Source organism: Streptomyces sp. NPDC036813 (assembly GCF_055609245.1).
Genome location: NZ_JBVJPV010000024.1, coordinates 57,672 through 100,298, shown reverse-complemented (window position 1 = coordinate 100,298; position 42,627 = coordinate 57,672). Strand labels below are relative to the sequence as shown.

36 protein-coding genes, 1 tRNA gene and 6 pseudogenes (1 of these 43 cut by a window edge) are annotated in these 42,627 nt (G+C 69.9%); 12 read left to right on the top strand and 31 right to left on the bottom strand.

Annotated features, from left to right (window positions below):
- Positions 1-677 precede the first annotated feature (677 nt).
- Positions 678-1,379 (top strand): class I SAM-dependent methyltransferase, encoded by a 702-nt coding sequence (locus ACZ67Q_RS36070; protein WP_471190804.1) that lies wholly within the window; start codon positions 678-680, stop codon positions 1,377-1,379.
- A 211-nt stretch (positions 1,380-1,590) separates the two neighbouring features.
- Positions 1,591-1,863 (top strand): hypothetical protein, encoded by a 273-nt coding sequence (locus ACZ67Q_RS36065; protein ID WP_471190803.1) that lies wholly within the window; start codon positions 1,591-1,593, stop codon positions 1,861-1,863.
- Between the two features lie 162 nt (positions 1,864-2,025).
- Here ACZ67Q_RS36065 and ACZ67Q_RS36060 read toward each other — a convergent pair whose 3' ends face one another.
- From ACZ67Q_RS36060 to ACZ67Q_RS36020, 9 genes and pseudogenes are all read right to left on the bottom strand, one after another.
- Positions 2,026-2,850 carry a DUF1684 domain-containing protein gene (locus tag ACZ67Q_RS36060; protein WP_471190801.1) on the bottom strand — a complete coding sequence of 275 codons (825 nt, stop codon included), beginning with the start codon at positions 2,848-2,850 and terminating at the stop codon, positions 2,026-2,028.
- A gap of 646 nt (positions 2,851-3,496) precedes the next feature.
- Positions 3,497-3,676: pseudogene (locus tag ACZ67Q_RS36055) on the bottom strand (Lrp/AsnC ligand binding domain-containing protein); the annotation flags it as partial.
- A 370-nt stretch (positions 3,677-4,046) separates the two neighbouring features.
- A complete protein-coding gene (locus ACZ67Q_RS36050) occupies positions 4,047-4,208 on the bottom strand; it encodes a hypothetical protein (RefSeq protein ID WP_471190799.1) in 162 nt (53 codons plus the stop codon).
- A 19-nt stretch (positions 4,209-4,227) separates the two neighbouring features.
- Entirely contained in the window at positions 4,228-5,535 is a 1,308-nt protein-coding gene (locus ACZ67Q_RS36045; RefSeq protein ID WP_471190797.1) for a hypothetical protein, read from the bottom strand.
- Between the two features lie 511 nt (positions 5,536-6,046).
- Positions 6,047-6,208 (bottom strand): annotated as a pseudogene (locus ACZ67Q_RS36040) (IS5/IS1182 family transposase); the annotation flags it as partial.
- Between the two features lie 94 nt (positions 6,209-6,302).
- The gene (locus tag ACZ67Q_RS36035; RefSeq protein ID WP_471190796.1) at positions 6,303-6,728 is read right to left on the bottom strand and encodes a hypothetical protein; all 426 of its coding nucleotides are present in this window, start codon (positions 6,726-6,728) and stop codon (positions 6,303-6,305) included.
- 27 nt (positions 6,729-6,755) lie between these two features.
- Positions 6,756-8,474, bottom strand: coding sequence for an Hsp70 family protein (locus ACZ67Q_RS36030; RefSeq protein WP_471190794.1), 1,719 nt, complete (start codon positions 8,472-8,474; stop codon positions 6,756-6,758).
- Positions 8,471-10,186 carry a dynamin family protein gene (locus ACZ67Q_RS36025; protein ID WP_471190792.1) on the bottom strand — a complete coding sequence of 572 codons (1,716 nt, stop codon included), beginning with the start codon at positions 10,184-10,186 and terminating at the stop codon, positions 8,471-8,473. Before ACZ67Q_RS36025 ends, ACZ67Q_RS36030 begins: the two co-directional genes overlap by 4 nt.
- A 162-nt stretch (positions 10,187-10,348) precedes the next feature.
- Positions 10,349-11,923, bottom strand: coding sequence for a dynamin family protein (locus ACZ67Q_RS36020; protein ID WP_471190790.1), 1,575 nt, complete (start codon positions 11,921-11,923; stop codon positions 10,349-10,351).
- A 125-nt stretch (positions 11,924-12,048) separates the two neighbouring features.
- On the opposite strand from ACZ67Q_RS36020, the gene ACZ67Q_RS36015 reads away from it, so the two are divergent.
- Positions 12,049-12,645 (top strand): hypothetical protein, encoded by a 597-nt coding sequence (locus ACZ67Q_RS36015; protein ID WP_471190788.1) that lies wholly within the window; start codon positions 12,049-12,051, stop codon positions 12,643-12,645.
- Between the two features lie 288 nt (positions 12,646-12,933).
- On the opposite strand, the gene ACZ67Q_RS36010 is transcribed toward ACZ67Q_RS36015, so the two are convergent.
- Complete coding sequence (locus tag ACZ67Q_RS36010) at positions 12,934-13,146, bottom strand: hypothetical protein (RefSeq protein WP_471190785.1); 213 nt, start codon at positions 13,144-13,146, stop codon at positions 12,934-12,936.
- A gap of 431 nt (positions 13,147-13,577) precedes the next feature.
- Between ACZ67Q_RS36010 and ACZ67Q_RS36005 the strand changes: the two genes are divergently transcribed.
- Positions 13,578-14,438, top strand: coding sequence for an NAD-dependent epimerase/dehydratase family protein (locus tag ACZ67Q_RS36005; RefSeq protein WP_471190783.1), 861 nt, complete (start codon positions 13,578-13,580; stop codon positions 14,436-14,438).
- Positions 14,439-14,596: 158 nt separating this feature from the next.
- Complete coding sequence (locus ACZ67Q_RS36000) at positions 14,597-15,472, top strand: LysR family transcriptional regulator (RefSeq protein WP_471190781.1); 876 nt, start codon at positions 14,597-14,599, stop codon at positions 15,470-15,472.
- 279 nt (positions 15,473-15,751) lie between these two features.
- On the opposite strand, the gene ACZ67Q_RS35995 is transcribed toward ACZ67Q_RS36000, so the two are convergent.
- Complete coding sequence (locus ACZ67Q_RS35995) at positions 15,752-16,054, bottom strand: DUF2255 family protein (RefSeq protein ID WP_471190779.1); 303 nt, start codon at positions 16,052-16,054, stop codon at positions 15,752-15,754.
- 83 nt (positions 16,055-16,137) lie between these two features.
- Complete coding sequence (locus tag ACZ67Q_RS35990; RefSeq protein ID WP_471190778.1) at positions 16,138-17,016, bottom strand: helix-turn-helix domain-containing protein; 879 nt, start codon at positions 17,014-17,016, stop codon at positions 16,138-16,140.
- A 194-nt stretch (positions 17,017-17,210) separates the two neighbouring features.
- Here ACZ67Q_RS35990 and ACZ67Q_RS35985 point away from each other — a divergent pair, with 194 nt between their 5' ends.
- Both ACZ67Q_RS35985 and ACZ67Q_RS35980 read left to right on the top strand, forming a co-directional pair.
- On the top strand, positions 17,211-18,134 hold the full coding sequence (locus ACZ67Q_RS35985; RefSeq protein ID WP_471190776.1) for an alpha/beta hydrolase: 924 nt from the start codon (positions 17,211-17,213) through the stop codon (positions 18,132-18,134).
- A gap of 592 nt (positions 18,135-18,726) precedes the next feature.
- Positions 18,727-18,964 (top strand): annotated as a pseudogene (locus tag ACZ67Q_RS35980) (transposase family protein); the annotation flags it as partial.
- A gap of 9 nt (positions 18,965-18,973) precedes the next feature.
- On the opposite strand, the gene ACZ67Q_RS35975 reads toward ACZ67Q_RS35980, so the two are convergent.
- The 4 genes from ACZ67Q_RS35975 to ACZ67Q_RS35960 form a co-directional block, all read right to left on the bottom strand.
- Complete coding sequence (locus tag ACZ67Q_RS35975) at positions 18,974-19,258, bottom strand: hypothetical protein (protein WP_471190774.1); 285 nt, start codon at positions 19,256-19,258, stop codon at positions 18,974-18,976.
- 222 nt (positions 19,259-19,480) lie between these two features.
- A complete protein-coding gene (locus ACZ67Q_RS35970) occupies positions 19,481-21,565 on the bottom strand; it encodes a GTP-binding protein (protein ID WP_471190772.1) in 2,085 nt (694 codons plus the stop codon).
- Complete coding sequence (locus tag ACZ67Q_RS35965; protein ID WP_471190770.1) at positions 21,558-21,977, bottom strand: hypothetical protein; 420 nt, start codon at positions 21,975-21,977, stop codon at positions 21,558-21,560. Before ACZ67Q_RS35965 ends, ACZ67Q_RS35970 begins: the two co-directional genes overlap by 8 nt.
- A 1,040-nt stretch (positions 21,978-23,017) precedes the next feature.
- Positions 23,018-25,117, bottom strand: a complete 2,100-nt coding sequence (locus tag ACZ67Q_RS35960) for a protein kinase domain-containing protein (protein ID WP_471190768.1) — start codon at positions 25,115-25,117, stop codon at positions 23,018-23,020.
- Positions 25,118-25,470: 353 nt separating this feature from the next.
- Between ACZ67Q_RS35960 and ACZ67Q_RS35955 the strand changes: the two genes are divergently transcribed.
- A complete protein-coding gene (locus tag ACZ67Q_RS35955; RefSeq protein WP_471190766.1) occupies positions 25,471-26,589 on the top strand; it encodes a hypothetical protein in 1,119 nt (372 codons plus the stop codon).
- Between the two features lie 27 nt (positions 26,590-26,616).
- On the opposite strand, the gene ACZ67Q_RS35950 is transcribed toward ACZ67Q_RS35955, so the two are convergent.
- The 5 genes from ACZ67Q_RS35950 to ACZ67Q_RS35930 all read right to left on the bottom strand — a co-directional run bounded on the left by ACZ67Q_RS35950 (position 26,617) and on the right by ACZ67Q_RS35930 (position 29,864).
- Positions 26,617-27,168 (bottom strand): GNAT family N-acetyltransferase, encoded by a 552-nt coding sequence (locus ACZ67Q_RS35950; protein ID WP_471190764.1) that lies wholly within the window; start codon positions 27,166-27,168, stop codon positions 26,617-26,619.
- 274 nt (positions 27,169-27,442) lie between these two features.
- Positions 27,443-27,517 (bottom strand) — tRNA-Leu (locus tag ACZ67Q_RS35945).
- A 512-nt stretch (positions 27,518-28,029) separates the two neighbouring features.
- Positions 28,030-28,527 carry a nucleoside deaminase gene (locus tag ACZ67Q_RS35940; protein ID WP_471190762.1) on the bottom strand — a complete coding sequence of 166 codons (498 nt, stop codon included), beginning with the start codon at positions 28,525-28,527 and terminating at the stop codon, positions 28,030-28,032.
- A 148-nt stretch (positions 28,528-28,675) separates the two neighbouring features.
- Positions 28,676-29,146 carry a cyanase gene (gene cynS, locus ACZ67Q_RS35935; RefSeq protein WP_471190812.1) on the bottom strand — a complete coding sequence of 157 codons (471 nt, stop codon included), beginning with the start codon at positions 29,144-29,146 and terminating at the stop codon, positions 28,676-28,678.
- A 118-nt stretch (positions 29,147-29,264) separates the two neighbouring features.
- On the bottom strand, positions 29,265-29,864 hold the full coding sequence (locus ACZ67Q_RS35930) for a carbonic anhydrase (RefSeq protein WP_471190760.1): 600 nt from the start codon (positions 29,862-29,864) through the stop codon (positions 29,265-29,267).
- Positions 29,865-29,989: 125 nt separating this feature from the next.
- On the opposite strand from ACZ67Q_RS35930, the gene cynR reads away from it, so the two are divergent.
- A complete protein-coding gene (gene cynR, locus ACZ67Q_RS35925) occupies positions 29,990-30,901 on the top strand; it encodes a transcriptional regulator CynR (protein WP_471190758.1) in 912 nt (303 codons plus the stop codon).
- A 379-nt stretch (positions 30,902-31,280) separates the two neighbouring features.
- Here cynR and ACZ67Q_RS35920 read toward each other — a convergent pair whose 3' ends face one another.
- The gene (locus tag ACZ67Q_RS35920) at positions 31,281-32,759 is read right to left on the bottom strand and encodes an MFS transporter (RefSeq protein WP_471190756.1); all 1,479 of its coding nucleotides are present in this window, start codon (positions 32,757-32,759) and stop codon (positions 31,281-31,283) included.
- Positions 32,760-32,899: 140 nt separating this feature from the next.
- Between ACZ67Q_RS35920 and ACZ67Q_RS35915 the strand changes: the two genes are divergently transcribed.
- The gene (locus ACZ67Q_RS35915) at positions 32,900-33,895 is read left to right on the top strand and encodes an Lrp/AsnC family transcriptional regulator (RefSeq protein ID WP_471190754.1); all 996 of its coding nucleotides are present in this window, start codon (positions 32,900-32,902) and stop codon (positions 33,893-33,895) included.
- Positions 33,896-34,296: 401 nt separating this feature from the next.
- Here ACZ67Q_RS35915 and ACZ67Q_RS35910 read toward each other — a convergent pair.
- Positions 34,297-35,130 (bottom strand): annotated as a pseudogene (locus tag ACZ67Q_RS35910) (ABC-F family ATP-binding cassette domain-containing protein); the annotation flags it as partial.
- 2 nt (positions 35,131-35,132) lie between these two features.
- Here ACZ67Q_RS35910 and ACZ67Q_RS35905 point away from each other — a divergent pair.
- Positions 35,133-35,507 (top strand): annotated as a pseudogene (locus ACZ67Q_RS35905) (alpha/beta hydrolase family protein); the annotation flags it as partial.
- 304 nt (positions 35,508-35,811) lie between these two features.
- On the opposite strand, the gene ACZ67Q_RS35900 reads toward ACZ67Q_RS35905, so the two are convergent.
- The 8 genes and pseudogenes from ACZ67Q_RS35900 to ACZ67Q_RS35865 all read right to left on the bottom strand — a co-directional run.
- Positions 35,812-36,411: a GNAT family N-acetyltransferase gene (locus ACZ67Q_RS35900; RefSeq protein WP_471190752.1), complete on the bottom strand. Its 600-nt coding sequence runs from the start codon at positions 36,409-36,411 to the stop codon at positions 35,812-35,814.
- 353 nt (positions 36,412-36,764) lie between these two features.
- Positions 36,765-37,064, bottom strand: coding sequence for a hypothetical protein (locus tag ACZ67Q_RS35895; protein WP_471190750.1), 300 nt, complete (start codon positions 37,062-37,064; stop codon positions 36,765-36,767).
- A gap of 365 nt (positions 37,065-37,429) precedes the next feature.
- Entirely contained in the window at positions 37,430-38,098 is a 669-nt protein-coding gene (locus tag ACZ67Q_RS35890; RefSeq protein WP_471190748.1) for a potassium-transporting ATPase subunit C, read from the bottom strand.
- 5 nt (positions 38,099-38,103) lie between these two features.
- A complete protein-coding gene (gene kdpB, locus ACZ67Q_RS35885; protein ID WP_471190746.1) occupies positions 38,104-40,233 on the bottom strand; it encodes a potassium-transporting ATPase subunit KdpB in 2,130 nt (709 codons plus the stop codon).
- Positions 40,233-41,894, bottom strand: a complete 1,662-nt coding sequence (gene kdpA / locus ACZ67Q_RS35880) for a potassium-transporting ATPase subunit KdpA (protein WP_471190744.1) — start codon at positions 41,892-41,894, stop codon at positions 40,233-40,235. The genes kdpB and kdpA overlap by 1 nt, the downstream gene beginning before the upstream one ends.
- 2 nt (positions 41,895-41,896) lie before the next feature.
- Positions 41,897-41,986, bottom strand: a complete 90-nt coding sequence (gene kdpF, locus ACZ67Q_RS35875) for a K(+)-transporting ATPase subunit F (RefSeq protein ID WP_471190742.1) — start codon at positions 41,984-41,986, stop codon at positions 41,897-41,899.
- A complete protein-coding gene (locus ACZ67Q_RS35870; RefSeq protein WP_471190740.1) occupies positions 41,983-42,189 on the bottom strand; it encodes a hypothetical protein in 207 nt (68 codons plus the stop codon). Before ACZ67Q_RS35870 ends, kdpF begins: the two co-directional genes overlap by 4 nt.
- Before the next feature lie 55 nt (positions 42,190-42,244).
- A pseudogene (locus ACZ67Q_RS35865) lies at positions 42,245-42,506 on the bottom strand (hypothetical protein); the annotation flags it as partial.
- A gap of 38 nt (positions 42,507-42,544) precedes the next feature.
- Here ACZ67Q_RS35865 and ACZ67Q_RS35860 point away from each other — a divergent pair.
- Positions 42,545-42,627, top strand: partial view of a hypothetical protein gene (locus ACZ67Q_RS35860; RefSeq protein ID WP_471190816.1) — the 5' end (the start) only. 151 nt of this gene lie beyond the right edge of the window; only the first 83 of its 234 coding nucleotides appear in the window; it begins with the start codon at positions 42,545-42,547; its stop codon lies off the right edge, out of view.

The following is a 42,627-nucleotide window of genomic DNA, read 5'->3' as shown; positions in this document are numbered from 1 at the left end:
CGGGGCTCCGCCCCAGCCCCCCGGGCTCCGCCCGCACCGCCAGGTGCGACACCCCCCCCCCCCCCCCCCCCCCCGCCCCCCCCCCCCCCCCCGCCCCCCCCCCCCCCCCCCCCGGCGCCGGGGGGGCGGGGCCCCCCCCCCCCCCCCCCCCCCCCCCACCACGTGGGTGAAGACCCGCCAGTCCGCCGAATTCGCCGGCGGACTGGGTGCGTTGGCGGACTTCTTCGTCTTCACCGCCGCGGGACCATCGTGTGCGCGATCTGATTTCGACGGTCACGTCGAGGAGAACACGGTCATCCTCGAGTGCACTCCCGCACTGGTCGGCGTGATCACGGCTGCACTGGCGGGCTACCTTTCGCCACTGGCCCGGGACGTGCTGCTGCAACGTTGTCCTTCGTTGTCGCAGGCTCCGGCGATGATGAGCTGGGCGGAGAAGGCGCGGGTCTGGCCGCCTTCTACAAGGCTGAGCTCCGCAAACGAATGCGCGCCAAGACCAAACGCGCACGACGCGCTTGACGCCGAACCGCGGCGGCCTCATTTGCCCCGGGCCCCTGGGCGGGTCTCGTGGCGCAGCCCCTCGCCTCGCCGCTTTGCGCGACGTGAGTCAGAGCCCTCGGAGGACCCACCTCATGCCTATCGTGAGGTGAGGTGGTGTCCTGAATGCAAGGAGTGCCAGGGTGACGAACATCGATCAACGTGCCACGCGGATTCGCGAGGTACGCCGCCGACTCGCTCAGCAGGGGCCACCGCGGACTCGAGACCACGAGCGGGACTTCGAGACCGTCACGGTGCCTGAACGCCACTGCGATCAACTGCGCGACCTGATGGTCCGTGAGGGTGTCGAGAAGGTTGTCGAGATCGGCCTGGCGTACGGCAGTTCCGCACTCGCCATCGGCGAGGCACTGGTAACCGTCGATCCACCCCTTCCCCGGCACGTCATCATCGACCCGTTCCAAGAGGGCGAGTATTCCAATGCCGGCTGGGAGCTGCTGCGCTCTGCGGGGCTGGACTCGATCGCCACGCTCATGCTCACTCCTTCGTCGACCGCGCTCCCGCAGCTTCTCGATGAAGGCTTCGTCGCCGACGCGGCATTCGTGGATGGCAGTCACCGGTTTCATGAGGTCTTCGTCGATCTCTACTTCTTGCGCAAGATCGTCCGGCCTGGGGGCTTGGTCGTCGTCGACGACGTCTGGTGGCCGTCTGTGCACACGGCCGTGCAGTACTACGAGCGGAACACGGGATGGAAGGTGATCCCCGACGGCTTTCCCGGTGAAGCGGGCGGGGTTTGGCCGCAGGGCGAGCACGGGGACCGATGCATGGCATATCGCTTGCCGGACCCCCCGTTCGAGCCTTCTTTCAAGGACTTCCGCGCGTTTTGACCCGTGTGGGAGAGCATGTATGTGGGCACTGCGGTGCTCGCCGGCTGTGCGGCCGGCGCGGCGGCAGCCGCCCGGCGTCGGCGAGCCGTCCGCATCGATTTCGGCGAGCATTCCAGCTTGGCCTCTACGGCGACCAGGGTGGCCCGTCTGACTCCGAGGTCGGTCGTCGAGGCTGGTGACGAACGCGTTGTGTCTGCTGGCCCGTTCACACTTGATCCTTCGGGGCCTGAGCTGCCCCCTCGCCCAGGGCGCCGTGCCGGCCGGAGGTCTGCCCCCGCTGCCGGCCCGCGTCGACCCGGCGGACGAGACCCTGGCCGCGGAACGCCGGCCGGCCGGCTCCCCGGACGAGATCCGCAAGCAGCTGACCGAACTCGCCGGCACGGACGTCAACCAGGTCAACGCCGCCTTCGAGTACGGCGCGCTGTCGGCCGAGAGCGCCTCCGCGTCCTTGCGCCTGTTCGCCGAGGAGGTCCTGCCGCTCTGACCCAGCTCGATCCGTCCTCGTGCTCGTCGCGGACGTCATGGCGTCCGGGAGCTCGCAGGTCGGATGAGAGATCCCCCCGCCGGGTGCCGCGGGATTGCACTTCCTCGGAGTGAGACGAGCCGTTCACTGTATTCGGACAGCGGGAGCGGGCGGCCGTCCGGTTCAGGAACCCCCGCGCTCGCGGGGGATCTTCTGGCCGGCCTCGATCGCCACAGGCAGCCGGTTCTCGGTCGGAGGCAGCGGGCAGGTGGCCAGGTCCGTGTAGGCGCACGGCAGGTTCGCGGCGCGGTTGAAATCCAGGATTACTGTGCCGTCGGCGGCGGGCGGCTCCAGGGCGAGGGCCCGGTTGGCGGCGTAGGTGGTGACGCCGGAGGTGGCGTCGGTGAACAGCACCATCAGCCTGCCCGCGCCATGGCCGGGGAACGCCGTCAGCGACAGGGGGCGTCCGTCCAGCTCGAACTCGACCCTGCCCGGAGCGTCGTACACGTGCTCAAGGCCCTCGACCGCGGCACCCACGGTGGTCGGTCGTGGCGTGTCGAAGGGGATGTAGCGGCCCGCGACGGCCCAGCGCGGGTCGGGGGCGTAGGCGGGCGTGCCGGCGAAGGCGGTGCGCAGCGGCGCATCCGGGTGCCGGGGGCGCACGATGTCCTGCCCGCCGCGCCTGGCGACCTCGATGACGGCGTCCTTCCAGACCGCGTTGACACTGCTGCGTTCGGGAAGCACGCCGAAGCGGTGTTCACCGTGCACTGGCCTACCGTCGAGGACCAGTTCCTCGCCGTCGTCGAGGGCTACGACGACCCCGTCCGGGCCGGTGCGCCATGCACCCGGTGCGTCCGGGAAGCGCTGGGGCCGGTCGTCGAGCCAGTGCAGGCCGGTGATCGCCAGAAACCCGTGCGGGGCGGCGAGCCGGGCCTCCTGGGCACGGTGCCACTCCTGCCAGTCCTCGGCGAAGGCATGGGGGTCGGTCGTGGTGGCCTCTGTGGTCATAGGGTTCTCCTTCGTCATCTGTCGCCGAACTGGTTCGGCGTGCCGGACGCATCGAGCGCTGGTCCAGCAGTCACGTCAGTCGGAACGGGCATCGGCCGGCCCCGCATTCCGCTCTGCGTGTGACAGCTTCTTGTCAGTCGTGTGTACGCGGTCCTGGGGTGCGCGTCGGCCCATGGCTAGCTGGGTGACACCTACCTCCACGACAGGCCCCTGGGTCTGTCCGCGAAGACAACCGCCGGCGTCGGCATGGGCTTCAACCGCGGGCCCGCGGGCACGTGGAACTCCATACGACCGGGGGCAACACGTACTTCTACCTCACCGACGCCATCGGCAGCGTGGTCGTGCTCGCTGACATCGACGGCAAGACCACACCGGCCGGGGTCCGGTCTCGTCCGTGCCGGCCGGCGAATGCGGGCCGGCGCGGATCTCGCGACACCGCCGAGGTCCGCGACAGTTCGGGAGCGCGATATTGTCTGCCAGCCCGTCGGTGAGCGCTTGCACGCCTCGGGTCGGCTGCCAAGAGCCTGCGCTGTCCTCGGCGAGGAGGACGCGGGCGTCCCGCTCCCCTGCTTCGGCCCATGGCGGCCATCGTCATGGCCGGTCCGACGATGGCGGGGCTGGCAACGTCACCGACGGTCAGCGGTGAGAGCGGTCGCTCGAAGAACGTTTCCAGGACCACCGTGGCCTGGGTTCCGCTGGCTCCGCCGATGGCGTAGATCCGGCGTAGCACGTCCTGTAGTTGCTCGGTGGTCGCGGTCCTGACCTTCATCAGTACCGAGGCGCTGCCGGCGATGACGTGCCCCTCCAGGATCTCGGGGAGCGCGGCGGTACCTCAGGGGACAAGCCCTGGCCGCCAGTGACCGCGGCGGACACCGGCGACGCCGAGGCCGCCGGCGATGAGGTGGCCGTGACCGGCTATCGCGGCCCAGTCCTGGGAGGCGGCTCTCCTGAGTCCCCCGCCTCAATACGGGTGTCCCGCACCGGGGATGCGGTGGCAAACAACGGCGGAACCGCCATCGGCGGCTACGCTCACACGCTGACTGTGCAGCACGCGCCGCAGGAGCCGGCCGCCTGGCCGCATCAGGTCGGTGTGATCCCGTCGCCCGCACGGTCCTTCCAGCACCGCGCCGAGGCGGCCCGGCTGCGGGCTGCGGGCAGCGGTCGAGGGTGGGGGCACCGCGACTGTGGACGACCCATCACGGACGGACGCCGAGGCCGCGCGCCTTGGCCGCTGGCACCGGGCCGGCCGCCAACGGGCGGCACGTCATGCACGGCTGGTGGAACAGCCGGCCGATCGCCCGCAGCAGGTTCACCCAGCTCGTCTGCGAGCAGGGCAGGGGCAGGCCCGGCGTCCGCATCACCCTCATTTTCAAACGATCAGTCAGGCTCGAGGCCGCTGTGGGCTGCTCGGCGGCGGCCTTGGCTTTCTCCGGTATCAGGACATGGGCGCGAGAATCGGCTCCACGCAGTGTGCATGCGACCGGTGTGCGCCGGCCGCGCCAGTGAGGGTGGGAGAGCACCTCGACCGACAGCTTCACGAGTCGTCTGCGCAGCGCGGTGCGGGGCGGCTCGGCGTGTCTGTCCCCGCCCGCCGCGCGGAGCACGTTGCGGCCACAGCAGGACGTATGCCGCCGAGCCGATCCCGAAGGCGAGGCGGATGAAGCCCTGCACCGAGTCCGACGGGACCAGCAAGGCGCTGCCGTAGAGGGAGATGAGCGCGATCCAGCTGACCCACGGGACCAGGCGGCGCTGGCCGATTGAGTCCCAGATCAGCGTGCCCAGCAGAACCGAGGCGTTGTAGTACGTGTACACACTCGGGTCGAGCAGGATGCGCGCGTCGACGGCGAGGAAGACCACCGCCGGCCAGCGATTCCGCCGTACGGCGAGCGCGCCTAGAGCAGCGCCGAGGGCCATCTGGGCGGGGCGGTCCCACCAGGGGGTCACGGGGTCGTCGACGCCGAACCAGCGCAGCGCGGACGCCGGCTGGTTGGGGATGGTGAAACGGGCCGCGTGCAGGGTGTCGAGGTGGGTAAGGTAGAACGGCAGCCAGGCGACCGCCACCAGAGCGAACGCCCAGCCCGCGGAGCGGAGGCGGGCCGGGCGGGGCAGCGCCAGGAGCAGGGGCAGGAAGCCGACCGCCCATGGTTTCGAGTCCACCGCGAGCGCCAGGAACACACCCACCGCCGTGGCGTGGCCGCGGACCAGCGAACGGACGGCGAAGGTGGCGAAGAACAGGGCCAGGACGTCGTCGAGGTGGGCGAAACGAACCGAGACCTCAACCCACATGGGTATGGAGGCCGCGCCGGCGATCAGGACACGTTGCTGCAGGCGATGGTGGTTGAGACCGGTGCCCCGGTTGTGGTCGGCGGCGGCGCGGCCGACCAGGACGAGCATGTACAGGCCGAGGCCGGACATGAACGCGTCGGCCAGCTTCTCACCGACGTCGGCCGGGAACGGTGAGAAGAGCCCGGCCACGACGAAGCTGACGGGGCCGATTTGCAGGTCGGGGTGGTTGGCGTAGAGGGCGAGACCGCCGCCGGGCTGCTGACCGAAGAGGAGCTCCTGGCCTTGGCGCAGGTAGTGCCAGGACACGGCGCCGTGGCGCTCGGCCACCGCGAACCACACGGCCGTCCATAGGGTGAGCAGCACGATGTGCCATCGCACCTGGTAACGCCCGATCCACACGTTCCGTCCTTCCCCCACCCGACAACCGTCCGTCCGGCGCCCGGCCCATCACAGCATCACCTGATAAGAGCGCCTTCGGTCGGCCTCGGTTCATCGGTGAGACTTCTTGCGGGACAGGAACTGCTCGCTGTAGGGGCGTGAACGATCCGACGCCCACCGTGCAGTGCCTGGACGGCGTCATCCACCCGCCGGTGGCAGCGGTGCCGGGGGCAGTGCTGCGGCGGGGGATGCGTGGCGGTGACCGCCACGGCACGGGAGTCGTCCGTACTGCCTTCGATATCTCGGCACAAACGATGCCGCCATGCTCGCAACTCACGCTGACTTCGCGAGCTCTGTGCTGCCGTTCTCTACGACCGTGATGGTCTGCGGTGGACCCGCTGGGAGGGGCTCACCGGCGGTGGAACCTGGGAACGGCGGGCCGTCCGGGCCGGCCGGCGCGGCACGCTCGGGCCAGATGCGCAGCACGATGTGCTCGTCGTTGGGGGTCGGGCCGTTGTGCACGGCGATGGGCTCGCCCTGATCGCTCGCCGGACTCGATGGCTTTGCGGGCGATTCGCACTCCGATGCGCTTCCAGCGAAGCCATCTGCGCAGGTCGGCGCGGTCGTAGGCTGCGTGTGCGTGGAGGCGCCGGGGCTTGAAGTCGCGGCCGCGGTGAGGGGCGTGGCTCGTTTGGTTGCGGTGTCCAGGACGACGCGGGTGCCATCGACCAGGCCGGCATCGTCAAGTCGTATGCCACCGCAGACTGGCCAAATGCCGTCCAAAAGCCCTATAAAGCGTATTTATCGCTGAAGTGCTCGAACATGTCGAGCGAGAATTGGAAGAAGGCGTTGGCGAGAGATGCGAAGTGGCCGAAGTCGTAGTCGACACATATATCGGCGATGAAGCGAGCATCGATATAGGCTTGGCCACCGTCCTCTGGGACGATGACAATCGCGTTGGGTAGGTTGTAGGTGCCGTTCCAGAGGTTTGCCGCGGCCACAGCGACGGGAAGGTCCTTCTCGTCCAGGTAGCGGTCGTCGGTCATTCGGAACCCCAGCCAATCGGAGGACGCGGCGATGCTCATATTCAGCCCGCGGCCGCCGGGTCCGTCGCTGAAGTTGAATACGGCCTGATCACCCTCTGCCTGATAATTCCAGTCTCGAGATGCCGCCCATTCGGCGAGCAGTTCCTTCCAGTTGGCCGAGAGAGGCATCGCTCTATCTCCTTCTGAGTGATTGGTTCACCACAGGCCCTCTTGTCTCAGGTGTTGCGCGAGCAAAGTCCTCAGGGTGAAACCCGCTCCCAAATCGGACAGTCCTCGTGGCCAGGCCGCACCGGCGAAGTCGCGGTAGCGCATCGCCGCGCGAGTGTGAGCCCTGTAGAAACTGTCGAGCTCTGCGAGCACCGGGAGGGGGATCCGCCTGACCTGTTCCGCGCTGGTGATGTGGTCTGTAGCGGCCAGGCCGGCCAGCAAGGTCCGGGCGAGGGCGTCTGCGCGGCCGGTCTGCCCCTGAGCGAGGCGCGTGCGCACCTGCTCGAGCAGGTGTGACAGAGATGAGGCGTCGGTGACCACCCGTGGGGTGCGGACGTGCTGCGGCGTGAGGCTCCGGGTGACCCGCCGTATGACGGAACCAGAGGCAGATGCGCCGACTTGGCGGATCTGCTCTGCGGTGAGGCCGCGGACAACGCGTTGGATCGCCTGCATGGGGTCAGTGGGTTTCCGCTGTTGGCCCACCTCGTCGGCCTCATCCAGCTCGTCTGTCTTCCCGGCATTCCCAGGGGACGGCCCGTCCCGGCTGGCCGCAGCTCCCGGCGGAAAGGGATGGACTGCGGTCTCGGAAGCTGCCTGGTCCGGATCACACGCGGCGCCCAGGGCCACGCAGCCCTTGAGAGGGTGGACCGCGTACAACCGCGTGCCGGTCTGCCGCAGCAGGTCTGTGACGAGAGGCATGGCGGTGGCCCCACCGGAGACGTAACACCGCACATCGGCCGTGTCGTCGAGGCCGGCTTGCGCCGTAGCGTGCTGGAGCGCCTCGATAGGGGTTCCAAACAGGGGTGCTGCGGCCTCCTCCAGGTCTTGCCGGTTCAGTTCGACGACCGCCGACACGGGGGAGGGCACGCGGACGGGAGCGCTGTCGTGTGTGGACAACTGGTGTTTCGCCGCCCGTACCGACTGCTGTACCCCGTACAGGCAGCGTTCCCAGGCCCACTGCCTGCCAGGTCCGGGGCGCTCTGCCGATGCCTCCGTATCGTCCAGTTCGTGCCAGACAGCGCGCAGCGCGCTGGCTGCTTCGAGGGGAATCCGTGCCAGTACGGTGCCGAGGAGTTCGGCGTCGATGCTGTCGCCACCGACGGGTTCGCAGACAGGCGGCGCGAGGTGGCGGTAACCGGTGGCCGTACGCTCCAGAAGGTCTATGTCGCAGCTGCCGCCGCCCAGGTCGAACACAGAGATCGCTTCCCCCTGGGCGACCTGCGTGCTGACGAACCTGGCCACCGCTTCGGACTCGCTGATGGTCCCGGGGGATGGTATGCCTGCCGCCGCGGCGGCCCTGAGCAGACCGCGGTGCTGGGGGCCGTTGGCATACCAGCCGGCCGGATGGCTGAGAACGACGTGATCAGGCAACCATCCGTCGAAGAGAGCGCACCGCAAGGTTTCCTCGAGGAGAGCGGCGAGCAGGTCCGTCAGCGGCACGGGGACGGCGGAGTTTCCCATCGGCCAGGTTCCGTCCGGCATGTCAGCGAACAGTGCCCTGGGCGAAGCGAGGCCGCCGCCGTGTGTATGCAGTTTCCACAGCGCGTCCGAGCCGCAGTACGGTGCTTCGTCCTCCCAGGCCACGACGGCCGGCAGTTGGAAGGCGCCGTCGAGCTCGACGAGTGCCGGGGCCCCGGCACCGTCCCTGCGAGCCGCCGCCACTCCCGACGTGCCGAGGTCGATGGCGAGGACACTGGCCGACGTCATGGCGGTGGCTCTCGCTGGGACCCCAGCGCCGCGTGCAGCTCCGTGGCGAGGTCGTGCAAGCGGCGCAGCTCCGCCAGGTACCGCTGGGCCAAGGCTGAAAGGGACTGGTCCGGCGCGGCACTGGCGTGGGCCGACGCGCGGATGGCCTGGAGTCGTTCGTCCCTTTCCCTGCGCAGGAGTTCGGCGCCCTGCTCCGTCATCTCAGCGATCTGTTGGCTCAGTTCGTGCGGCAGGTTCTGCTTGGCCTGGTCGTAGACTTCGCCGAGGTACTGACGCGCGCTCTCGCGATCGAGCCGTTCACGGTATTGCTGCATGTCACCGATGGTCTGGACGATCGCGAACGGGAGCCGGTAGATGAGCATCGTGCTGACCAGGAGCCGCTCGAGGTGCGCGGCTACGCGGGTGATGCGACCGGTGCGTCCCGAGTCGCGTACCAGCTCGGGGTGGCGGATCGCGCCCGGCAGGCCCGCTTCCGGGACGGGTAGCACGATGGTCGGTGAGAGGGACGAGACCGCTTCAGCGACCGCGTGGTGAGCCTCCTGCACGGTCTCCTGCCACAGCGCCCCATATGCTTGCTCGGTTCGCTGTGGCAGGGAGCACAGAGCACGGCGCGCGACATGATGGTGCGTCGACCGATCGAGATCCTGTCGTAGATCGAGCAGCCGACCCTCAAGGCGACGTTGGAGTTGCGTCTCTTCGCGGCTGACTCGGCGGGCCAGTTGCGCGGAGGGCCGTAGGGACTCCAGGCGCTTGATCTCCTTCCGCAGAGCGCTCTGGACGGCGGGTGGATCGCTGGACTCGGCCCGAAGCACGGCCTGGGCGGGCGCAGCCAGTGAGCGTATCGCGGCGGCCACCTCGGTCAGCAGCTGGCGCGCCTGGGCACGGCGTACATCGACGATCACGCCGCGCAAGGCGGCGGCCAGAAGCCCCACACCGCTGTCCTGGTGCAATACCGCCGCCCGCTCCGGGTCAGGTTCGTCGCCGGCGTCGAGGGCGAGCAGCGCCGAGGTGGGCAGGAACGGGCCGGCGCGCAGGTCCGGTGCCCGGCGTGCCAGTCCAGTGCGACTGTCATCGATACTCCGGCGGGTGTCGCCCGGCTGGTCGGTGCGGTTGAAGGCGAACAGGGCCCGCCGGGGCCCGAGGCCCGCCGCGAGGCTCAGCACGGTATCTGACAGGGGTGCCATGTGCTCGACGACGACGAGCATCGCATCGGAGTCCCGGGCTGCGGTGAGTACGGCCTGGGCGTGTGCGCCAACCAGTCCGCCCGCGCCCGGGGTGTCGAGCAGAACGAGCCCCGAAGCCAACAGGGGGTGGCGGACCCGCACGTCGACGAAGGCGACACGCTTGTCGTTGTCCGGGTTGCCCGACTCGGCCGCCCATTCGGCCAGCTCATCCAGGGAGATCTCACGTGGTTCTCCTCCGTCCGCGGCAAAGTGCACGGTGGCGCCTTCATGCAACTGCCCTGGGTAGGGCGCGTGAACGCTGACGTACACGTTGCTGGCCACGTCATCGTCCACGGGAAGCAGCTGTTCCCTGCCGAGCAGCGCGTTGACAAGGCTTGACTTGCCGGCCGAGCGGGGGCCGACCACGATGACGCGAGCGGGGCGGGTTGCCAGACGTGCCGCAGCCAGCAGGCGGCGTGCCACCTCCGTGGCGCGTTGTTCCTTGGCAAGCCGGTAAACCTCGTTGGCCAAGGCGTGGGCCGCGCTCAAGGGGTCGGCTTGCAGATGGGGGGCGGCCTTTGAAAGCGTGGGAGTTTCGGGACCCTTCGCTCCTGGGCCTCGCGCGGGTGTCCGCGTTGGACTCGGTGAGACTTGCGCGTCGGCCGTGCGGCTGCTCTGGTGCTCCAATGGTGTACTCATGACTCTCCCCAGCTACGCCACCGCTGCTCCGACGAGGTGGCGTTGGTAGGCCCGTACGGCGTGGGCAGCCAGCCTGCGCTGCGCCGGTGTCGCTCCCGGCCTGGCCGCGCGCCGGGCCCAACGCTCTGCCGCCGCCTTGGGATCGCGCTGCGGGGCACTGCCGGAGAACAGGGTGGCGAGTTCCGCCACGTCTTCGGGCGGGCAGTTCGCGGCGGGGTCAAGTACAGCGCGCAGGTCGGCGAGGTCCTGCAGTGCGGTCCCCGCATCGCTGCCGCGGATCTCCGCGACGGCCGTCAAGGCGAGGGACCCGGCATGGCCCTCCGCGGTGTGGGCCGCGTGCTCAAGCCGGGACAGGGCGTGGTCTGCCCGCAGCAGATCGGCTCGTCTGCGGAAGGTGGTGTCGATGGCCTCCAGCAGGCGCGGCACACCGCTGGCGTGCCACAGCAGGGATTGCATCTCGTCTGGGGAGCGCAGGCCGGCGTCCATCCCTGCGGCGGCCAGTCCCAGCCCCCAGATGCCCAGCCGGGCCACTGCCTCGTCTGCGCGCCCTGGATCGATGCTGGTCAGCTCGCGTCGGGGTGTGTCCTTGCTGCGCAGGACGGCCCGCCTGTTGGGATGGGCGGCGATCGCTTCCACGGTCTCCATCAACGCAGCGTCCACACCTCCGCATCTGGCCGTGAACGCCAGGAGTGCGACCACGGGCGTCGTGGTCCAGGCGATGTGGCGTAGCTCGTCCGAGTGCCGCCTGAGTTCTCGGTCAGCTTGCGAGAGAGGCGACTGCGAACCGGTGCGCGCATGCCACCGGTAGTCAGCGCGGGTGTAGGCGAAGAGTGACTCGGTAGGGGGCCTGGTTGTGGGGCCGAACGCGGACCTGAAACCTTGGACTACGTCGGTGTCGCGTTCCGCGCCCGGGACCTCGCTGCTGCAGTAGATGACGGCGTCCGCCTCGGCCGTCGCCTGCTGTGAACGGCGGCTCGCGCTGCGCAGCAGTTCCTGAGTGTGCTGCGACCTGTCCTCCTGGAGCGAGAAGAGGCCCGGGGTGTCGATCAGCGTAATCTCCCGGAGAATCCGCGTCCCGAGATGGTCGTTGGGGGCCCGCAGCCATATGGTCACAGGGTCCCCCCGCTCGGCGGCTATCGGGCCGCCCTGTTCCACGTCCGCGCCGACCTGCAGGAAGTCCACACCGCCACCCTCACGCAGCACGCGGACCCGTTCCGGCCCGTCTGTCGGCCGGAACCACCAGCTCAGGCGCGTGCATTCGGCGCCGCTCATCGGCGCCACCGGCCGCCCCAGCAATGCGTTGACCAGGGTGGATTTCCCGCCGTTGACAGCGCCGACGACAGCTATACGCAGCGGCTCGGCGAGCCGCCGACGCTCCCGGAAGGCGGCATCCCACAGAGCCACCGTCCTTGCGTCGGAGGCAATGCGGTCGCACAGATCCCAGGCTGCATCTGCCAGTGCCACGGAGCGGGGGTCATCGGAGGCAGCCCCCGCCGTCCCGGTGTCCCCGGCCCCGGATCCCGTCAATCGCTGAGCGAGCGCCTCAATCGGATGCGCTTCTGGAGCCATGGTGTCTCCTTCGGCCATGCAGCCGGGCTCCTGTTTCCACGCTTCCACGCGGCGCGAAGCAGGGCAACTCGGATCTGCTGTGCGCCGATCGGGGCGTAAGCTCGAAGAAGCAGACGCAGCCCGCATGCTTACGGAGGCGTCCGATGAGCGAGATGGACGCAGGCTTTACCTTCGAAGATCCGGTGGCGGCGTGGGAGCTTGATGATTCCACGGAGAATTCTTCTGCCGCAGACCCGTACGACCCGATGCACGAGAGCAACGGCACGGGAGAGACGTACGCGTCTTCCTACCTGCAGGAAATCGCGGAGGCCGACCTGCCCACAGCTGGTGCCGATCTGCCGACAGCTGGTAGTGACACGGATCTGGACGGCGCCCTGGACACGGTGCCGGTGGAAACGGCCGGAGACAGCGGCACGAACATGATCGAGCACATGCGGGACGATCTCTCCCCGCTGAGCGAGTACGAGGCCGAAGGTGACGGGAGCCCCGAGGCATGGGGCGAGGATATCCCGGCCGGAGACTTCGCCGGACTTTCCTTCAACGAAGTACCGGAGGCCATCCAAGGCCTCCCTCAGACGCTGCCACCGCCACCCGTGTTCGGCAGCGAGACGGCAATCGTCACCGGCAGTGCAGCGGGGACCAACTCGGCGGATGACCTGATCATCGCCCGCGACGGTATCGCATACACCCGCCCCGCGGACTTCGTCAGCGGCCAGAACGGCTGGACACCAGAGACGTGACTTTCGGCGCGCCGTAGCCATTTGCCCTACCAGACGCTCAGACCACCACCTGCCGATCTGGGATCCCGCACCGCATGACTTTCGTTCCAGAGCCTCAGCGAGTTTCGCCAGTCCCTCAAGCGCAGACCCCATCCGATCGGGTTCGGCCAGACGCTCGTCGAGCTTGCGGCTATTACTTTCTGCCCGCGCACTGGAAGAGGACCTGGTCGACGGATGAAATCGTCAAGCCTGCCCAGGGATGGCGGGGCGTTCCCTGCTGTTCCTGGCCGGTGCGGGCTGCCAGTGAGATCAGCAACTGACAGGCGGGCTCAGCTTGCTCGGCGATCGCCCGTTCCTGGTCGCGGAGGTCTTCCTGTTGTAGGCGTAGCCGAGGTCGCGGCGGTTGCCCTGGGCGGTGGGCAGTCCGGCGGTCAGCTTGAGTTTGCGCTGCTTGAAGCGATCAGGCTGGGGCGGGCGGAAGGCGTAGTCCTGGTGTTCGGTCGTCAGATGCCAGGCCGGCACGGTCAGTTTGCGGCGGCGGCCACCTTCGGGTCGCGGGGGCGAGCCCGGCGTAGGCCGCGAGGTGGGCGGCGGACGGGGACGCCGGTCTCGTGGTCCTGCTGTCCTACTGCGCCGACCTGCCGGTCGGGGAGATCGCCCTGCTGACGGGGCGGAAGGAAGAGACCGCCAACTCGGACCGGGGTGTGTGGAGCTGTGTGATCCGGCTCCGGCCAGCGCACTGACCGACTTGGACCTACGTCAGTGCGACCCGTGCCCCGCATCCGCGGCCCGATGATCATGAGCCGGTGCGTCCAGGCAGTCGGGACGGGTGTCGCAGGACCCTGATGCCCTCCGGGTATCACAGGCGCCGAAAGAGGTCTTGGACGCGGGTTCGCTTCCGGACGCAGGCTGATCCGAGAAGTCACCGGCTACGGAGACAGGAGTCACTGACCATGAAGATCTTCCTCACCGGCGGATCCGGATACGTCGGCAAGGCCACGATCAGCGCGCTGGTCCGCCACGGGCACACCGTGGAGGCCCTGGCCCGCAACGACCGCGCCGCCGAGACCGTCGCCTCCCTCGGAGCGACGCCAGTGCGCGGAGGGCTTGGAGATCTGGGCGTGCTGAACGCGGCCGCGGCCCACGCGGAGGCGGTGGTCCACCTGGCGCAGGCCGAGACCGGCGACGAGGACCTCGCGGCCGCCACCGCCATGCAGGACGGCATCGGCGCCGGCACCTACATCCACACCGGCGGCACCTGGGTCTACGGCGACACCGACGGAGTCGTGGACGAGACCGCCCCCTGGAACCCGCCGTCCCTGGTCGCCTGGCGCAAGCCCGTCGAGGACGCCGTCCTGCGGCGCGCACAGCAGGGCGGCCGCCCCGTCGTGGTGCAGCCCGGCCTGCTGTACGGCGGTGAGAATCGACTGATCGACATCTTCTACACCGTCCCGGGCCAGGAAGCGGGCGCCATCCCCTGCATCGGCGACGGTCACAACCGCTGGGCGTTGGTGCACATCGACGACATCGCGGAACTCTACGCCGCCGCTCTGAGGGCGAAGCCGGGCTCGGTGTACGTGGGCGTCGGCGGTGTGAACCCCACTGCCAAGGAGTGCTCGCTGGCGGTCGCGCGCTCAGTCGGTCTGGACGGCAAGGTCGCCTCCCTCACCCTGGAGCAGGCCCGCGAGCGGATGGGCCCGATCGCGGAGGCCTTCGCGCTGGACCAGCAGCTCACCCCGGCGCGGGCCGAGGCCGAGCTCGGGTGGGTCCCGGCGCACACTGATCCGCTGGCCGTACTCGCCGGCGGCGCGTGACCGGCGGGGGCGGTGTGCCACACCGCCTGCGGCGGCTCGCCACGGCCAGGACGGTAGATTTGTGACTGGTTGCCCCGCTCGTCCCGCGGGGCGCTGGAGGAGACGTTCAGGACGGCCGACTACCCGGACGGGTCGTCGCCTCGGAGAGAGTGAGCACGGTGGATCTTGATCTGCGGAAGCTCCGGTACTTCGTGGCTGTTGCGGAGGAGCTCCACTTCGGACGCGCGGCCGAGCGGTTGCACATCGCGCAGCCGGTGTTGTCCCGCCAGATCCGGAGCCTGGAGGACGACCTGGGCGCAGAGGTCTTCGACCGTGACAGGCGCGGCACGCTGCTCACGTCGGCCGGTAAGCAACTGCTGGAGGACGCCGTCCCGTTGCTCGCCTCGGCCGATGCGCTCCTGCGGCGGGTGCAGGCGGCGGCGCAGGGCACCCCCACGCTGACCGTCGGTTTCATGCCCGGCATCACGGTGACCCGGGCCATGGCCGCCTTCACCACCCGGCATCCCGGCGTCACCGTACGTCTGCTGCGCACCAGTTGGGACAACCAGGTGGAGGTGCTGCTGGACGGCCGGGCGGACATCGGCGTCGTACGGCTGCCCCTCGACCAGCGCGGACTTCAGGTACGGCCGCTCTACCAGGAGCCCCGGGTCGTCGTACTGCCGGTGGGACACCGCCTGGCGGACAGGGCCTCGGTCACCGTCGCTGACCTTGCCCGCGAGCATCTCCTCCAGGACCCGGATGCCGTACCCGAGTGGCGTGACGTGGCCGTGGAGTTGCGCGACGGGCGGCGCCCCGAGGTTCCGGCCATCCACCAGGTGGAGGAGAAGCTGGAACTGGTGGCCTCCGGTGCGGGCGTGTGCGTCCTTCCGCTGTCCACCGCCACCTTCTACACCCGCCCGGACGTGATTCCGCTGCCCGTGGAGGACATCGGTCCCAACCGGGTGGCGCTGGCGTGGGTGTTGTCCCGTCGCTCCCCGCTCATCCACGACTTCGCCGAGGCCGCGACGCAGACACTGGCCCGGCCCGCGGCCTGAACCTGCTGGAGCAGACGCTCCCACGTTCCGGCGGGCCCGGCCGCTTGCGCCCACCGACCCCTCGCGGTCGCGCAGCGCGATGGGATGGCCCTGGACCGCGTGTGGGAGATGGCTGCGCCAGTGCTCCACGCCGGCGACGGCGCGAAGCAGTGACGGTGGCGGCCGCCGCCCAGCACTGGCTGCCCGCCTTGGCGCTCTCAACCTGACAAGCGGTTTCGCCGGACAGGGCCGCCGGTGCGCGTGCGCTGCTGCGCGCTGACGCTGCCCGGCCCCGTTCCGTCAGCGGACCAGGCCCGCGGCGCCGTCCGATGAGGGCGCCAGGTCGATCCGTATCGTCGCGGCCTGCGCCCGGCGGCTCGCCGCGAGGGCGCCGGCCGCCTGTCCGTACTTGTTCCGGTAGGCGGCGTCGATCTCGGAGGCGGGCCTGGTCTCACGGGTTTCCAGGAGCACGTCACGGGTGACGGCCCCCACCCGGATCTGTCCCCTGCGGTGCTTGTATGCCGCCTGGTACCAGCCGGAGCGGACCCCTCGGTAGGCGCGGACATACAGTTCGCCACCGACCAGGACCATACCGAGCTCCACGCCAGGGTGATCGTCGTCCCCGGCGGTGAGAACGAGGGATTAGGACCCGGCGAGTCGAGCGAGATCTTCGGGTGTCCAAGGGGTCATCGCGTCAGGTCCTCCGTCCGGCCGGTGCGCGGTTGCTGGGTGGACCATGAGGTGAGGATGCGCAGGGCGTCGTGGGAGGGGCTACCGGGTTCGGCGGTCAGGATCATCAGGCGCTGTCCCGAGCCGTCGGGGCTGGTCCAGGTGTCGCAGTCCAGGGTGAGGTCGCCCACCAGGTGGTGGCGGTAGTGCTTGGTGCCGTAACTGGCGCTGTTGACGCGGTGCTCGGCCCACCAGGTGCGGAAGTCGGGGTCCTGGAGGGACAGTTCGCCGACGAGCTGGGCGAGGTCGGGATCGTCGGGGTCGGCCGCGGCCTCCATGCGCAGGGCGGCGACGGCTTCCCTGGCGTCGTGGGTCCAGTCCTGGTGCAGTTGCCGGACCACCGGGTTCGTGAACAGCAGCCGCATGTAGTTGCGCCCTTTCGCCGGGAGGGCGGCGAAGTCGGTGTAGAGGGCTGCGGCTGCGGGGTTCCAGGCCAGGATGTCCAGGCGTTTGCCAAGGACGAGCGCGGGGGTCTCGGTGAGCTGGTCGAGCAGACGGCGCATGGCTGGACGCAGGCGTTGGGCGGGTCGGCGTCGGCGCGGGTGGGCGTCGCTTCGGCCGGCGAGTTCGTAGAGGTACTGCTGCTGGTCGTCGTCGAGGCGCAGGGCGCGGGCCAGCGTGGTCAGCACGGGTACGGATGCCCGGACGCGGCCCTGTTCCAGGCGTGTGTAGTAGTCGACGCTGATGGCGGCGAGCCGGGCGACTTCCTCGCGGCGCAGTCCGGCGACTTTTCGGGCGGAGTCCGTCTCGGGAAGGCCGCACTGGTGCGGTGTCAGCTGGGCCCTTCGGGCCTTGAGGAAGGCGCCCAGCGCCAGGGAGCCTGAGTCTGCAGTCATGCTCATCAGTGTCATGGAGCCACGACGGGCACGGCACGTGTGTGAGGGGGCAAGTTCTTTCCCAGGCAGAAACCTGGCTCTCCCGCTCGTGCGGAGACTGACAGAACGTAGAGGTGTGCCCGGCAGGGTGCGGGCCCCGAGTCCGCCGCGCCGGCGCCTTACGACACGTCATCACCTCTCAGGGAGTGTGCCTCATGGCCCGGACCACCGTCACCTTCGACAGCGCTGACATCCCGCTCGCCGGCCACCTCTACACCCCCGACACGCCGGCGTCGGGCCCGAGGCCGGCGCTCGTGGTCGGTCACCCCGGCACCGGCGTGAAGGAACAGACCTCCGGCACGTACGCGCAGCGGATGGCCGAGCGCGGCTTCGTCACCCTCGCCTTCGACGCCGCCTACCAGGGCGAGTCCGGCGGCCTGCCCCGTGGCCTGGAAGACCCCGCTCAGCGGGTGGAGGACTTCAAGGCCGCCGTGTCCTACCTCACCACCCGCGACGACGTCGATGCCGACCGCATCGGGCTGCTGGGCATCTGCGCCTCCGGCGGGTACTCGCTGGCCGCCACCGGCGGCGACCACCGCGTCAAGGCCGTGGCCACCGTGTCCACCGCCGAGCCCGCCCGCCAGTTCCGCCTCGGCGCCGACGGCACCCAGGACCCGGCCGTCTTCCAGGCCCTGCTGGACGCCGCCGCAGCGGCCCGCAGCGCCGCCGCACGCGGTGAGGACCCGGGCACGATGACCATGTTCCCGGAGACCGCCGAGCAGGCCCGCGCGCTCGGCGGCCGGCACGGCGTCGAAGGCTTCGAGTACTACTGCACCCCGCGCGGCCGGCACGAACGCTCCGCGAAGACCCTCGCCTGGGAGAGCATCGACAGGATGGCCTTCCACGACGCGTTCTTCGCCGTCCCGCTGATCGGCCCCCGGCCCATCCTCCAGATCATCGGCGAACGCGCTGTCACCGCCTGGATGGCCGTCGAGGCACACCAGCGCGCCACCGGCCCCAAGGAGATCCACTGGATCAAGGGCGCCAGCCACGTCGACCTCTACGACAAGAAGGAGTACATCGACCCCGCCATCGACAAGCTCACCGACTTCTACACCACCCACCTCACCACCGGCTGACGACGGGTAAGGACCTCAAGGACGTACGATCTGCGCCTCGTACGAGCGGGCCCGGGGTGGCCGGCCTCGCCGTGCAGAACGCGATCCGCGCCGCCCGCCCCGTGCCCGCCGGGCGGACGCCCCGGCCGCGACCGCGTCGGCCGCCGCGCATGCCGACGAACAGCCCAACGCCTGCCGCCGCGCCAACGCCGACCGGCCGAAGCCGGAGCAATCGGCTGACGTGGCCAAGCTCGCCGACCAGCGGCAGCACCCCACGAACCGACCCGATCCGGGCAGGGGAGTGGGCCGTGACCGATGAGGGAGGGCAACCGGCCAGGGGGGGGGCCGATCTGTGACAGCGAGAGCGCCTGGAGCAGCCTACTGACGCGTCCCCGGGCGGCGCGCGGCCCTGCACCCGTTGCCGAAGCCGCCGCCCGTCCAGCGCCGCTCCCGCTCACGGCAGTGTCCCGGCGGCCCGGAGATGACGATGCGTTACGCGGCAACCCTTGCGAACGCCGCCGAGCGCGAGTTCCTCGACCTGGCCAGGATCGGATGCGACGGGATCGGCATGGACCACGCGACATGCTCGACCTCCTGCAACTCGACCGCCGCCCTGGCCGACCTCGCCTACCAGGGCGGCGGCCCCTGGGTGAGCACCGGCATCACACGCAAGCCCCTGCAGGAACCCACCCTCACCGAGAAGACGCTCAACCGGGCCTTGGCCGCGGCACGTGCACCGGTCGAACGTGGCGTCGCACGCCTGATCCTGGCAGATCTTCGGCAGATCCCGTTGCAGCCCGGACCGCATGATGTCAACCGCCAAAGCCATCCTCACCCTGGAGCGGCAACGCTGGCGAAGCTCAATGCGGGTACGTCACCCACCGCCTGGCAGACGTGTCGTACCACGCGAGCGTCCCGGCCACTATCGCGCTGAACGGTATCCACTCCTCGTCCGGATTCCACTCCTCGCCGCCCGTGGCCTGCATGAAGATCGGGCTGGGTGCCCAAGCGACCGATACCCGATCGTCCGCGACCTCAGCGATCCAGCCGAGAAACTCGCGACCGTCGACAAGGCTGAAACCGACCTTCGCCGCGTTGTCCATGCAGCTGGCAAAAACGGTCTTCATCCTCGAGACATCGCCCATCGCCCCAGCATAGAGCGGAGTTCGTCAAGAGGATGCAGACGAGGACCACAGCCATCGCCCGTCCCGTTGTGCCGACCGGCGACCGGCACCCCACCTGGGCCTGCGACCTGCGACCTGCGACCTGCGCCCGGACTTCGGCGGGGCCGACACCCCCGCGGTCGCCGCCGAGATCACAGGAACGTCGGATCTCCACCGGCGGCGATGCCTGCCCGCGCTGCGCCCTCAGCGGGGTACACGGCTCCGCCAGTACTCGAGGTTGGCGCGGAGGACGCCGATGTCGATGTCGTCGAAGTCCACGGCCTGCAGGTCATGCTCCAGGAGGCCGACGTAGGCGGCAGCGGTCCCGGCCGCGTCCCCGGCTTTTGCTCGAAGTGTGGCGATGAACCACCGGGTGACGAGGGTGTCGGGGTGCCCATGGCCGAGGCTGCGCTCAAGGTGGGCGAGCCTGGCCTCGTAGGCGGGAAGCGTGTCGGCGTGGTCGGGGCTGAGCAGGGGGGCGTGGGCGATCAGCGGCCCGCCGGGGACGGCTGTGGCCTCTTGCGGCGCGTTCGTGGTCTCTCGCCGCCACTGGGCGAGGCTGCGACGGGTCAGTGCGGTTTGGACGTGGTCATGGCCCAGCAGACGCTCCTGGTCCGCGAGCAGTGAGGTGAAGGCGGCGACGGCTCCCGGCACGTCTCCCTCCTCTCCCCGCAGGTGGGCTAGCTCGTAGCGGGTGTCCAGGACCTCCGTGTGGTCGGGGCCGAGCGCACGTAGTTCTTCGAAGAACAACGTGACGAAGGCGGCGGTGGCTGCCGCCCGGTCCCCGGACTTTCGCCGCACTTGCGCCAGGTTGTGGCGGGCGGCGAAGGTCGAGGGATCGCCGGGCCCAAGGGCCCGCGTCAGGTCAACGATCACCGAGCGCAGTTCGGCCTCGGCCGCGTGGGTATCGCCATCGGCCGCGAACCGCGCCATGACGACGTTGGCCCGGGTGGCCAGGGTGTTCTGGTGGCTGGACCCCAGCTCGCGCCGCATGGTCGCCAGTTGCTCCTCGAGTACCGGGAGGGACGCGGCGGCGCTCGCCGGGTCCTGCCACATCTCGGGCAGGGTCCGATAACGGTTGGCGAGGCCGGGCAGCGGGGTGGTGGGCCGGTGGCGGCTCGTCTGGGGGAGGAGGTTCTCCATCAGGTGCAGGCGCCAGCTGTGGTGTGCCTTGCGGTAGGCGACGTCACGTTCGGTCCACATGAACTGCCCGTATCCGGGCACCAGCATCTTCTGTCGAACGTCCTGTACTGCCTGTTGGACCACGGGCAGCCGCATGCCCGTGGTCTGCAGACGGCGCGCCGTGTCCTCGTCACCGCCGCGCTGGGTCAGGTGCGCGAGGAGAAGGATTGCGGAGTAGTACGCCTCGCACATTTCGGTTGCACGGATCGCGCTCTGCCAGGCCAGGAAATTCCACTCCCGCGTACCCACGCGACGCGTCCGCGACTCCCGGGCATCCCCGCGGGACTCCTCCGCCTGGACCCAGGTGCCGAGCAGGAAGTTGAAGCACGTGGTGAAGGTCGAGGCGTCGGCAGTCAGTTCCTCGTTCTCCTGGTCGGAGATTCCCAGAAGTGGCGCGATGCGCCGGTCGACGAGCAGCCTGCCCCCGCTCCCTTCCTCGCCGGACGACAGATGACCGTCCCGGATGTGGGTCAGTTCGTGGGCGAGGGCGAAGATCATGGCCGCGTCCTGGAAGCTGCGCGGATCGGCCCAGGGGGCGGATTGGGCAGGACCGATCCGCTCAATCGCGGTACTGAGCCCGGTGACGGGCACCGGAGTCTCACCGGGCCTCTCCAAAGCCCGCACGAACTGGAAGAGGGCCAAGGCGAAGGATTCCTGTGCGTGCATCATGGCCGTACGCCACCCCGGGGGAAGCGTTTCCGGTGCATATGGGTGCCCCGTGTGCAGGCCCCAGGCGATTTCGGCGGTCAGCTGGACGAGGAGCGGCGAGATCCCGATGAGGTGTCCGGTGCCAGACCCAGGGCTTTCGAAGACCCTCGACTCCACGGCATTCGACGGAAGGCAGAAGGCCTCCACCGCACCAGCGAGCTGGAGCGCCGCCGCACGGTCCTCCGGCGGGAACGTGGCGAGCAGCTCATCGAGAATCGCTCTGACTTGCGGTTGAGTGTAGGCGAAATAGCCTTCCCAGGCACGCTCCGGATCGTTTTCGCCCGTGATCCACCGAAGATGGGAGGAGTCGGCGAAAGCCTTGCTCATCTCCCTCGCCTCGGCCGCGAGTTCGTGATTCTGCTGGCCGGCGAACAGGTGGCTGCGGCCCGGATCAGGCACTGTCCGGTCCTCCGGCGTTCTCGCTGCCGTTCCCGCGCGAGGGCAGTGCCCCCGCGATGACGTCGGTCAGCCCGACCCCGTCACGAACAGTCACCTCACCGGATTTGGAGCGCACGACGACCAGGCCGCGCGGCAGCGCCGGGTCCTGGCGGACCGTGAGCTGCCGGCCGAGCGCGTCGATCACGACGCCCCTGCTCCATGCCTTGCGTAACGTGTTCACCAGGTAGGCGAGGGCATGCGTCGCAACCGAACCGATCAGCAGGACGTCCCCGAGGGGCACGGTCCCACGAGCGTCAATGCCCTTCCCGACGCTGGCGGCAGCGGCGAACGCCTCCTGCGCGGCGGCGATCAGATCGGGATCCGCTGGCACGAACACGTTCACCCTGACCTGATCGGATTCCACAGCGTCCACCCGAACCCCCTTTGACGCGCCTCGGACACCAGTAAAGAGACCGTAGAGCATGGTGTTTGGCGGCGTCAGCCCGTAAAGCGGGCCCACTGGTCTGGCTTCACACACCATCCAAGCGTGTGGTAGCCGCACCTGGTCACGTGCATGCGCGCCCGCCCCACCCCGGGCGACCTGGTGGTCGGCGCTGGCGCGCACACCAGTTGCTACGGCTGCAGCGACCGAGCATCGGCGTTTCGGCCAACCCGCCTTCGGCCGCGGGCGCTTGCGTGGCAAGGGTCGGTGCACCGCGCACCTTCGGTCAACCGCTCAACCTCGGCGTGCGCAACCCGTCCGAAAGAGCACGTGTTCGAAATCGCGGCGGCGTCGTTGAACACGGTGATGCCCCCGCCACGCTTCCGAGAGGGAACATTGACGCAGATCGAACCGTTCACTGCCGGGCTGTGCAGGGCTTTTCGGAGACGGCGCCGTCTTCGCCGTCGACATACCGCAGCGCAGGAAAGGCGCCGACGGATGAGCCCTTCTTGGCCGCGCCGCCGCGCGAGGGTCGCCCCGACCGACGGTGGTCTGAAACCCCGTGATCCGCTCGACGGAGCTTCCGCCATTCGGTAACGAGTATGACTGGCCGGGCACGGCAGGCCAGGGCAGCGGGAAGCCGACCCCAGCGACGACGGAGAAGGCGATCCCCGCCCTCCTCGCCGGTCCCAGCGCACAAGTGCGGGCCGTCGGACTGCGGATTTTGCGTCACTCTGCCGGCCACGGCACGGCCGTCACGGTCGGCACCTCGCTGGCGGGACGGTCACGGCGGCCTGCCCATCCCGCCGGGGCGGACCGGACAGTTCTGCGCCGGCTGCTCTGCACGATCACCCACAGCCGAAACGCCGACGGCCGTGTCACCATTCGGCCAAAAGGCCAGGACGACACCGCGACGACCGGCAGCTGCGGCTTCGACGCCGCTGCGGAGCCGAGACCGTGAGGAGGCGTGGCCCCGGCGGAAACGAAGCCGCCGAGTCCGGACCGCTGGGCCGAGTCCGCGCAGCCTCGGCTCACCGCCAGGCCGGGTGCCCTTCTGGTGAACTGCCTGTCGTGAGTCTGCGTTCCCCCGTGCCGTCCGCGCGTACCGCCCAGATCACGGGGGACTGGTAGGGGCCGCGCACGAATGCCACCCACGTGCCGTCGGCCGACCACGCCGGGTCCATCTCGTGCTCAGGGGTGGCCACCAGCGCGCGGTCACCGGTTCCGTCCGTCCTGACGAGGCGGATGTCCCCTTTGCGGACGCTGTTGTAGCTTCCCGCCGTGTACGCGAAGGTCTTCCCGTCCGGCGACCAGACGGCGTCCAGTGCGGGGTGCGGCAGCCGTGTGACCTGGACGAGTTTCGGTTGGCGGGCGTCGGGTTCCACCACGTGGATCTGCCAGTTGCCTGGAGAGGTCTCATAGGACACGGCGATCCTGCTGCCGTCCGGGGACCACGCGGGATCCTCCACCCGGCCTGTCCCCGTGGTGATCTGGCGTGAGGAACCGTCGGAGACACGCACGACGAACAGCTGCTGTACACCGTCCTGTTTGCGCAGCACTGCCAGGCGCGTGCCGTCCGGAGACCAGGACACCCGCCCGCCGGCGATGGAAGCGATGCGCCGGGGCCCGGACCCGTCGGCGTTGGCTGTCCACACGGCTGTGTCCCCGGAGCTGATCCGTGTGAAGGCGAAGGAGCGCCGGTCGGGGGCCCACTGCGGCAGGATGTCGCACGTGCCGCCGTGGACCAGCCGCCGCGGCTGATCCGTCGCGGCCGGGCGCAGCGCGATCACGCCGTGGCAGGTCGAGGGCCAGCCGGGTGCGGTGTCCTGCCGGATCAGCAGCGGGGCGGTGGGGAAGGGGGCGGGACCCGACGGTGGAGCGATCTTGACGGACTGCTTGGGCTGCGCCTTGTTCGGGGAGCCGTCCTCCTGTGCCTGCCACACCAGCACCGCGGCAACCGCCGTGCACACCACAGCGGCCGCGACGGCAAGCCGCATCCAGGGCCGCCGCCGGGCGCCGGGGCCCTGTCCACCGGCCGATGGGCTGCCCTCCCGAACGGGCGGAGGCGGGATCGGGGCGCTCACGGTCGGCGAGACAGCGGTTTCCTCCGCGGCAGGAGCAGGCGGCGGTGTCGGCGCGCCACTGGCCGCGCGCTGAAACGCACGCGCACCTGAAGGGGCAGGGCCGCCGGGGTCGGCTACCGTCGGCGACGCGGGCGCCCGATGCGCGTCGTCATCGAGAGGTGCCGGGGTCTGCGCGCCCGGACTCTCGTTCGGCGTCAGCAGGCGCATCGCGGCGTCCGGCAGCCAGCCGCCGTCCTCGCGGTGCAGGACCGTCAGACCGGCGAGGAACTCCGACGGAGTGGGTCGCTGCCGCGGGTCCTTGGCGAGGCACGCGGCCACCGCTTCCCTCAGCATCGGTGGCACCGCGGCCAGGTCGGGCTCCTCGTGGACGACGCGGTAGAGCCAGCCGGCCGTGGAGCCGTCGCCGAACGGCGAGCCACCTGCGGCCTGGCAGAGCACCACGCCCAGCGCGAACATGTCCACAGCGGCGGTGATCGCTCCACCTGTCAGTTGCTCGGGCGCGAGGTAGCCGGGCGTCCCGACCTGGAAACCCGTCTGCGTCAGAGCCGACATTCCATCGAGGGCCCGCGCGATGCCGAAATCGATGACCCGCGGGCCGTCCTCGGCGACGATGATGTTCGCCGGTTTGAGATCGCGGTGCACCACACCGACCCGGTGGATCGCCTCCAGAGCCTCGGCGAGCCCCGCCGCGAGCACGGTCAGACTGTACGCGGGCAGTGGTCCCACCCGGTCCAGTACTTTGTCCAGGGTGGGACCGGGCACGTAGGCGGTCACCAGCCAGGCCGGATTTCCGTCGGGGTCGGCGTCCACGACGGGGGCGGTGTGGAAGCCGCTCACCTGCCGCGCGGCCGTGATCTCGCGGGCGAAACGGCGCAGGAAGTCGGGGTCCGTGCTCAGTTCGGGACGCACCACTTTGACCGCCACGGCCCGGCCCGACTGGGACCGGCCGAGGTAGACGACCCCCATGCCTCCCTGACCGAGCCGACCGATCAGTCGGTACCTGTTCCCGCCGACCGACGTGGGATCACTCGACTCCAGCGGCTTCATGCATCCCTCTCCCGCACGACGTACGGGAACAGAATCGCCGCCGAGCAGCCGTGAGTCCAGCGCTTGCCGCCTGTTCTCCCTCAGTTTCGATCACTCCGGGCATCCGGTGGACCAGCTCCCTTCGCGGCTGCTCGAGGCCTCGGCTGTCCGATGGTCCCGGCTGCCCGAGGGCCGATTGGTCGCGGGGCGATCAGCCTGAGGAGAAACGGCTGCCGCTTACCCCGCAGCCGTCGCAGGCACGGACCTCATGAAGGACGGAGAGCCTCACCGGGGAGACGTTCATCCGGACGGCTGAGACGTTCGCCGCCGGGCCCCGTACCCCCATCGGGGGCCCGCGATCGGAGGTGCCGCTCATGGTCATCGGTGACTGGCGCAGCCCAGCTCCCGTCTTCAGCCGCCACGGGGCCCGTCGGCCGGGACACACCGGGGGCGCGGGCGAGGCGAGGGCGCGCCGGTGGGGCGTCCGGCGGGTGACGCGGCGCGGAGTGGAGATCACCCTCGGGGTGCTGTGGCTGGTGGACGGGGTGCTGCAATTCCAGCCGTCGATGTTCACCCGCGGCTTCTTCGTGGACATGCTCGGTATGGCGAACATGGGTTTGCCCGGCCCGATCTCCACGGTGGAATACGACCTGACCAGCATGCTGGCCGCCCACGCCGCGCTGTGGAACGCCCTCTTCGCCGCGCTTCAGGTCGCGCTCGGCGCCGGGCTGCTGTGGCGACGCACCGCCCGCACGGCACTCGGGCTGTCGGTCCTGTGGGCGCTGTCCGTGTGGATCGTCGGCGAGGGCTTCGGCGGACTCTTCATGGGCGGCACCAACCTGCTGACCGGAGCCCCTGGCGCGGCCCTCCTCTATGCCGTGATCGCCGTGGCGGTCTGGCCGCGCCGCACCTCAGGCGGTGCCCTGGGCGCCTCCACGAGCGGGGGCGGCAGCGTCTCCGGCGCGTTCACCCAGGCGTCCGTCCGCACGTCGGGCGGTGCACCGACCGGGCGGAGCGTCGCGGACGAGGGTGTCCTCGGCGGGGCGCCGGCGCGCTGGGTGTGGCTGCTGCTCTGGCTCGGGACGGCCGCCCTCGAACTCGAACCCGCCAACCACACGCCCGCCGCCCAGCTGATCAACACCGGCGAGGGCGAACCGGGTGCCGTCGCCGCCGCCAACCACGTGTTCGGCGAGCTGTTCAACGGCTGGGACCTGCGGTTCGTCGTCGTCTTCGCGCTCCTCCAGGTCGCCGTCGGCGTCGGGATCCTGGCCCTGCGCACCCGCCGCCCGGCCCTTGCGGCCGGCGGCGTGCTGGCCCTGGCCACCGGTCTGGCCGGCCAAGACCTCGGCGGGCTCCTCACCGGTCACGCCACCGACCCCGGTACCGGCCCTCTGCTCGCGCTGTTCGCCCTCACCCTGTGGCCCCGCTCGGTCGAGCGGGAGGCCCTCGAGGACCGGTCCGCGGCTGCACCGGGCGGGGCGACGGCCCGCTGAGTGTCGCGATCCGTGGACCGTCTCACGTCACGCTGCGTCGGGGTCACGCAGACCGACGGCATCATGCCGCCAGAACGGCTCTGCATAGACCAGCGTCCCCGTCATCCATGCCTCGTGCTCCGGGAGTCTGATGACCTGAAAGGCACCGTCCGGGATACGCAGGGACGGTTTGCGGAAGCCCAGGCCACCACCGGGCACGAAGCCGAAACGCGAGTAGTAGCCCGGATCGCCCTCCAGGAAGACGAGGGGCACGGCCCGTCGGGCGAGGGCCTCCAGTCCGTGCCGGACCAGGGACGAGCCGATACCGCGCCTATGGAGCTCGGGCATCACTGCGAGCGGACTGAGGACTTGCACCTCGACCAGCCGACGAGGGGCATCGAGAAGACTGCGGGTGAACATGACGTGCCCGACGACCTGCCCGCCGTGCTCGGCAACCAGCGACAGACCGTCCTCGGGCGTGATGGTGCTGCGCAGGGTGTCGACCAGGTCGGCCACGACACGGCCATGGTCCCCGAACGCCTGCAGGTGAACATCCCGCACGGCCTGCCTGTCACTCGGAAGTTCCTCGCGAAGATCCATGCCCGGAGGGTAAAGGCCTCTCCGGGAGACATGCACACGGTTTGGAGCCGGAAGGATACCCGCTCGGCGACGCCACGATAGCCGCGCGGCCGGCCGGCGGACGTTGACCGCCGACCTGCCAGTCACGACGGGAGCAAGATCCGCACCCCCATAACACCTTCATCACACGGAGGGCACGCATGACGAAGAGGAAGAACCGCGTCCTCACCCTCCTCGCGCCCTGCGCGGTGCTCGGCGGTACATCCGTAACCGCGGTGGTTGGCAGGGAAAGAGGGGCGGGGCGGCCGGATTCGAACCGACGTCCTCCGAGATGCTGTCGCGGCGCACTACCTCTGTGCTACGACCCCGCCTTGCCGATGATCATAGGCGGACTCGTACTGACTGGCACACGATTATGTAGCCCTGTTGCGCCTCGCCGTCTGCGACGGCTGGATGCTCGCCCCACCGGGTGGCTCCTACCGGAAGTCCGCACCCACTCGTGGGGCCGCCTGGCGTCGGCGTCGGCGGGTCGTCGCGGGTGCCGTGCCGGGTGCTCCGATGGGCGTGGCGCCCGGGGGAGAGTGGCCAGGGCGGTGAGGGTGATGCCGCAGCCGGTGATGATCCACCAGGCGGGGCGGCTCGCGTGGTCGGAAGTGGGTGCCGCCGCGCTTGCCGTCAGTCGGGGCTTCGGTGATCAGCAGCGGTACGACGGTTGCTGGGTCCAGGGCGGCGCCGAGGTCTTCCCTGATCCCGCGTGTGAGGTCCGGGGGTCGTTCACCGGATCCGGGTTTGCCGTCGGGCAGGTAGAACCGGTCGCGGGTGCGGGCGGTCAGGAGGCGGCCTTCGTCCAGGTGGACCGGGCCGCCTTCTCGATGACCTGGGTCATGCGGTGGGGGCGTCCGCGACGCGGCGCTCGCCGCCGTTGTGCTCCTGCCAGAGGCGGTACACCTCGACGGCGTCCTCGCGCTCCTCGTGGCGCATCGGCATCCGGCGGTCCTGCCACGGCTTGGCGATCTCGTCGTAGAAGGTGCCGAGTTCGAAGTACTTGCGGTCGTCGACGTAGTGGGGTTCGTAGGCGGCGCGGGTGGTGAGGAAGACGACCTCGTCGGGCGAGCAGTAGTACAGCGAGCCCAGGCACATCGGACAGGGGTGGGCGAGGACGTAGATGGTGGTGCCGGTCAGGTGCTCGGTGCCCAGCTTGGTGCAGGCGTCGCGGATGGCGAGGATCTCCGCGTGCGCCGTGGGGTCACTGGTCTGGGCGACCTTGTTGGGGCTCTCGGCGAGGATCCCGCCGTCCTTGACGATGACGGTCGCGAACGGGCGGCCGCCCTCGGCAACGTTCTGACGGGCGATGTCGATGGTGCGCTGGACGAAGTCCATGAAAGATCCTCCGAGGACGGAAGGGGCGAGGCCGCAGACGGGCGGCTACGCGGGGTCAGGGGAACGGGGCGGAGCCGGGGCGGGCCGGAAGGGCTGTTCTTCGGCCCGCCCCGTCGTCGTCCGTCCGTGACGCTGTATCGGTGCCCGATCAGAAGGGCTTCGTCGGCAGGTACTTGCCGTCCAGGGTGATGACGGCGCGCTCGCCGCCCTCGGGGTCGGCGACCTTCTTCACGTCGAGCTTGAAGTTGATCGCGGAGATGATGCCGTCGCCGAACTGCTCGTGGACCAGGGCCTTGAGGGTCGTGCCGTAGACCTGGAGCATCTCGTAGAAGCGGTACATGGTCGGGTCGGTCGGGATCCGGTTCGGCATCGAGCCTCGGACCGGGATGGTCTGCAGCAGCATCGCCGCGTCGTCGTCCAGGCCCAGCAGCTCGGCCACGGCCTTCGCGGACTTCTCCGGCAGCGGGTGCTGGCCGAGGACAGCGGCGGTGGTGAAGGCCACCGACAGGCCCGAGGCGTCAGCGATCTGCTTCCAGGACAGGTTCTTGACGGTCTTCGCCTCCACGGCCCTGGTGGTCAGGGCCTCACGGGCGGTCGAGTCGAACTGTGCGTGCACCATGACCATGATCAGTACGTCCTTTTCTCAGCTGGGCCACTTCGCGGGCAGGGGGTGGTGGGGAAGTGGCGAGTGGGGGAGAGGGGTTGGGTCTCCCGGCGGGAGACCGGTGCCGGGAGTGTCAGGCCGCGACCGGGGCGGTCAGGTCCTGAATGCCGGCGGTCAGGTCCTCCACGCGGCCGGTGGCGATGTCGAAGACCCAGCCGTGCAGGGCGACCTCGCCTTGTGCCAGCGCCTTGGCGACCGCGGGGTGGGTTGCCAGGTTCGCCAGCTGGGCCAGCACGTTCTGCCGTACCAAGGCGGGAACGTCACCGTCCGTGGAGGTGCGGGCCATCGACGCGTCCGCGTGCCGCAGCCAGGTGGCGACTGCCGGCGCAGCGCTGAGGTCGTGGCCCTCGGCGAGTGCGGTCATCGCCCCGCACGCGGAGTGACCGCACACGACGATGTCCCTGACGCCCAGTGCAGCGACGGCGTATTCGATGCTCGCCGCGATCCCGTCGGCTTCGAGGGCGTAGGCGGGCACCAGGTTGCCGGCGGTGCGGATGACGAACAGGTCGCCCGGCTCGGTGCCGGTGATCAGCTCGGGAACGACGCGGGCGTCGGAGCAGCTGATGAACAGCGTGTGCGGTGCGTGATGGGTGGCCAGACGAGCGAAGAGCTCGGCCTTGGCCGGAAAGACGTCCCGCTGGAAACGGGCGATGCCGGCGGTGAGGTCCTGCATGGTCACTCCCTTCGGGTGATGATCGGCCCTTGCGGGCTGTTGAAATCCACCATGCATGACCTGGCTCTATAGCGTCCAAGAGTCGTTGCGCATCGGAGCTATCGACTGCATCTATAGTCGGTTCCATGGCTGTTCTCGAACTGCGTCACCTGCGCTACCTGCTCGCCGTGGCCGAACGCGGCAACTTCACGCGCGCCGCCGAGGAACTGCACATCTCCCAGCCCACGCTCTCCCAGCAGATCAAGCAGTTGGAGCGGGCCTTGGGCGTGCAGCTGCTGGACCGGACCGGCCGCACGGTGCGGCTCACCGACGCCGGTGCCGTCTACACCGACCACGCCCGGCGCGCGCTGCGCGATCTGGCTGCCGCCGAACGCGCCGTCCACGACGTCCAGGACCTCTCCCGCGGCCACCTGCGGCTGGGGGTCACCCCCACCTTCACCGCCTATCTGGTCGGCCCGCTCACGGCCGAGCTCCACAGCCGCCACCCAGGCATCGGCCTCACCCTGGTGGAGACGACCCAGGACCGCATCGAAGCGGCCCTGCTCGCGGACGACCTCGACCTCGGCATCGCCTTCGCCGACCCCCATCTCCCCGGCATCGCCGCCACCGCGCTGTACACCGAGACGCTCACCCTGGTCACCGGCGCGGGCCGATCCGACGCCGGTCAGGCCTCCCCGCTACCCGTCAAGGAGCTGGCCGGCCGGCAACTCGCGCTGCTCAGCGGCGATTTCGCCACGCGCGGTCACATCGACGCCTACTTCACCCGTCACCGGACCGCTCCCCACATCTCGGTCGAGGCCAACTCGGTCCAGGCCCTCACCGAGATCGTCCAGCGCACGGACCTGGCCACCGTCCTGCCCGACGCCGTCACCCACGACCACCCCCATCTGACCCCCGTCCGCCTCGACCCACCCCTGCCCACCCGCACCGTCACGCTCCAGCACCGCGAAGGCGCCTACCGCAGCGCCGCCGCCCGCGCCTTCACCCGTCTCACCCACGACCTCGTCCGAGCCCGCGGCTACTCGCCCGCTCCCTAACACCGACACCGCAGCGGCCGTCCGCCTCCGGCTCAAGCCGTGGAATGCCGGGACGGAGTTTGCAGAATCCCGGGGCGGGGATGAAGCTCGGCCGCCACGGTGGCGCACCGCTGGGGCACGGAGAAGTGGCGGCGGCCGCCGAGAAGATCGAGATGGCGCACCAGACGACACGAGGAGTGCCACCGCGAGGGCACAGGCATGGAGAAGGGGCCGGTTACCAAGGCGGGCGCCCACCGCGACCCGGACCAGCAGGAGCACGGTCCAGGGGCCTCAAGGCGGGTTCGTGACACGATCACGACCTGCACCACCCAGAGACTGTTCAGGGCTGTGACCGTGTGATGCGCGCCGCCCCGTGGGTCTGACAGCCGGTGCGATGTGGTCAGGCCGCCTCGTCCCGCGACTTGTCGGTGGAAATGGCCGGCCGGGTACGGCGGGCCGTCATCACCCCGGCGGCCGCTGCGGTGGCGGCCAGGAGCACGGCGGCTGTGCCGAGAGCGCGTTCGGCCGCGGTGCGGGGACCGCCGGACGTGTCGAGGTAGATCCCGCCGATGAGAGCGACACCGAGTGTTCCGCCGAGTTGTTGGACGGCGTTGAGCAGTCCCGCCGCGGAGCCGGTCTCCTGCGCTCCGACGGCTCCCAGCGCAGTGGTGAAGAACGGTGGTGTGAACAGCCCTGACCCCACCCCGGCCAACGCGAGAGCGAACGGGAGGACCGTCGGGTAGGCGCCTGGGGCGGCGGCGCGGTAGGAGAGCGCGGCGGCGGCCAGACCGGCGGCGAGGGTGGCGATGCCGGCGTGCATGACACGTCCGCCGTAGCGCGGGACGAGGTGGCTTCCAGCGGACCAGGAGGCGACGGCCAGTCCCGTGGACCAGGGCAGCAGGGTGAGTCCGGCGGTGAGAGGCCCGTCGTGGAGGCCGATTTCGAGGTGGAGGACGACGGTGATCATGACGCCGTTCATCACGGCGAAGAACAGCGTGGACGTGGCCAGTGCGGCGGGGAAGGAGCGGCCACGCAGTAGAGCCGGTTCGATCAGTGGGGCTTTGCCGCGACGGGCAGTGCGGCGTTGCTGGGCGACGAACACCGTCAGGACGACGGCGCCGGCTGCGGCGGTCGCCCACGCTGCGGGCCCGGGGCGGCCGGTGGCGAGCGGGCACACCAGCAGGGCGGTGCCGAGCATGGCCAGCGCGGTGCCGGCCGGGTCGAGACGGGGGCGGGCGGGGGCGCGGTCCTCGCGCAGCCGGGGTGCGGCGGCCAGAACGGCGGCGGCGAGGGGGAGGTTGACGAGGAAGACGGCGCGCCAGGAGGCGCCGATCAGGTCGGCGTCGGTGAGGACGCCGCCGAGCGCGGGTCCGGTGACGGCTGACAGCCCCATGACGGGACCGATCATGCCGAGTGCCTTGGACAGTTCGGTGCCGGTGAACATGGCGCGGATCAGCCCGAACGTCTGCGGGATGATGGCGGCCGCGGCGGCCCCTTGCAGGGCGCGCAGGACGATGAGAACAGTGGCGGCAGGAGCGAGCGCGCACGCCAGGGAGGTCGCGGCGAACGCGATGACTCCGATACGGAAGACGCGCTTGCGGCCGTGGATGTCGCCAAGGCGGGCGCCGGTGAGCAGGCCGAGGGCGAAGGTGAGGGTGTAGGAAGCGCTGAACCAGGGGATGGTGGCGCCCGCTCCGCCAAGATCGGCGTGGATGACGGGCGCGGCGACCTGAACGATCGTCGCGTCGAGCAGGTTCATGGCCTCGGCGGCAAGCAGTGCGGCGAGCGCAATCCAGCGCCACCGGTACGGCGCGGGCGCGTCGGCCGGGGCGCCCGGTGCGGCGGGCGCGGTGGCGGGTGTGCCGGTCGTGCGAGACATGCAGTCTCCCAAGGGCTACGGGGTACGGGATACGGGCCGTAACGGCTCGGCGACCACCGTGCCCACCCCTCCGCACCGGCTTCCACTTCCTCCCAGCAGATGCGTGATTGCTTCCATTCAAGTCAGCTACTTTGCTGAATATGCTCGTACTGGATGATCTGGATCGAGGCCTGATCCATGCCCTGCAGGTGAACGCGCGGGCGCCGTTCACGCTTGTCGCCGAGATCCTCGGCTCCTCGACACAAACCGTCGTCCGCCGCTACCGCCGCCTGTACGCGCAGGCCGGGCTGCGGGTGGTGACGCTGCCGACATCCCGCAGCGCCGGCACACACCAGTGGTTCGTGCGGCTGACGGCCGCGACGCGCAGCGCGCACGACATCGCGATGGCGCTCGCGCGCCGGCCGGACACCTCGTGGGTGCGGCTGACGTCCGGCGGCACGGAGATCGTGGCGATCATCCACACGGCACCCTCCGGTCCGGACGCGCACGCGCTGCTGCTGCGCGACATCCCACGCACTGCCGGGATCACCTCGGTCTCAGCGCACTACCTGCTGCACACCTACCTCGGCGGGCCGACCGCATGGCGGGGACGGGTGAACGTGCTGGACGAGGAGCAGCAGGCCCGGCTGCGCGCCGAGGGGGACACGACCGGCGTCAGCGGGCGCGCCGCCCACCCCGGGGAAGAGCCGTACCTGCTGACCGACGCGGACCGGGTGTTGCTGGACGCGTTGCGCGAGGACGCGCGGGTCAGCTACGCGGAACTGGCAGCGGTGACCGGCACGACGGCGTCGACAGTGGCCCGCAGACTTGGCGAACTGCGGGCACGCGGCGCTTTGTTCTTCGACGTGGACGTGGACCCGGCGGTGGTGGGCATCACGGTGTCGGCGCTGCTGTGGATGCAGGTCGCGCCCGCACACCTGGAGACCGTGGCCACCGCCTTGGCGGCCCACGAGGAGCTGGCGCTGGTCGCGGCGACGACCGGGCCGACGAACCTGGTCGCGCAGGCGTTGTGCCGGGACGCAGAGGCGCTCCACGCGTACCTCACGCGGCGCGTGGCATGGGAGGCCGTGACACGCATTGAAACGGCCCCGGTACTGCGCACATACAAGGCAGCGGTGGCTCTGCGGACACCCTGACTCGCTCCGGTTCCGGTGGAATGGCCGGTTACGACAACACCACCGCCCACCGCACCGAACGGACTGGGGAACCTGGTGCCCCGATGGCCTCGGGCGGGCCGTGGACAGCAGTCACCGGCTACCACAGAAAGCGTCGCTGCCCATGGCGCTTCTGAGTACGCGTCGGTGATCAGGGGCTTCCGGTGAGAAATGGCAGGAATCCCCAGCGCGATGGGGCTGTTTGGCTCGAGCCGTCGGGCCTGTTGCCGCTGCGCTGCGCAGGAACGTCAGACCCCGAGCCGGGCGACGCATTTCGCGTTCGGGGCGGTCACGGCCGCAGCCGTGGTGGCGCAGTCTTCCTTGGCTGCGCCACCAGGGCCGGTACTGCACCGTGGACGCGATACCGGCCCAGGGGCGAGTGCTCAGGCGAGGGAGACCAGGTCGCGGTAGTCCTCGCTCCATAGGTCCTCGTCCGCGTCCGGCAGGAGCAGGACGCGGTCGGGTCGCAGGGCGTCGATGGCGCCCTCGTCATGGGTGACCATCACGATCGCGCCGGGGTAGGAGTCGACCGCGGCCAGGACCTCGGTGCGGGACGCGGGGTCGAGGTTGTTGGTCGGCTCGTCCAGCAGCAGCACGTTCGCGCCGGAGTGGACGAGGCCGGCCAGCGCCAGCCGGGTCTTCTCGCCGCCCGAGAGTACCCCGGCCCGTTTGTCGGCGTCGTCGCCGGAGAACAGGAACGCGCCCAGCACTCCCCGTATGTCGCCATCGCTCAGGTGCGGGGCGACGGCGGCCAGGTTCTCCCGGACGGTGCGATCCGGGGCGAGGGTGTCGTGCTCCTGCGCGAAGTAGCCCAGGCGCAGCCCGTGGCCGCGCACCACCCGGCCGGAATCCGGCTGTTCCTCGTCTGCCAGCAGGCGCAGCAGTGTCGTCTTGCCTGCTCCGTTGAGGCCGAGGACGACCAGACGGCTGCCCCGGTCCACGGCCAGGTCCACGCCGTCCAGGACCCGGTGGCCGCCGTAGGACTTGGACAGGCTGACGGCGCCGAGCGGCATCCGCCCGCACGGGGCGGGCTCGGGCAGCCGGATCCTGGCGACCTTCTCCGTACGGCGGGCCGACTCGAGTTCCGCCAGCATCCGGTCTGCGCGACGGGCCATGCTCCTGGCCATGACCGCGGTGGCCGACCGCGCCTTCATCCTGTCCGCCTGAGCGTGCAGTGAGGCTGCCTTGCGTTCGGCGTTGGCCCGCTCGCGGACGCGGGGCCCTCCAAGAGCTCCCGGAGATCGGCGCCGACGGCCCGGTCGGCTTCTGGGGCATCAACATGGGTACTGCGATCGGCGTGCCGTTCGTGGCGGCCGAGCCCAGGATCACGGCCGCGGTCTTCGGCCAGCACTGGCCTGATGTCCTGGCCGAGAAGGCGAAGCGGATCACCATCCCGATCGAGTTCGACCTGCAGTGGGACGACGAGCACATCTCCCGCGAGGAAGGTCTCGCGCTGTTCGACGCCTTCGCCTCGAAGGAAAAGTCCCTGCATGTGAACTCGGGCAAGCACAAGGAACTGCCCCGGTTCGAGGTCGACAGCGCGGTCCGGTTCTTCGTCCGGCACCTCGGCGGCGCGGTCACCACGTCGGCCTGACGTGACTGGGTTGGGGTGTCTCGCCGGCCGGCCGAACACCCCAACCCACGGGCTCAGGTTGAAGCTGACCGCACTGTGCACGACTGCGCACAGGCCCCGGGAGCCGGTTGTTCACGGGCCCGGGTCCTGTGCGGACCTTCGGTGCGCAGGCGATCGCTTGTCACTGCGGCCTGGGCCGCAACGCGACCTGCGACGCCGCCGCATTCCGGCCCCGCCGTTCGACGGGAGGTCGGGACGATCTCCACGCCGCTACTCGGTCATGCCAGGCCGAACCATGGGAGGCACGCCGGCAGACCTTCCATCGTCACGGGAACGCGTTGGTGTTGTCGCCACTGTTCAGCAGTGAGGCGCAGCCTGCGCAGTACGGCGGGCTCGGCGCGTACGGCATGACGCTCGATGCCGTCCTCGCGGTAGCCGAGCTTGCGTGAAACCTCCAGCGAGGCAGCGTTGTCCGCGTATGCCCCGGAACAGCGTGCTGTGCGCCGAGTCCAGCGAAGGCCAGATGGAGGACAGCAGCGCGCATCTCGGTCCCCAGGCCCTGGTGGTGGTGGGCCCTGCCCAGCCAGGAACCAGTGCCTACTTCACGGCGGACCGAAAAATCCCGGGCACTGATGCCCTGGGTGCCCACGACAACTCCGTCTCGAACGGCGACCAGGTTCAGCTCCCAGTTCTCCGGCTCCCACTCGCCCCAGCAGCGCCAGTGGTATTGCAGGACACTGCGAGCACGCTGTTCCGGATCGACATCGGTCCATGCCACGGTGAACGGCTGCACCGCCGGGTCATGGACCCCATCGGCGGCCAACGATGCCAGCGCGGCGAGGTCATCCAGGTTCGGCAATCGCAGCTCCAGGCGCGGCGTGGTCAACCGCAGTCCCGCAAGCGGCCAGTGGGTCAGCAGGGTCATGACCAGAGATTCTTCTCGCCCCGGGCCGTCGGGACCACTGGATTACCGACGGGGGCGTTGCGGATTTCCAGGCCCAACTGGTGGGTCTGTTCGGTCACATCAGGTGAGGCGGAGGGGCGGACGGCGAGGCTGAAGAAGGCGTCGGGGTTGTCGTGCCGTCGCCTCCAGAGGGGTACGGAGGTGGCTGGGAGCCGTGTTGGTGGGAGATCGCGCCTTGGACGTCCCGGCCGCGAGGGCGGACCGGCCCAGGTCGGAGTTGTGCTGCCGGCTGCGTCAGCCCGTCGGCGAGCACTGATGTCGTACGGGCGGATACTCCTGGCGCCCGGCGAGCTTCACTCAGGCAGGCTCGGGGACTACCGCTTGTGCCCGTGTCGCACGTCCAAGCACAGGGCCCACACGTCGGAGTAGCTGCCCGGGGAGGGCGAGCCCCCGCTGTGGGTGGCGGCCGTCCAGTACGCCGGGTTGGAGCTCCCGTCGCCGACGGGCGTGCCGGCGACGTCGCTCCCGCTGCAGATCGCGCAGGCGTAGGCGGTGTTGGCGCTGTTGGGGCCGGAGTCCCAGCCGACGGCTGTCCAGGAGTCGGGGTCGGTCTCGCCGGCACCCCGGAGCAGAGTCCTGCCCGTAGCGAAGCGGTGCGGAGGTGCCGTGTTCATGTGGATCTCTCCCGCCTGTCGGGCGATGAGCGAGGAGGGTGCGCGGGCGCTGGGCCTCGACGGCGGCATGGCGCTGCTCGGATGGGTAGGCAGGGGTAGCCGCAAGAGAGGCGCGAACGTCGTTGGTGCGCAAGCGCCACGGCGGCACAACGGCTGACTGCCTCGCGGATGTACGCCGCTCAGGGGCAGATCATGGGGCCGGACCGGCCAGCTTGCCGCCCGGTTCAGGGCGGCAAGCGCGGACTATATCAGGGGTTCAGCCGCGCATCTACGCAGCAGAGGCCCTTCGGCTGGCAGTTGCGGAGAGCTGAGGGGAGAAGTGATCGCTGGAACCGTCCGACTCCCGCGCCGGTCGGGTAAGCCCGTCACTTCCTGGCCATGAGGTTCCTGAGCGCGATGTTGAGTTCCAGGACGTTGACCCGCGGCTCGCCGATGAAGCCGAGGGTGCGGCCTTGTGTGTGCTCCTCGACCAGCTTCTCCACCACGGCGACGGGCAGCCCGTTGCGGGCGGCGACCCGGTGAACCTGGAGTGCCGCGTACTGCGGGGAGATGGCCGGGTCCAGGCCTGAACCGGAGGACGTGACGGCGTCCGCCGGTACGTCCGACGGCTTCACCGTGTATCCGGGCACGGAGTTGTCCTTCACCACCGCGGATGTGGCCTCCTCGACCTGCTGGACGAGGACCTTGCTGTCCGCGGACAGGTTGGTGGCGCCGGACAGGATCAGCTGGTACCGCGTGTTGACGCTGTTGGTACCGAGGCCGTTCGCCGGGCGCCCCTGGAACCACTTCAGGTCCGCGTCGGGGGTCTGCTGTCCCTTCTTGAGCGGCAGGGTGTACGACTGCCCGATCAGGGAGGAGCCGACGACCTTGCCGTCCGCGGTGACCGGGGAGCCGTTGGCCTTGTCGTGGAAGAGGCTCTGGGCGATGCCGGTGACGGCCAGTGGATAGAGCACACCGGTGACCAGGGTCAGCACGAGCAGGGCGCGGAGGGCCGCCCCGAGCAACCGGGCCGTGTTCACAGCGGAGTTGTTCATGTCCTTCACCTGATCCCGGGGATCGCAGAGATGAGCAGGTCGATGACCTTGATGCCGAGGAAGGGCGCGACCAGGCCGCCGAGGCCGTAGATGCCGAGGTTGCGACGCAGCATCCGGTCCGCACTCATCGGCCGGTAGCGCACGCCCTTCAGGGCCAGGGGCACCAGCGCGATGATGATCAGCGCGTTGAAGATCACGGCCGACAGGATCGCGGAGTGCGGTGAGGACAGGTGCATGATGTTGAGCTTGTCCAGGCCAGGATGGACGGCGGCGAACAGCGCCGGGATGATCGCGAAGTACTTCGCGACGTCGTTGGCTATGGAGAACGTCGTCAACGCGCCCCGTGTGATGAGGAGTTGCTTGCCGATCTCGACGATCTCGATGAGCTTGGTCGGGTTGGAGTCGAGGTCGACCATGTTGCCGGCCTCCTTGGCGGCCGAGGTGCCGGTGTTCATGGCCACGCCGACGTCGGCCTGCGCGAGGGCGGGCGCGTCGTTGGTGCCGTCACCGGTCATCGCGACGAGCTTGCCGCCGGCCTGCTCCCGCTTGATCAGCGCCATCTTGTCCTCGGGGGTGGCCTCGGCGAGGAAGTCGTCGACGCCGGCCTCCTCGGCGATCGCCTTCGCGGTCAGCGGGTTGTCACCGGTGATCATGACCGTCTTGATGCCCATGCGGCGCAGCTCCTCGAACCGCTCCCGCATCCCCTTCTTGACGACGTCCTTGAGGTGGACGGCACCCAAAACGCGGGCGCCCCGTTCGTCGTCCACCGCGACCAGGAGCGGCGTGCCGCCTGCCTCGGATATCCGGCCGGTCAGCTCGTGGGCGTCCCCGGCCACTGCACCACCGCGCTCCTCCACCCAGGCGACCACGGAAGCGGTGGCGCCCTTGCGGATACGGCGGCCGTCGACGTCCACGCCCGACATGCGGGTCTGGGCGGTGAACTCGATCCACTCGGCATGGGCCAGCTCACCTTGGTGCCGTTCCCGCAGGCCGTACTTCACCTTCGCCAGGACGACGATCGAGCGGCCCTCGGGCGTCTCGTCGGCCAGCGAGGACAGTTGGGCCGCGTCGGCCACCTCCGCCTCGGTGGCGCCACGCACCGGCACGAACTCGGCGGCCTGCCGGTTGCCCAGGGTGATCGTGCCGGTCTTGTCCAGCAGCAGCGTGGAGACGTCGCCGGCGGCCTCGACCGCCCGGCCCGACATCGCCAGCACGTTGCGCTGCACCAGGCGGTCCATGCCGGCGATGCCGATCGCGGAGAGCAACGCGCCGATTGTGGTCGGGATGAGGCAGACCAGCAGCGCGACCAGCACGACCATCGTCAGGTGCGTGCCCGCGTAGGCGGCGAACGGCGGGAGCGTCGCGCAGGCCAGCAGGAACACGATCGTCAGCGACGCCAGCAGGATGTTCAGGGCGATCTCGTTGGGCGTCTTCTGCCGGGCGGCTCCCTCGACCAGATTGATCATCCGGTCGATGAAGGTCTCACCCGGCCTGGTCGTGATCTTGATGACGATCCGGTCGGACAGCACCTTCGTGCCGCCCGTGACGGCCGACCGGTCGCCGCCGGACTCCCGGATGACCGGCGCCGACTCACCGGTGATCGCCGACTCGTCGACGCTCGCGACACCGTCGACGACGTCACCGTCACCCGGGATGACGTCGCCGGCCTCGCAGACCACCAGGTCACCGATCTTCAAGTCGGTCCCGGCCACCTGCTCCTCGGAGCCGTCGCCCCGCTGCCGTCGCGCGACGGTGTCCGTCTTGGCCTTGCGCAGCGTGTCGGCCTGGGCCTTGCCGCGGCCCTCGGCCACCGCCTCGGCAAGATTGGCGAAGATCACGGTCAGCCACAGCCAGGCGCTGATCGCCCAACCGAACCAGTCGGCCGGATCCTTGAGCGAGAAGACGGTGGTCAGCACGGAGCCGATCCACACGACGAACATCACGGGCGAGGTGACCATGACTCGCGGATCGAGTTTGCGGAAGGCGTCCGGGAGGGACCTGACCAGCGCCTTGGGGTCGAAGAGGCCCGCTCCGACACGGCCTTCGGCGGCCTTGTGCCCGGTGGGCGCGTCCTGATGGGGCGCGAGGGTGGGAGTGGACATGGAGTCCTCGTGCATTTCCGTTCGGGTGGTCATCACGCCAGCCCCTCGGCGAGCGGGCCCAGCGCCAGGGCCGGGAAGTACGTGAGACCGGTGATGATGAGGATGGCGCCGACCAGCAGGCCGGTGAACAGCGGCTTCTCGGTGCGCAGGGTGCCGGCGGTGACCGGGACGGGCCGCTGCCCGGCGAGCGAGGCGGCCAGGGCGAGGACGAACACCATCGGCAGGAAGCGGCCGAGCAGCATCGCCAGTCCCGTCATGGTGTTGAACCAGTCGGTGTTCGCGTTCAGCCCGGCGAAGGCCGAGCCGTTGTTGTTCGACGCCGAGGTGAACGCGTACAAAACCTCGGAGAAGCCGTGCGCACCGGAGTTCAGCATCGAGTGCGGCGGGGTCGGCAGCGCCATGGAGGCCGCCGTGAAGACCAGTACGAGCGCCGGGGTGATCAAGATGTAGGCGGCGGCCAGCTTCATTTCGCGCGCGCCGATCTTCTTGCCCAGGTACTCGGGGGTGCGACCGACCATCAGTCCGGCCATGAACACCGCGATGACCGCCATGACCAGCATGCCGTAGAGACCGGATCCCACGCCGCCGGGAGCGATCTCGCCCAGCATCATGCCGAGCATGGCGATGCCGCCGCCCAGGCCGGAGAAGGAGGAGTGGAAGGAGTCCACGGCGCCGGTGGAGGTGAGTGTGGTGCTCACCGCGAAGATCGACGAGCCGCCGACGCCGAAGCGGACCTCCTTGCCCTCCATCGCGCCGCCCGCGGCCTGGAGCGCCGGGCCGTGGTGGACGAACTCCGTCCACATCATCAGGGCGACGAAGCCGAGCCAGATGGTGACCATCGTGGCGAGGATCGCGTACCCCTGCTTCACCGAGCCGACCATGACGCCGAAGGTGCGGGTCAGCGAGAACGGGATCACCAGGATCAGGAAGATCTCGAAAAGGTTGGTGAACGGGGTGGGGTTCTCGAAGGGGTGGGCGGAGTTGGCGTTGAAGTAGCCGCCGCCGTTGGTGCCCAGCTCCTTGATCGCTTCCTGGGAGGCGACGGCGCCGCCGTTGAACTGCTGCGCGCCACCCATGAACTGGCCGACCTCGTGGATGCCGGAGAAGTTCTGGATCGCACCACAGGCGACCAGGACCACCGCTGCCACGGCCGCGATCGGCACGAGGATCCGCACGGTGCCGCGCACCAGGTCGGACCAGAAGTTGCCGAGCTCACCGGTGCGCGAGCGGGCGAAGCCACGCACCAAGGCGACCGCGATGGCCATGCCGGCGGCAGCGGAGACGAAGTTCTGCACGGCGAGCCCGCCGGTCTGCACGACGTGCCCCATGGTCTGTTCGCCGTAGTACGACTGCCAGTTGGTGTTCGTCACGAAGGACACGGCCGTGTTGAACGACTGCGCCGGGTTCACCGAGGAGAAGTGGAGTGAGCCGGGCAGAACACCCTGCAGGCGCTGGAGCAGATAGAGGAAGAGGACCCCGGCGGCCGAGAAGGCGAGGACTGCGCGCAGGTAGCCGACCCAGGTCATCTCGGTGTCGGGGGCGGCGCCGATGCCCTTGTAGATCCACTTCTCCACACGCAGATGCCGCTTCGAGGAGTAGACCCGGGCCATGTAGGAGCCGAGGGGGATGTGGGCGAGCGCCAGCGCGCCCGTGAGGGCGAGCAGTTGCAGCACGCCGGCCATGACGGGACCCACTCTCAGAACCTCTCCGGGAAGAACAGGGCGAGGACGAGATAGCCCAGCAGAGCGACGGCCACGACCAGGCCGACGACGTTCTCGACGGTCACAGCTTCGTCACCCCCTTGGCGACGAGGCTCACCAGCGCGAAAGCCGCGAGCACGATGACGACGAAGGCCAGATCGGCCATCGCGAACTCCTGAGGTCGGGTTCGGTTGCAACGGACGAGTAGAGGAAACCCCCTCACCGACCGGATCCGGCCGTCCGTTGACGGCTCCCTTACGGCCGCACCTTCGCCTTTGACGGCGCTCATACGGCGGTGTGGCCATGGCGACGAGCAGGATCGCCCCCGCCTTCGGTGACGGCGTTCACGGCAGCCGGAAGCGGAGCCGGCAGATCACCGCGTCCGTCTCCCGCCGCACTGCATGCGCCACCGAGGCACCCCACTGGTTCCGCGGCAGCCGCTGCCACCACCGCTCCGGCTCCAGCTCCGGGATCAGCACGGTGACGCGCCGGCCGGCGGCGCCGGGCACGGGCACCGGCTCGGCGCGTGCCGGCCTCGCAGGCGGCGACCTCACGGACGTACACGGCGATCGGGCGGCCCAGACCGCGCCGGGCACAGGACAGACGCCAACGTCGACAAGCAGGGCGGCGCCTACGTCACCGGTGTGCTCGTGCTGATCAGCTCCGCCGCGATCGCCGTGACCACCGCCGCCCGCAAGGCCGGCCGGCGCGGCTGGACCGTCGGCTT

Bases quoted from the DNA above. Each gene is read 5' to 3' on its own strand.
- ACZ67Q_RS36060 (WP_471190801.1), bottom strand. From the start codon at position 2,850: ATGACCACAGAGGCCACCACGACCGACCCCCATGCCTTCGCCGAGGAC.
- ACZ67Q_RS36050 (WP_471190799.1), bottom strand. From the start codon at position 4,208: ATGCGGACGCCGGGCCTGCCCCTGCCCTGCTCGCAGACGAGCTGGGTG.
- ACZ67Q_RS36035 (WP_471190796.1), bottom strand. From the start codon at position 6,728: ATGCCTCTCTCGGCCAACTGGAAGGAACTGCTCGCCGAATGGGCGGCA.
- ACZ67Q_RS36030 (WP_471190794.1), bottom strand. From the start codon at position 8,474: ATGACGTCGGCCAGTGTCCTCGCCATCGACCTCGGCACGTCGGGAGTG.
- ACZ67Q_RS36020 (WP_471190790.1), bottom strand. From the start codon at position 11,923: ATGGCCGAAGGAGACACCATGGCTCCAGAAGCGCATCCGATTGAGGCG.
- ACZ67Q_RS36015 (WP_471190788.1), top strand. From the start codon at position 12,049: ATGAGCGAGATGGACGCAGGCTTTACCTTCGAAGATCCGGTGGCGGCG.
- ACZ67Q_RS36005 (WP_471190783.1), top strand. From the start codon at position 13,578: ATGAAGATCTTCCTCACCGGCGGATCCGGATACGTCGGCAAGGCCACG.
- ACZ67Q_RS35990 (WP_471190778.1), bottom strand. From the start codon at position 17,016: ATGACTGCAGACTCAGGCTCCCTGGCGCTGGGCGCCTTCCTCAAGGCC.
- ACZ67Q_RS35985 (WP_471190776.1), top strand. From the start codon at position 17,211: ATGGCCCGGACCACCGTCACCTTCGACAGCGCTGACATCCCGCTCGCC.
- ACZ67Q_RS35975 (WP_471190774.1), bottom strand. From the start codon at position 19,258: ATGGGCGATGTCTCGAGGATGAAGACCGTTTTTGCCAGCTGCATGGAC.
- ACZ67Q_RS35960 (WP_471190768.1), bottom strand. From the start codon at position 25,117: ATGAAGCCGCTGGAGTCGAGTGATCCCACGTCGGTCGGCGGGAACAGG.
- ACZ67Q_RS35955 (WP_471190766.1), top strand. From the start codon at position 25,471: ATGGTCATCGGTGACTGGCGCAGCCCAGCTCCCGTCTTCAGCCGCCAC.
- ACZ67Q_RS35950 (WP_471190764.1), bottom strand. From the start codon at position 27,168: ATGGATCTTCGCGAGGAACTTCCGAGTGACAGGCAGGCCGTGCGGGAT.
- ACZ67Q_RS35940 (WP_471190762.1), bottom strand. From the start codon at position 28,527: ATGGACTTCGTCCAGCGCACCATCGACATCGCCCGTCAGAACGTTGCC.
- cynS (WP_471190812.1), bottom strand. From the start codon at position 29,146: ATGGTGCACGCACAGTTCGACTCGACCGCCCGTGAGGCCCTGACCACC.
- ACZ67Q_RS35930 (WP_471190760.1), bottom strand. From the start codon at position 29,864: ATGCAGGACCTCACCGCCGGCATCGCCCGTTTCCAGCGGGACGTCTTT.
- cynR (WP_471190758.1), top strand. From the start codon at position 29,990: ATGGCTGTTCTCGAACTGCGTCACCTGCGCTACCTGCTCGCCGTGGCC.
- ACZ67Q_RS35920 (WP_471190756.1), bottom strand. From the start codon at position 32,759: ATGTCTCGCACGACCGGCACACCCGCCACCGCGCCCGCCGCACCGGGC.
- ACZ67Q_RS35915 (WP_471190754.1), top strand. From the start codon at position 32,900: ATGCTCGTACTGGATGATCTGGATCGAGGCCTGATCCATGCCCTGCAG.
- ACZ67Q_RS35900 (WP_471190752.1), bottom strand. From the start codon at position 36,411: ATGACCCTGCTGACCCACTGGCCGCTTGCGGGACTGCGGTTGACCACG.
- ACZ67Q_RS35895 (WP_471190750.1), bottom strand. From the start codon at position 37,064: ATGAACACGGCACCTCCGCACCGCTTCGCTACGGGCAGGACTCTGCTC.
- ACZ67Q_RS35890 (WP_471190748.1), bottom strand. From the start codon at position 38,098: ATGAACAACTCCGCTGTGAACACGGCCCGGTTGCTCGGGGCGGCCCTC.
- kdpB (WP_471190746.1), bottom strand. From the start codon at position 40,233: ATGACCACCCGAACGGAAATGCACGAGGACTCCATGTCCACTCCCACC.
- ACZ67Q_RS35870 (WP_471190740.1), bottom strand. From the start codon at position 42,189: ATGAGCGCCGTCAAAGGCGAAGGTGCGGCCGTAAGGGAGCCGTCAACG.